This window comes from Candidatus Binataceae bacterium, assembly GCA_035508495.1.
Taxonomy (GTDB): domain Bacteria; phylum Desulfobacterota; class Binatia; order Binatales; family Binataceae; genus JASHPB01.
In genome coordinates this window covers 1-53,046 of record DATJMX010000078.1, presented here as the reverse complement: position 1 = coordinate 53,046, position 53,046 = coordinate 1, and the positions used below count along the sequence as shown (strand labels likewise).

The following is a 53,046-nucleotide window of genomic DNA, read 5'->3' as shown; positions in this document are numbered from 1 at the left end:
TCGGCCAAATCTCGACGAAAAACCCGCCGCGACTCAGCAGTCAGAGCGAACTGGTCATAAAAGTGCAAACACGATCGGGAAATTTCTGGTGCCGAGGGCGGGACTTGAACCCGCATGTCCGTAAGGACGGAGGATTTTGAGTCCTCTGCGTCTGCCGTTTCGCCACCTCGGCATCGTTGGCGGCGGGCTCGGGCGACGCTTCGCGTCGTGAGCCGGAAGCGAAATTCTAGAAGATGGCGCGCTGCGCTGCAATCACGCATCCGGGGCGGGCTGTGCGCGGCAAGGATGCGCCATGCGAAGGTCGGATGATACTTGAATATTGTCGATCGAAGTCGACGGTTTGAGCCCACGATAGCCGACTCAATCGTAATCTAAACCATACTGGCTAATGCCCTACGCACTTAATTACTCACTTCATTTGTCTCACTCAACCCAGCTTGCCATTCTTATTATTGATGGAAGCTGTCGGATCTCTGAGTACTGAAGTAAAACCGCCGCCTCATTCTCTGGTCACGCGCGACGGTCTCAAGCATGCGGCCGCGAATCTTGTTCTGGCGGCTTCGTTTTTCGTTGCCGCACTGCCGGCCGCCGCCTCGTATCAGAGCAGCCTCGCCAACGGCATCTGGATCGCGGGCGCGATCGTGATGGGAGTGTTCTCGTTGATTCGGCTTCCGCCACGGACCGTGATGATCAACGCGCGCTCAATCGCAGCGACGGGCGGGATGCTCGTATTGCCGTGCCTGATGCGCCCAGGAGTGGCATCGGCGGGATTTATCGCTGCGATCGGCCTCGCGCTCGAAGGGATGGGAGTCTTCGGCACGCAGATCGCCCGGATATACATGGGGCGCAGCTTCGGTCTTCTGCCGGCGAACCGTGGAATAGTCACTCACGGTCCCTTCGCATTTGTGCGTCATCCGATTTACATGGGATGGCTCACGATGTCCGCAGGCTATGCGCTGTCTTTCCCAAGCTGGCGCAACGCGCTCCTGGTTGCGATCGCGCTGCCGTTCATGATGTGGCGAATCGACCAGGAGGAAGCGTTACTCAAAACCGATCGCGAGTTTGTGGCGTACTGCGATCGCGTGCCGTGCCGACTGGTTCCGGGACTGCTTTGAATTCTACTGGATAAACTCAGTCGGATCCCTGCGCCGCGGTCCTCCGGTCGTCAACAAATAGATACCACCGGCGATCGGGATCGTCATGAACATCGCGAACGCGAGTCCGCCGGTCACCGCGATCGCGAGTGGTTGCTGGACCTTGGCTCCCGCGCCGTATCCGAGCGCCAGCGGGAAAAGGCCTGCGGCTGTCGCCAGCGTCGTCATGATAATCGGCCGCAATCGTACCGCCGCAGCCGCGAGTAGCGCCTGCTGCGGCACATCACCTTCGGCCATCGCATGCTCTGCGTGATCGAGTAGCAAGATGCCGTTCTTCGCGGTGATCCCGACCACCATGATAATTCCCATGAATGACGAAATGTTGAGCGTCGTGCCAGTCAGGTAAAGCGCGAGCAAGCTGCCGAAGAGGCAAGAGAGGGCGCCTGCCATGCACGCGATCGCGGGACCCAGCCGCGCAAACTCCCAGACGAGTATCAGGAACATCGCAAGGATCGCGCTAACCAGCACGATCGTCAGCTCGCGAAACGCCTCGCGCTGTTGCGCATAGAGGCCGCCGAACTCGAGCGTCACGTCCGCGGGCAGCTTCAGCGTCGCCAGGCGCTGGCGCGCCTCGTTCACGCCTTTGCCAAGGTCAACGCCCTCGAGCCGCGCGGTCACATGGAGAACCGGGCGCTCGCGCTCGCGATCGATCTCGGCGCGATCGCCGCCAAACGTCGATGACGTCACAGCGGAGAGCGGAACTCGCGCTCCGGTCGGAGTTTTGAGCAGCACTTCGGAAAGCGTGCCGAGGTCCTGATGATAGTCCTCGGGATATCGCACGCGCACGTCGAGCAGCCGATCGCCGCTGAGGACGCTGGTCGCGACCGTGCCCTGGATCACCGTATCGAGCGTGCGATGGATATCTTTGGCCGTGAGGCCATAGCGCGCGGCCGCGGTTTGGTCGATTTGAAATTCCTGCAGCGGAAGGCTGATGACGATTCCGTTGAACACATCGACGACGCCGTGAATCCGCCGCAACGCTGCGGCGACCTGCTGCGCCGTCGATTGAATCACGTCGGAATTCGGTCCGAAGACTTTGACTTCAATCGGCTCGGGAACTCCCGACAGGTCGCCGATTAGGTCCTGCAACATCTGCGAAAACTCGACCTGGACGCCAGGGAGCGATTGTTGGATTCGCGCGCGGACTTCGGCGATGACCTGGTCGATGCTGCGCGCGCGGTTGGCGGCCGGCTTGAGCCGCACCGAGATATCGCCACGATTTGACTCGGTGAGGAAAAATCCGAGCTGGGTGCCTGTGCGCCGCGAATAACTCTGCACCTCCGGCGTCGAGCGCAGAATTCCTTCTATGGTTTCGAGCAGCGCGGTCGTGTCCTTGAGCGTGCTCTGCGGCGGCGTTACGTAATCGAGCACGAACGCGCCCTCATCCAGCGGCGGCAGGTAGTCGCTGCCTAGCTGATGATAGATAGCCCATCCTCCGGCTACCGAAAGAAGCGCCACCATCACCGCGAGCGAGGGGATACTCGCAAACGGCAGCATCGCCACCGAGTAAAGATGCTGGAGGACCCGGAATACGGAACCGGGGCCCCGCGGCGCGCCGCGCAAGCGTTCGAGGCTGATCTCGAGGGCGGGCGTGAAATAGAGCGCGAGCAACAGCGAGATCGCCAGGCCGCTGCCGAGCGTGGCGGCAAGCGCGCGGAAGAACGTCCCGGTAACGCCGGAGATAAAGACCAGTGGCGCGAAGACGATGATCACCGTCATCGTCGAGGCAAACAGCGGCCGGCCGAGATGATTGAGCGACGACCCGATCGCCGCGTCGGTCGGCTCGCCGTTGGCACGCGCGCGATGAATCGCTTCGATCATCACGATCGCATCGTCGATGAAAAGCCCGATCCCCGCGGCCATACCGCCCAGCGTCATCATATTGAACGTGAGCTTGGCCGCGGCCAACACGACGAACGTGATCGCGACCGTGCACGGCACGACGATCGCGGCGATCACTGCGTTGAGCGGGCTCATGGTGAAGAGCAATACGACCGCCACTGCCAGCACGAGGCCGAGTGCGATCGCGTCGCGAACGCTTTCGAACGATTCGGTGACGAGCGCCGATTGGTCGTAAGAGATCGAGAAGTTGACATCCGGATAGCGATGACTGAACTCGTCGATGATCGCGTGGGCCTGCTTTGCGATCTGTACGGTTCCGCCCTCGGGCCGCCGCGAAATCCCGACCAGCACCGCGGCGCCATGCTCGCTCGATGTGCGGATGAAATCCTCTTCGATTCCCATCTCGACGCTGCCGATATCCCGCACTCGTATCGGCTGGCCGCCGACGGCAGCGATCGGCACCGATGCGATCTGATCGGCGCGATGAAGATCGGTCGATAGCACCGTCAGCAGCATCCGGTGGGAGTCGTAAATTCGGCCGGGCGAAGCCAGCACATTCGCGTTGGCGAGGCCGTCAACGATGTCGTTGGGCGCCAGCGAATGCTGAAGCATCCGCGCCGGATCGATGCGCACGACAAACTCGCGGTTCTTGCCGCCCACCACCTCGACCCGGTAGGTGCCGTCGATCCGGTGGATGGCGGGAACCAGGTCGAAGCTGGCGATATCGGTGAGCTCGGCGAGGTTGCGGGTGTGCGAGCTCAGGCTCACGTCGAGAATCGGAAACGTCCCCGTGGTCAGCAGCAGAGTATCCGCAGTCGTTCCGTCGGGCAGGCGTGCGCGGGCTTCGTCTACCGCGGAATTCAGCAGCTGCGAGGTCAGGCTGGCGTTGGCGTTGTCGGAAAAGGTCACATCGATCTCGGCGCTGCCGCGAGTCGTCGTCGAGCGCACGAGGGATACGCCGACCACAGAATAGGCCGCCTCCTCGATCGGGCGCGTCACCGTCGCGAGCATCTGCTCGGCGGGCAGATTGCCGCTGTCCGCGAGAATTATCGCGCGATGAAAAGTGAACTCCGGAAAGACCGCACTGGGGATCTTCCGCGCCAGGATCACGCCCAGGCCCGAAAGCGCCAGGACGAGAAGGATGACGAGCGACGAGGTCTGGCGCTTCATCGCGTCCCTTGTGCGACTTCGACTCGCAGGCCGTCTGACAACGCGTAGCCCCCGGAGGTAATCACGAGCTCTCCGGCTTTGATCCCGTTCGTGATTTGCACGCGGTCACCCTCGCGGACGCCCACGGACACGTCGGTGCGTCGAGCGCGCTTGTCCGCCCCAATCGTGAACACGTGAAAATTATCTGGTCCGGGATCCTGAAACACCGCGGCCTCTGGAATCACGATCGCGTCGGGAGCACTGCGCGTCACGACATGCACCAGGACGGGAGAACCCGCTTCCAGGATGCGCTCGGAGCCGGTGAAATCGAGCCGCACCGTCGAAGTTGCGGTCGCGGTATCGAAGGTCGGAAGCCTCGCCACGATCCGTGCTGGAACCGGGCTGCCGGGCCGAAGCGGCGACAGAACCTCTGCCTGCATCCCGGCGGTCAAGGCGTGAAGCTGGCTAAGCGGCACGTTTGCCTCGACATACAGGCTGCGCGGGTCGATCAAATCGACGAGTGTGTCTAAATCGCCGACTACCTGGCCGGTCGTTACCGGGGGCTGCGAAACAATTCCCGCGTCCGGCGCGCGCACCGCAATTCCGGGGCTGTGCGTATAGCGGTGGACCGACTGCGCCAGGCGCTCGGCGTTCTCGGGCTCGATCTTCTGCGCGACGGCGAGGCCGTCTTCCGCCGCTTCGATCTCGCGATTGAGGACATAGGCAACCACCTGTCCTTTCGCGACCCAATCTCCCGTGACGAGTTTCATTCCGATCACGCGCCCGGCGGTCGGCGCGCGGATGATGACATGATGTGTAGCGACGGTCTTGCCCAGAAGCTGAAGGCGCTGCTCCATCGGTGCGACCTCAGCGCGCGCGGCACTGACCACCATGGTGGTGTTCGGTACTTCCGGGTTTTCGTTCTCGTCGCTTGAATCGGATGCCGGATGACAGGCGGCGAGCGCGACCGCCAGCGCGATCGGCAACAACCATCGCAAAGCGCGTCGTTGTCCGCCGCGGCGTCTCATCTGATACGTCCGGCCAGCAGATTGATTTCGGCGGCGGACTCGCGCGCCGCGAACTCCTGCTCGAAGCGTTGCATCCGCAGGTCTTCTGACCGCTGATAAGCGTCCAGGACTTCGAGCAGGGTGACGTCACCGCCGCCCAGAAATCGCGTCCAGGTGAGCGCAAACGAATCGTCGGCGTTCGGTTGCGCCCGCGACAGCAGCTCGAGCATGCGCGTTGATTGATCGTAGCGTAGCGAGGCGTCCGTGATACGCCGGTTCAGCGCGTACTCAGTATCGCGCGCCTGCGCGAGGGCAGAATTCTGCCTGGCCTTGGCCTGATCGATATGAGACGTGATCAGGCCGCCGTCGAAAATCGGCATCGAGACCACGGTATCGTACGAGCCGCCGTAATTTTTCGACCACGTGGCCGGCGGATCGATGCCGACGAAACCGGTTGTGAAGGCGAGTTGCATCGTGGGCAGACGTTCAGCCTTGGCCGCCTTAACCTGCAACCCGGCCGACGAGATCGCGCGCCGCGTCGCCTGCATCACCGGACTGGATGAAAAATCGATCGCGGGCTTCGGCGGCAGGTCGGCCAACTCCACGATCTGAATATCAGGTTGATTGAACTCGCCGATAAGCGATCCGAGGTTTACCGAGGCGCGTTGCGCGGCAACCTGTTGCTGCAAGAGTGCGATCTCAACCGCGTCGCGGGCGGTGCGCACCTTGAGCGTGTCGGCGGAGTTGGAGCGGCCGGAATTCCTGAGCGCCTCGATCGTGGCGACGTAGCGCGTCAGACGATCGAGGCTGCGCGCCAGCTCCGAAGTCGCCGCGCGCGCGCGCAGCAGATCGTAATACGCGACCGAGGTATCGTATGCGATCTGCGCCTGTGCGGCGGCGACCCCGAGCTGTGCCGCTTCGGCCACGTAGCGCGCGGCGCGCATGCGAGCCTGGCGCCGGCCCCAGTCCCACGCCGTGTAGTTCAGCATCAGCATCGCGGCGCTCAGTCCGCGATTGGTGATGACGTCGTCATAACCGGGAGCTTGGTAGTATTCACCGCCAGTTGAGAGGTTGGGGAAGAGCGCCGAGCGCTGCTCGCGCACCTGCGCGCGGCTCATGTCGCTTTGCGCCGCCGCGGCCTGCATCGTGGGGGCAAACTTTATCGCGCGGTCGATCGCATCTGGCAAAGTCAGCGGCGCCGCCCACGCGCAGTGCGCGATGAGCACAATCGCCGCCAGGGAAAAAAGGGTCGTAAGACGACGGCAATATTTCATCCGCCAAACATTAACAACGCGATTTCGTTCTGCCTAATGAATAAATGTTCAGAAAGAAAAGCGGCGCACTAGGCGCAAATACCTACCCACTGGCGGCAGGTAACGATACGATCGCTTCGCATCCGCCGCTCGGGCGATTTGCAATCGCGATCTCGCCGCCATGCATTCGCACCACTTCCTTGCACAGGCTGAGCCCGAGACCGCTGCCCTCGGCCCGCGCCGCCTTGCTGCGATAAAAGCGCTCGAACACCAGCGGCAGATCGGCAGGCGGGATACCCGGGCCGTTGTCGGTGACGCGCATCGTCACTTTGCCGTCGACACGTTCGAGATCGAGCTCGACGGCGCCGCCTTGGGGGGCGAACTTGAGCGCATTGTCGAGCAAGTTAATCAGGACACGGCGCAGATGAAGCGGATTGCCGCTGACTACCGCTCCGCTGCCGAGCCGAGTGGTAAATGCGATGCCGCGTTCCTGCGCGAGCGGCTCGACGTTCGAGGCGATCTCTCCGGCGACGGCGGCGAGATCGACGTCGCTGCGCTCCAGGGTTGATTCGCGATCGAGCCGGGCCAGCATCAGCAGATCGTCGGCCATCTTGCACATTGCGATCACTTCGGCGAGCGCGTTGGTGAGCGCGGCAAGTAGTTCGGTGGCCGAGCGCTCGCGCGCGAGGGCGACTTCGAGCCCGGTGCGCAACACCGTCAATGGCGTGCGCAACTCATGCGCGGCGTCCGAGGCAAAACGGCGCTCGGCGATCGATGCGCGCTCGAGCCGCTCGAGCAAGGCATTGATCGAACGCGTGAGTCGCGCGACCTCGTCGTCGGCCGGAGGAGGCGCCAGCCGCGAGCTCAGCATGTTGGGCTGAATCGCGGTTAGTCCCGCCGACATCGTTGCGATTGGCTCCAGCGCGCGCCCGACGATCCAGTATCCTCCCGTCACGCACAGCACCAGCAGAAGCGGCACGACCAGCATGAGCGTAATGCGGAACTGCTCGAGTGAATCCATGACAGCGCTCACGTCGGCGCCATCTTCGAGCAACCCCTTATGCCCGTTAATCTTCACAGCGCTTACCGCAAAACGGGAAGGATGACCTTCCACCGCATAGATTCCGTCGGAAGCCGTTTCGGGATCGAGCTGCGGCGGTATGATTCTCATATCGCCGAAGTCCGCGACCACTCCGGTCGACATTACCAACCGGGCGCGCCGGCGAACTGCGATATCGCGCTCGAGGCTGAGCGACTTCACGATCTCGATTGCGCCCGGCAGTCCCGCTTTCTGGATCGCGGTCGCGGTGTCGTCAGCCTCTTCAAGCAGCGCCGCATCCAGCGACGCCCAACGCTGACCGGCGAAGAACTGATATGCAGCGAGGGTTGCCAGCGTGAGGATGCCGGCGAGAATCAGCGCCCAATAAATCGTGAGGCGAAGCCGGATGCTCATAGCGGCGCGCCGCTGGCCGCTGAGGTCATTGCGCGTGAATCGAGTAACCGACGCCGCGCACGGTTTGAATCTTCGCGCCCTGACCCAGCTTCTGGCGCAGGCGGTTGATGAAAACTTCGATCAGATTGGTAAACGCGTTGAGGTCGGCCTCCCAAACCGTCTCCGCGATCATCGAGCGCGTCACGGTTTGCCCCGCATGCCGCATCAGCAGCTCCAGCAGCATCGTTTCCTTGGGCGAGAGACTGAGAGGCTGGCCGCCTGACTTCGCGCGGCGGCGCGTCGTGTCGAACTCAATCGCGCCGACCTTAAGAATCGGCGCCGCGGTCGCCGACCTGCCGCGGATTAGCGCGCGCAAGCGCGCGACCAGCTCGGCGAAGGCGAACGGTTTGACGAGGTAATCATCAGCTCCCGCGTCGAGACCCGTCACGCGCTCATCGAGTGTTCCATGCGCGGTGAGGATCAGCACCGGCGTAGTCGCGCCGCTCGCGCGCATCTCGCGCAACAGGTCGAGGCCGCTTTTACCAGGCAATTGGATGTCGAGAACGATCAGATCGAACTGCGTATTCTGGAGCCGCTCGGCCGCCAGCTCCGCCGTGTCCGACCACGAAACCGAGAAACCCTCCTCGCTAAGTCCCGTCACCAGCGAATCGGCAAGCCGAACCTCGTCTTCAACGACGAGCAGGCTGAAGCTCATAAATGAATGCTGGCACGCGCGCCCGGTCAAAAAAAGAGTGACTTGACGCGCTATCGATCAGAGAAAATCGCATTGACGGTTAACACGTTTCACTTGATAAAAAATCAATTGAATCAACGCGCCTGATTGTCAGAGAGGGGAGGCGTGACAAAAAAGTTACAGATTCGATCGGGCTCGCGCCTTAAACCACACTGCGGCTCGCGAGCGAATCCAACGGTTCTGGCTCGACGGGAACTATGTCCCATCGTTACACGCACAAAATCGTATGGAGCAGCGCTGATATGACGATCAGGATTTGGCGCACCTGATTTTCGAAACCGGAAATGTCACCAGCCATCGCCTCGTCGAAGGCTTATGGAGATATAAGCTCTCGGGAAAGTCCGTGGACGGCAGCAAGATGGCCGCGGTATTCGAATTTGAGGGTAGCTTCATGACGTTGGTCACCGTTCACGATCGTTCCAGCCCGCTAGTTCCAAGGCGAAGAAACCACGATGAATTGCGGTTACTGCAAGGCTGAAATGAAGAAGCGGCGCGCGACGCGCGACGATCCATATCGCTACCGACAAAGCGGGCTGCGCGAGTTGTTCCTGCACGGGATCTATGTGTACGTCTGCCCGAACGGACATGAAGAGGCTCCAATTATTCCGCGAGTCACCCAACTGTACACATCGTTGGCCGACGAAATAACGAAGCGACCCGGCTTGCTTCGTGGTGATGAGATCAGATTCTTGCGAAAGCAAGCCGGATTGGCGGCTCAGGATTTTGCGCAGCTTATCGGCGTGACACCGGAACACCTCTCGCGCGTGGAGAATGGGCACAAAGAGTTTCGGCAAAAGCACTGATCGTCTGGTCAGAGCCTGCGCCCTAACTGCCAAAAAAGGTGGCGAAGCGCGAAAACTACTGTTCGGCCTGGCCGCGAGCTTTAACGGCAAAAAGAGCAAGCGCGCGATCGAGATTTTCGATTTATCCTACGCACCTGATAGGCGCAGCGGCTGGAAGCGCACCGCGAGTTAGAGTCCAGCCTCAAATCGCCAGCGAGAGAAGCCCTGCGGCGACGAGGGCGCCGGCCCAGATTGTATCGAGGTTGATCCAGGCGCTGCGCAGGATCGCAAGGCCGACGTATTGATAAATGAGAACCGCGACCGTGCCCATCACGACGAGCATCGCGGCGGTGTGGAGCAGGACCACAGCCGTGGCCTGCGCGATCGGATGCGACGTCGGAAGCATCGGACTGACGCACATGTTTGGCTCGATGCGCAGCAGGATCGGAAAGAGCATCAGGCCCGCGCCGTGCGCCGACGACATCAGGAATGACCACAGCGTAAGCTCGGCGGAGTTCACGCGCATCGCAACCCATCGCGGATGCGCTTGCGGCCTTAGCAGTCGGAAGATGCCGAACAAAATAAGCAGCACCGCACCGGCAGGGCGTACGTAACTGATCGCAACGATCGCGCTGATTCCGACGACGATCGCAACGATTGCCGCAATCGACAGCAGATGACCGAGCGCGATCGGCCCCAGCGCTCGAATCACGCGGGCGCGGCTCCGCTCCTGCAAGCCGAGCGCGACCGCGAACAGCCATCCCATCGACGGATCGAGCCCGTGATACGCGCCGAGGCCCACGACCGCGAGCCACGGCCACGCCGCGCTCACGGATAGCAGAACGAATCCGACGAAGAGTCACCGCCCTCGAGGCGCATCTGATGCGGCCGCTCGCCGTCGAACGTCGTGAAGAAATTAGGATCGGCCGCCATACCACCCGCGGGATTACAATCGAGCTTCGTCGCCCATCCCTTGATACCCTCGGGATAGAACTGTTCGTCCCACGCGCCGTAAAGCGAATTCGTGACGTAGAGGCGGCGGCCGTCGCGGCTCAGCTCGACCATCTGCGAGCCGCCGTTGAGCGGGCCGCTCTTCGGATGCGCCGCGTGCGAGACGATACCGCCCAGGCGCACCGAGCCGGTGAGCTTCGCGTTGAACGGATCACTTACGTCGTATTGCTTCATATCGCCGGTGCCGAAGCATGCGACGTAGAGAAACTTGTCATCGAGACTGAGGTTGATGTCGGTGACTAGAGGTGGCACAGCCTTGAACGGTTTGAGAGCGGGCGGCAGCACGTCGGGATCGGCAGGCTCGGCCGGAATCTCGACGACTTTCTTGATGTCCCATTTCTCGCCTTCCCGATACCAGAGCCATACCGAGGACGAGAGATCTTTCGTCGAGATCACGACGCCGACGAAGCCGTAGGTCTTGGTCGGATCATGCGATGGGCGCAGCTCCAGCGCCATTTGATTTTCAGCGCCGAGATCGAGTGTGCGCAGATGCCGCCGGCGCCGCAGATCCCACAGATGCAGCGCGTGACCGTATTTGCCGCCGAGCAGAAGCTCCGGCACGACGCCATTTTCGACCATCTTCGGCGTGCCCCATTCGCTGGTCACGACCACGTCGTAGCCGAGATGCCACCAGAAATCGTAGGCGAGCTGCTGCGGCCCGCGATCGACTTCCCATCGGCCGAGCACGTCGAAGCTCTCGTGATCGAGCAGGAAGATTCCACCGGGACCGTCGCCGCTGGGAGTGCCGAGGGCGCTCACGTAGATCGCATCGGGACCGCAATGAATGGTGTGCGGGCGACTGTAGCCGGTCGCGTGCGCGATTTCCTCGGCCTCGATCGTCTTGATCAGCTTGGGATTTCGCGGCTCGGGCTTGGTATCGAAAATATAAATTCGCGACGAGCGTAGACCCGGCACCAGCAGGTAACGGCGCTCGATATGCGGATGAGGCGCGTAGGGGCAGAGCGCAGCGCTGCACGCGTTCCAACCGAAATGATGCAGTTCGTCGCCGACGCCGGGAACCTCGGCGCGTCCGACGATTTGCGCATAGGTCTTCGATTCGGGATCGAGATCGAGCACGCACAAGGCATCGTGCCGGCTGCTGTCGTGTTTGGGATTGAACGTCACCATGTACGCGAGCTTCTCGCGCGGCGCGTTCATCGCCATCCGCGGCGAAGGATAGAACGTCTGATCCGGTTTCCACAGCGCCATAAAACTTACCGCCTGAAGGGAATTCGGAATTGAACCTAGCCAAGGCTGCGATAGAGTGGAAGGGGTTTCGGCCGAACTTTACGCGTCGGGGGTAACGATGGAATTCAAGAAGATTCTCTACGACAAGAGTGATCGCGTCGCCAAGGTCACCCTCAACCGCCCGCAATATCGCAACGCGCAATCGCGCGTGCTGCTCGAGGAGATGGATCGCGCGTTTGCCGATGCCGACGCCGACGACGATATCCGCGTGATCATCCTCGCCGGCGCGGGCGATCATTTTTCATCGGGTCACGATCTGGGCACGCCGGAAGAGAAAGCCGACTGGGAGGCGCGCCCGTTCGGCAAAGGCGTGCGCGGCGAGTACAAGCGCTCGCGCTATATGTTCCTCGACAACACGCTGCGGTGGCGCAACCTCAGCAAGCCGACGATCGCCCAGGTCCAGGGCTTCTGTATCTTCGGCGGATGGATGTTCGCGGCCGCGATGGATCTGATCGTCGCTGCCGATGATGCGAAGTTCCTGCCCTCGCTGCTGCAATACTTCTCCGTGCCCTACGACATCCCAGTGCGCAAGGCCAAGGAGATCCTGTTCCAGAGCCGCTTCGTCGACGCCAACGAGGCGTGCGAGCTGGGCTTCGTCAACATCGTCGTGCCGCGCGCACAGCTCGAGGCCGAAACGACGGCGCTGGCGACTCGCATCGCGGAATCCGATCGCATGACGCTCCGCATGCTGAAGTGGGCGATCAACTCGGCGCAGGACGAGATGGGCTACTCCAACTTCGTGCGCAACGCCCATTCGCATCACATGGTGCTGGGTCTCTCCGGCTATATGCAGGCCAAGCTGGAAGGCAAGGGCCTGCCCAAGCGGATGGCCGGCGTCGAGCAGGCGCTCAAGAAAGGCGGCAAGGATGGCTGAGCTGGGAGTCTTCGAGGCGATTCACACGGCCCGCGCGCTACGAAGATTCAAGCCCGACCCTGTCCCCGCAGAGCTCATCGACCACGTCCTGGAGGCCGCGGTCTGCGCGCCATCCGGCGGCAATGCTCAGGATTGGTACTTCGTCGTGATCACCGACCCCGAGCAACGCCGCCGCGTCGGAGCCGCGTACGCTAAGGCCTCGCTCAGCATCCGTCCTTACTATGAGAATCGTCCGCGGCCCGCGCACATGACCGAATCGGAAGAGCGTCATCTGAAGAGCTCCGGCTTCTATCTGCACGAGCATATGCACGAGGCGCCAGTCCTGCTCCTCGTATGCGGCCGCAATCGCGCTCCGCGGCCGGGGTTTGGCAATCTCGGCGAACCCGGGGCCCGGATGGCCGTCTGCACGACGCTCGCGAGCATCTATCCCGCGGTGCAGAACATCATCCTCGCCTGCCGCGCGCTTGGCCTCGGCACGGTGCTGACGACGAATCACCTGCTGTGCGAGGACGAGATTAAGGCAGCGGTTGGTATCCCGGATGACGTGCACACGTACGCGCTGATGCCGATTGGATATCCGATCGGCAATTTCGGTCTGGTGCGCAGAAAGCCCCTGACCGACGTTGCAATTCACGATCGCTGGGGTAATCCCTGGAAAAGCTGATTGCTGCGGCAGAAGCTATCTAACGCCCTCCTACGCCTAACTGACACCTGACCGATAAGTGTTCAGGGATTGATCCTGATCGCGTTTTCGTGGAGAGTCATTACGTCACGGTTTGGGGAGGCCTCGATGAATCACGAGACCGAAGCGGGGAAAGGATCGATCGTAACGCGGCGGAGCTTTCTCAGGATGGGCGCGATTGCGGCCGCCCAGCTTGCGGTGCCTGCCGTGGCGATGGCGGGAATTCGCGTGATGGCGCGGCGCCGCGTGCTCAGCTTCCACAACCTCCACACCGGCGAGAATCTCTCGACGACCTACTGGGCTGACGGCTCCTACTTCCCCGAGGAGCTTTCGCGCATCGACTATATCCTGCGCGATTTCCGCGCCAACGAGATCAAGCCCATCGACCGCAACCTGCTCGACCTGCTGGTGCGGCTCCATCAGAAGCTCGGCACCTCGCAGCCGTTCCAGATCATTTCGGGATACCGCTCGCCCAAGACCAATGCGATGCTTCATGCGAACAGCGAAGGCGTCGCGGTGCACAGCCTGCATATCGAAGGCCGCGCCATCGATATCTGCATCGAAGGCCGCAGCCTCGAGACTCTCCGCGCGGCAGCGCTGTCACTCCACAGTGGAGGCGTCGGCTACTACCCGAAGAGCGACTTCGTCCACGTCGATACCGGGCGTATCCGATGGTGGGGCGGCCCGCCGCCGGCCACGCGGATCATCTAACGATCATTTCGTAGCGACAGCGATCAACCTTTGCGCGCTCTGATCATAGGGTTTCGCGCTTAGTCCGCCGTACAGCTCAACTTTCGTAAACCCGGCGCTGCGCAGCAGCGTTTCCACCTCAGCGCCTGAATAGAGACGCAGGCTCAGCGTCGATTCGTGGCGCTCGTCGCCGCGAATCAAGGTCCATTTGCAATCGAGACGTTTCCATCCATCGAGCAGGCGCCGCTCTTCGAGCATGATCACGTCGCCGCGCCGATTGAAGTCGCGCGGCCGGAAATCACGCGCGATGATCTCCTTGCCGACGAGATCGATGAGTAAACGCCCGCCCGGGTTTAGCGAAGCGCACAGGTTGCGCGCGACTTTCAGTTCGTCATCCGGATCGTCGAAGTAGCCGAACGCGGTGAAAAAGTTGATCGCGCCATCGAAGGTGTCGGGCCGCGCGAACTCGCGCATGTCGGACTCGACGAACTCGATCACCAGCTTTTCCTTTGCAGCCGCAGTGCGCGCCTTCTCGAGATAGGAGCGCGTTCGATCGACTCCCGTGACGAGAAAGCCGCGCCGTGCGAATTCCAGCGAATGCCTGCCGACGCCGCAGCACAAATCGAGCACGCGCGCCCCGCCCGCGATTCCGAGCAGCGCGACCATCCGCTCCACTTCGGCGCGCGCATCAGCAATCCGCTCCGGCGAGAACATCCAGCCCTCGAAGTTCTGCCAGAAGCTGTCGTCATCGAACCACTCGCTCATTTTGCTGCCCGTGAAAAAGCAGAGGGCGGCTTGATGGCCGCCCTCGCGTTTTTCGCTTTGACCTGATGCGGCTGTCAGATCGTTCGTTTCAGGAAATCCACCATCTTGCCGAATGCGTCCCGACACGCTGACAGATTGTCCATCTGCAGGAAGCCGTGCGGGATGTCGTCGTAGATATGTACCTCGTGACGGATATCGGCGCGCTTCAGCGCCTCGGCCATCGTGCGCGAATCGCTGACCAGCGTGTCTGCCGTGCCGCATACGACAAACGATGGCGGCAGCGCGCCCGGCTTGACGGCGAAGATCGGGCTCACGCGCGGATCCTTGAGAATGTCGGGATAGGCGCTGCCCGCGTATGCCTTCGTCATCTCCGTGATCATCGCATTGCCGCCCGAAGCCTTGAGCTGCGCCGGAAAATCGAAAAGTCCATAAATCAAAAGCGCCGCGCGCGGCTTGGGACCGCTGTAATTCTCAGCCGCGAGTGACGTAACCGATGCGGCCGTGAGATTGCCGCCGGCGGAATCGCCGCCGACTGCGATCCGATTTGAATCCCCATGATATTTCGCCGCGTTCTGTCCGGCCCACTTGATCGCGAAAACACAATCGTCGAGGCCGGCGGGAAACGGATGCTCTGGCGCGAGGCGGTAATCGACGTTGATCGTGAGATAGCCGGCGTCTGCGAATTGCATCCCGAGCTTGCGATGCGACTTGGGGCTGCCCGCAACCCATCCGCCGCCGTGCAGATAGACGACCACCGGATGAGGTCCCGCGCCTTTCGGCACGGCGATATCAGCGCGCAGTCCCGGCCGCAGCTCCACGTCCTCATGGAAAGCGCCAACCTCGGGCGGATTCTGATTCATCATCGGCGCGAAGCTTTCCATCATCTTGCGCAGGTCGGCGATACTGCCGGGAACCGGCGCTTTCGCGAGTGCGTCGAGAAAACTCTTTTCCTGTTCGGTTAGCATGACAATTACCTCCGCGCGGGAATATGAGACGACTACTAGGCCGCTGGTCGAGGGTCAATCGAAAACCCGGAAGAAGACTCACCACAAAGGCACCAAGGACACCAAGTTGCGGGCAGGGAAAACGCGGCGGAATTTGAATGCGCTCGACGCGCAGCTTGCGCAGGCACGCTCGCGGGAGGATCGCGCCGAGGCCCATTTCCAGCTTGCGCTATTTCACGACAACAATTCGCGCGAGGCCCAGGCGATCCCGCACTACCGCTCGGCGCTGCGCGCGGGCCTGAAAGGCGAGCGACGCGCGCGGGCGCTCGCATGGCTGGCCAGCAGCCTTTATAAGACCGGCAATCCGCAGGAGGCTGTGAAACGCCTTAAGGAGTCAGCACGACTCACGTCCGATCCCGCCCTGACCAAGTTCATTCAGGGCTTGCTCCGCAGAATCGAACGCTCGAAGTGAAAAGGCGTCGCGACACGCCGACGCGTATCGCCACGCCCTTTGAATACTTGATGACCGCGCGGTTCGGTTACTGCGGCGCGCTGGTGCCGACTGCGGCCTTCACCATCGTCTCCAGCTCGCCGGTCTCGTAGAGCTCGCGGATGATGTCGCAGCCGCCGACGAACTTGCCGTCGATGAAGACCTGCGGAATCGTCGGCCAGTTGCTGTATTGCTTGACGCCCTCGCGCAACTCCTGGTCGGCGAGCACGTCGGCAGTCTCGAACGGCACGCCGAGGTTCTCGAATACCTGGACGGTGGCGGCCGAGAATCCGCACTGCGGAAAGTTCCGCGTGCCCTTCATGAAGATCATGATCTTGTTCTTGCGAACCGCCTGGTCGATCTGTTGGTTGATATCAGCCATCGTGGCCCTACCTCCGGGTTTCGTATTGTGCTGGCGTGAGCGTCTTCAGCGTGAGCGCATGAACCCGCACGCGCATCGCGTCGCCGAGCGCACCATAGATCATCTGATGACGCTCGACGAGGGTCTTGCCCTCGAACGCGGGGCTCACGACCAGCGCCTCGAAATGATCGCCGCCGCCGGTGTAGTCCTTCACCTCGACCTGCGAGCCGGGCAACGCCGTCGCGATCATCTGCTCGATCTCTTTCGGATCCATCGCGGGCTATCTTAACGCCATCGGCCAAGTCGAATCCACTTGTGTTGGCGCGCTCAGAAGGGCCGGTCGCCTTCGATCGTGACTCTTTCGAGATATCGTTCAACCGCCGGATTGTCGGCAACCGCGCGATGCTGCGTGCATCGGTTGTCCCACATCGCGACCGAGTTGGCGCGCCAGCGGAAGCGACAGTTGAAATCCGGCGTCTCTATATGGCGGTAAAGGAAACTCAAGAGCATCGTGCTCTCCGAGGCCTTCATTCCTTTGATCGAAGCCGTGAAGTGCGAGTTGACGAACAGTCCCTTGCGCCCTGTTTCGGGATGAGTGCGGACAACGGGATGCTCCGCGGAGGATCTTCGCAGCGCCGCCGTCTCTTCGGACGTGATCCCTTCGTTTCGATACTCGACCATTGAGAAAACCCGCATCATGTTGTGAATCGCGGTGAGGTCGGACAGGAAGCGCTGCATCTTGTGGGAGAGCGCCTCGTAAGCCGCGTACATGCTCGTCCACATCGTGTCACCCCCGAAGGGGGGCGCGACCACGCAGCGCAGAATCGAGCCCAGCGATGGCTTTTCGAGAAAGGTCACGTCACTGTGCCAGGCCTCGGCAACGTACGGATACTTGGTGCTGCTATGAAAGACCACGAATTCCGGATGGCCTTGCGCTTTGAGCGGCTGCTCGAAGGGATGAATCTGCAGCGCACCGAATCGCCGGCCAAAGGCTTTGTGCTGATCCCGGGTTATCTCCTGGTCACGAAAGAACAGCACCTGGTGTTCGAGAGATGCGGCGTGAATCTCTGCAAATGCCGCATCGGTGAGATTTGCCAGATCGGCTCCCTCAACCTCGGCGCCCAGCGCTCCCGCGATCCGCTTTACAGAAATATGGCGCCAATCAGTCACTGCCGTTGCTCCTCGCGTTAGCGACCGCTGCGTAGTTGCCACTATCAGCTTATCAAGCAATTGGAACGACTCAACGGTACCGACCGCAAGATCGACACCCGCGATGACTGCGTGTGCAGTTCGACGTTGTCTCGTAGCGGCGGCTACAGCACGACCGACCGCAGGATGCGATAGAACGGCTCCAGCTCGCGGTAGGCGTCGAGCAGCTCCGCACGATCGAGACGCAGCGCCTCGCGCAGCGGCCATCCGAAACCGATATCGATGACTCCGGTTTTCTTTTTCAGCTCATCGCCGACGTTTGTGAAAAATTCGGCGGTGGCGGGCAGTTGCTCTGGCAGAGTCTCGAAATCCCACTTGTCGTAGCGGGCGATGTTCGTGCCGCGAAATGATTTTTCGAGCTCTGATGATCTCGCCGCGATGAGGCGCGCCATCTCGGAGCGCAGATCCGCCTCGGTCTTGACGACTGCCCGCGCATGGAGTCCCGAAGCGGAGATCGCGAGCGCGAGATACCCGTAGCGTTTGTAGCCGCGCGGCGAGGGTCCGAACGCGGCCCACGTTTCGTCTGGAGGATTCACGGTGCGCCGCCGATGCGCCGCGACGTGCGGATGGAATTCCATCTTGAGCTTGCGCGCGAGCTCCGGCACGAGTTCGTCGCCGAGCCTAATCAGGCGCGGCCGGATGCGCTCGTATATTTTCGCCATCCGCGGACCGAAGCCTTCGATCTTGAAGACGTCGAAATCGTCGCGGATGAATCCGATCCGCGTCACTGGCGCTCCTGTTCTGGTTTGTCGCCGCGCCGCTCGACGCGATACGTCTCGTAGGACTTCTCCCAGTTCCGCCCGTCGAACTTCTCGACGCGCAGGCTAGCGAGATCGATCCCGTCGATGCATCGCGCGTTCACATCGACCTTGTCGGGATCGGAGCGCGGAATGTAGAACGGCGCGACGCCGCAGGCGCGGCAGAAATGATGCTTCGCGACGCCAGTGTTGAACGAGTAAGTAGCGAGATTTTCCTCGGCGGTCAGCATCTTGAACGCGTCGCGCGGGACCACCCAGTGCAGGTACGCCTTCTTGGTGCAGATCGAACAGTTGCACTCGTCAACGAATTCGAGCGGCGCCGTCGCTTCGAAGCGGACCTTTCCGCAATGGCATCCGCCGCTATAGGTTTTCAGGCCCGAGATTTTACTCATCGTCGATGCTCCCCCATCGCTCGCTGTGCCGGAAAACGCCATGGTGCTGATCTGCGCGATGCGTGTAAACTCTGGCGATGGCGACCTCGCCTACATCCGCGAACTCGCGTGAAAATTTCGACGCGACGCTCGCGCGCCACGGCCTCGGTGCTCTGCGCCGGCGGATTCCGACCACGATGCAGGTGAACGTCGGCAAACTCTGCAACCAGGCCTGCAATCACTGCCACGTCGATGCAGGCCCGAAGCGGGTGGAGCAGATGACGCACGCCACGGCGGAGCGCGTGCTCGAATTGCTCGGCAACAGTGGATCGATCGCGACGGTCGATATCACCGGCGGCGCTCCCGAGCTCAACGAGAATTTCGCGATGATCGTGGGGCGCGCCCGCGCGCGCGGATGCGAGGTCATCGTGCGATGTAATCTGACTGTCACGCTCGAACCCGGCATGGAATGGCTGCCGGAGTTCTACCGCGAGCATCGCGTCGCGCTCGTCTGTTCGCTGCCGTGCTACACCGCGGGCAATGTCGATAAGCAGCGCGGCAACGGCGTTTTTGACCGCAGTATCGCGGCGCTTCAACAGCTCAATGCGCTCGGCTTTGGCACCGGAGAGCTGCGGCTTGATCTGGTTTACAATCCGCTCGGTCCGATGCTGCCGCCGTCGCAGCCTGAGCTCGAGGCGACTTATCGGGAGGAACTCGGACGCAACTTCGGTGTTCGTTTCGACCAACTGCTGACGCTCGCCAACATGCCGATCGAGCGCTTCGCGCGCCAGCTCGATCGCGAGGGGCGCGTCGCGGAGTACATGAGCCTGCTCGTGAATCATTTCAATCCGGCGACGGTCGAGGGATTGATGTGCCGCGATCTCGTGAGCATTGGATGGGACGGGCGGCTCTACGATTGCGACTTCAACCAGATGCTCACGATGCCGCTCGGCGGCCAACACGCGCCGCGCACAATCTGGGACATCGACGATCTCTCCACGCTCGGCGGCATGCCGATCGCGACCGGGTCGCACTGTTTCGGATGCACGGCGGGCGCAGGCTCGAGCTGCGGCGGCGCTCTCGTCTAGATTCCGGCCCGCGATTTTCGTTTTCTTCGCAGCGGGCAATCGTGCTGAAATGTCGCCGTGCCGAATCCTGAAGTACAATCTCCGGCGCCGGTAATGACCCAGGCTGTCGTTACGCCGCTCACGCGCTCGACGATCTTCCTCGTCCTCACGATTAAGCAGGGCGCGGACAACGCGTCGACGGTGCGCTCGCTATGCGCCGATTTGTCGGCCCTGGTCCGCGCAGTCGGCTTCCGCGAACCCGATTGCCATCTGTCATGCGTGATGGGCTTCGGCTCCGCGGCGTGGGACGGGCTTTTCGGAGATCCGCGGCCGGCCGAGCTCCATCCCTTTCGCGAGATTCGAGCGGGCTCGCGAATTGCCGTGGCGACGCCCGGCGACCTCCTGTTTCATATTCGCGCCGAGCGCGACGATCTCTGCTTCGAGCTGGCCACCCAGATAATGATCAAGCTGGGCGGCGCCGTCGCCGTGGCCGACGAGGTCCAGGGATTTCGCTACTTCGACGAGCGCGATCTGCTCGGCTTCGTCGATGGCACCGAGAATCCCGTTGGCCCTGAAGCGATCGACGCGACAATCATTGGCGCCGAAGACCCGGGATTCGCCGGCGGCAGCTACGTCATCGTGCAGAAGTACCTCCACGATCTCGACGGATGGAACAAGCTGCCGACCGAGACCCAGGAGCAATTCATCGGCCGCAAGAAGCTTTCCGACGTCGAGCTCGATGACACCGTGAAGCCGTCATACGCGCACAATGCCTTGACGACGATTGTCGAGGACGGCGTCGAGCGTGCGATCTTTCGCGCCAACATGGCCTTCGGCCGTCCCGGTCACGGCGACTACGGCACCTACTTCATCGGCTATGCGCGCACGCCGCGGATCACCGAGAAGATGCTTGACAACATGTTTATCGGCGACCCGCCCGGCAACTACGATCGGCTGCTTGATTTCAGCAAGGCGGCGACCGGCAATCTGTTTTTCGTGCCGTCGCTCACGTTCCTCGATGCGGTCACGCCCGACGGACCGCCGCAAACTGTCACCACCGAAACTCCATCCGAAGCTGCGCATCCAAAAGACGATTCGCTCGGCATCGGCTCCCTCAAAGGAGAATCACGCGATGAATAACCTGCACCGCGAACTTGCCCCGATTTCCGACTCCGCGTGGGCTCAAATTGAAGAAGAAGCCGCGCGCACGCTCAAGCGCTACCTGGCAGGCCGGCGCGTCGTTGATGTCAAAGGACCGGGCGGCACGATGCTCTCCGCGGTTGGCACGGGCCATCTGCATAATCTCGCGTCGCCCGGTGACGGAGTGATGACGCGCCAGCGCGACGTGAAAGCGCTGGTCGAGGTGCGGGTGCCGTTCGAACTCGAGCGCCAGGCGATCGATGACGTCGAGCGCGGCGCCAATGATTCGGATTGGCAGCCGCTGAAGGATGCAGCGAAGAAAATCGCTTTCACCGAGGATCGCGCGATATTCGACGGCTACGGCGCGGCCGGGATCGAAGGTATCCGGCAGGGAACGAGCAACAAGGTGCTGGCGTTGCCGCCCGACGTTTCCAATTATCCCGACGTAATCGCCGAGTCGCTCAACCAGTTGCGCCTCGCCGGGGTCAACGGTCCATACTCAGTTCTGCTCGGCGCCGACGCCTACACCGCGCTGAGCGAAGCGAGCGATCACGGCTACCCGGTGATTGAGCATATCCAGCGCCTGGTCGGCGAAGACATAATCTATGCGCCCGCGATCGCGGGCGCATTCGTGCTGACCAAGCGCGGCGGCGATTTCGAATTGCATCTCGGGCAGGACGTGTCGATCGGCTATCTCAGTCACAACGATCGAATAGTCACTTTGTATTTGCAGGAAACGATGACATTCCTGCTGCTGACTACAGAAGCTTCAGTAGCAATCAAGCCCGCGGGTAAAAAGTAGAGTCCCAAGTCACCTTCGCGATGGCTTGACCGGCGCGCCTTGTCGCGCGTAGGTATCTGCTGGCTCACCGCAGGAAGTTAATCTTTGCCGAGCCAGGGGGAGGACCTGCCATGTCGAAGATCAAGTGGACGCTACTGATTGCACCGATTGCGGCGCTGATTGTGGTGATGATGTGGCGCGACGAGGCTCCCGCACTGACAGATCCCACCACCGCGATCGAGGAACTCGAGAATCGTTTCGCAGCCGCTGTTCAGGCCAAGGATCTCGACGGGATCATGGCTAACTATACTAATAGCGACAACCTCGTGGTGTTCGATGTAATGCCGCCGCGTCAGTATACGGGTTGGCAAGCATATAAAGACGACTGGAAAAATGCCCTCGCCGGTTGCAAGGACGCGCCGAAAGTAGAGATCAGCGAGCTCGAAATCGTCGGCGATACGCGCTACGCCTACAGCCATTGCATACAGCATTTTACTTGTACCGATCCGCAGGGAAAGAAAAGCGACCTCATTCTGCGCGTTACAGATGGATACGCGAATTTCCGCGGCAAATGGCTAATTGCGCATGAGCATATTTCGGTTCCGGTTGATCTGGCTACTGGCAAGGCGGATCTCCAATCGAAATCGCCATCCGAATAAGCAACCGGCGCGCGCGTAATATAGTTTAGCAGCGTCATGGGACTGCATCGGGTAATCCGCCGCTATCGCAACCAGGGCGGCGCCGCCGCGCTGCGCTACGTGTGGCGGCAACAGAAGAATCGGCTTTATCGGGTGGCGAACCTCGTCGGCCCTGCACGCAAACGATGCCCCTGCTGCGGATGGAGCGGGATGCGCCTGCTCGACGACGCGAGTCATTGGCAGAACGCGATCATCTGTCCCGGCTGCGGCAGCCATTCGCGGCATCGCGCGCTCTGGTTGTTTCTCGAGGCTGAAGTTGCGCGCCTGAAGCCGGGAAGCGCCGTGCTGCATCTCGCCGCCGATCACATGGTGACGCCGCTCTTCACGACGCGCGGCGATCTTCGCTACGTGACGATTGATTTGAAAACCAAGCTCGCGATGGTCTGTGCGGATGCGACGCGACTGCCATTCCGCTCCGAATCGTTTCAGATGATCGTCTCGAGCCACGTCATCGAGCATGTCGGCGACGACCGCGGCGCGCTCGCGGAGTTCGCGCGCGTGCTGAACCCGGGCGGCATCGCAATCACGATGGTGCCGATGCAGCTGAACTGGAAGACGATGCCGACCGAGGAGTATGGCAGGCCCGACCCGCAGCGCGAGTATCATTGGCGGCTTTACGGCTTTGACCTGGAAGCACGGCTGCGCGGCGCGGGCTTCGAATCGCGCGTCGTCACCGCGTTTGATCTGGCTGGCGCCGAGCGCGCAAGCGAGTACGAGTTGATGGACGAACCGATCTTCATCGGCCGCAAGCCGCCATCTCCGTAGTAGACAAGAACCGCAAGTCGCCGTGTTTTCTGAGTGTGGAGATAGGGGAGTCGCGCCGGGCGCGGCTCCCGCGAGTCGACTACTTCTTCTGCGAGGCGCGCTGCATCGATGGGCGGCCGAGGCACTTGCCGAGCCATGCGGCCATGGCGGGAGTGCCTGAGAAATCAAACTGCACGAAATTGCCGAGGCTCAAGATGGACGCGACATTGAGGTCCGCGATCGTGAAATCCTTGCCGAGCAGATACTCGCTGCCCTTCAGATGATCGTTGAGCACGCCGAGCGGCGCCTTGAGCGCTTCGGTCGCGCCTTTCACGGCGGCGTCGCTGCGCTGCTCCGCCGGCAGGAACAGCTTGTTCATCAGCAACACCATCAGCTGCGGCTCGAGCTCAGTCATGCCAAAGAAGCTCCACTGCTGCGCGAGGCCGCGCCCACGCACGTCTGCCGGCCAGAAGGGCGCCTTGCCGTTCTTCTCGGCGAGATAGAGGTTGATCGCCATCGACTCCCACATGACGTGGCCGTCGTCGTCAATCGCAGGGATGTGGCCGTTAGGATTGATCTTCAGATACTCGGGTTTGCGTGTTCCGCCGTCGAAGCCGACGGGGATGTGCTCGTAGGTGAGGCCGAGCTCTTCGGCCGCCCACAGCGAGCGCGCCGCGCGCGACATCGACGTTCCGTAAATCTTCAGCATGACTAACCTCCGTTGTCGGTTCGTGGAGCCGGTCGGTGCGGGCCGGCCCCAGCGTGTCAGCGGTTCTATATTGCGGGCCGCGAGGCGAGGCAATCGACGATCGTTACAACTACCATTATTGATGCGCGCCGGCCGCCGGCTGGTATGCGACCATCTCGGCCAGTATGGTGCCCTCGGTCGTCCCGCGGTAGTAATACTTAACCCAGCGATTCACCGCGGGCACCCACCAGTAGGTAATATCGATCTCCTGGGCGGCGCCCATCCGGCCATACACCCGATTGCTGATATCGACGCGCAGCGCGTGAAACTTCCCCGCCGGCACCTCGATGTCCTCCCAGTTGCCGACCCTGCCCTCGACGACGGTCGTGCCCACGAGCGAAAGATCGGGCGCCTGCCAGCGCGAAGTCATATTCCATTCCTTGCCGGGCTCGAGCGGAAACGAAAACCATTGCATCGCGGGATCGTAGTTGGTCGGCGGCGCGTCGGCGAACGTGAGCGAGCGATAGGTGAGCACATTCCATTCCGCCGTCGTGCGCATCTGGTTGCCCCACTCGTCAACGAAGGCGGCGCCGCTCTTCTCCGTCGCACCGACAACGAAGCGCTTGTCTTTGTCGCCGATGCGGTCGATCCAGACGTCGCCCGAATGGATCGCCGGAGCGGTCGCAGGCGTTTCGACGGCAGCCGGGGCCGACGGAAGCTCGGTGGAAGATTCGCCCCATCTGCTGAGCTCGGGTTGCGATTCCGGCGCCGTGGCGCATCCTGCGAGGATTGCTGGCAACAGCAACAACGCAGCGGCAGCGCAAACTTGCCGACGTATCAGGCCATAGCAGGTAGTCATCGACGTTCCTGCTTATCATCACGAGGCCTCAGACGCTAAGCGACGATCGTGATGAAAGAAACCGCGGCGCGTGGCAGACTTGTATGCGTGGATTCCTGATAACGATGACTCGCGCTGTTGCCGTCGCTCTCGCTTTGGGACTGTTTGCGTTCGCACCGCCGATCGCGCGCGCACAGGACGCGATACCGGCAATGCCCGATGCGGGCAATGGGCCACCCGATCCCAGCGACTACCAGCAGCCTGGTGATCTGACCGTGCCGCAGCCCGACGACGGTCCAGCGCCGCACAGCGTCACGATTCCGGTGCCGGGCGGAGGATCGGTGACAGTCGAAGGCCCCGACGCGCCCGCGGACAATGGCATTCCAACCAATCCCGGCGGGCAGTGGGGCATCCAGCAGCAGACACCGAACTCGCTGAACGTCGGCCCCCTCGGTCCCTGATTGATCGCGCGAGCCGCGCTTCAAAGTTCGCATTCGAGGTGGATATCTTCGGGTTCGCGTGCGAACAGCACCGGATCGGGCGTCTTCGCGATCGAGCATCCGCGGCGCAGATAGAAGTTGACCGTGTTCTCGGATGGCGTCGCGGAAATGTAGAGGCGCCGCGCTCCGCGCTCGCGAGCCGTAGCTTTGGCGAGATCGAACAGACGGCGGCCCAATCCTTGCTGGCGAGACGAACTGCTTATGTGAAGAAACTCGAGTTGCAGCTGATCGTTGTTCGGGCCGATAAACTGGTTGTCAAGCACGACCGCGCCGGCCAGGTTTGTCCGGTCGAACGCACCGAGGAGCCATCCTCCGCGGTCGAAGCATTCGCGGAGAATCGGAGTGTATTTCTCGGGTTCGCCGGGTGGCCATCCGCGGACATCGATCGGTTGCGGCACAAGCGTGAGCAGGCCGTTCTGGAGCTTGTAGATGTTTTCGATGCGCTCGCTGCGATCGATGCTCCAGACCTGCTCGATTTCGTTGCGCTTTAGTTGTCTGACGATCAAGCCTTCTCCGCCGCAACAGCCGGTTAATATGCGGCTTCGAGGATTTCCAACAGGTTCGCGGTCGTTACTTCGCGACCCACCGTGTTTGAACGTTTCACTTCCTCGAGGACGGTTTCGGCGATCGAACCGATTTCTTCGCGCGCCACGCCGACGTCGCGCAGACGATTTGGCACTTCAAATTTGCCGATGAACCTTGCGACGCGATCGGCGCATTCCTGCGCCGCCATTTTTGGATTGGACGCGTCGAAGCGCAGTCCGAGGCCCTGTGCGATTGGCGCGAAACGCTCGGGTGCGACGCCCGCCATGAAGCGCATCACGTGCGGCAGCGTGATGCATGACGTGACGCCATGCGGCACGTTCCAGCGTGGACCGATCTGATGGCCGAGCGCGTGCGAGATTCCCGCGCGCGTGTTGTTCATGCCGAAGATCGAAAACCACGCCGCGAGCTGGCATTGCAGGCGATGCTCGAGTTCATCGCCGCCGCCTTTGAGCGAGGGCATCAGGTGCTCATCGAGCATCGCGATCGCTCGCGCCGCCAGCGTGTCGGTGAACGGCTGATGCCGCGACGAATACGAGCTCTCCACGGCGTGGTCGAGCGAGCGCATCGCGGTCGAAGCCCACAGCCAGGCCGGCGTTTCCGTCGTCATGACCGGGTCGAGAATGACGGCCCGGGCCATCAAGCGCGCGTCGGCGACACCACCCTTGATCATCGTCGCCTCGTCGGTGATGCCGCCCGCGGGAGTAAATTCTCCGGCCGAGAGCGTGGTCGGAATCGCGATCAGGATGATTTCGCGGCCGCCGGACTTGATCACGTTCATGATCGCGGCCTTGGCGCAGTCGTTGGGGCTGCCGCCGCCGAAGCTGACCAGCGCGTCGGCCTCGAGCCGCCGCGCTTCGTCGGCCAGCGCGAGCACGGTTTTCGAGGGCACATGCTGAGCCGTGCCGGTGAACGCTCCTGCGAGTGCATTGCCGCAGGCCTGCTTGACCTGTTCGAGCAGGCGCGAGCGGCCGAGGGTCTTGCCAGTAACGATCAGCGCGCGCCGTGCGCCGCGCCGCTCGAGCTCGCGGCCAAGCGATGCAACCTTGCCTTCGCCGTAGAGAACGGCTTCGAGGCGATTGTTGAAATAGAAGTCGGCGGCGGTGGCGCTCATAAAAACCTCCGGCAAGTCATTTTGATGATTACACCCGGCCAGCGCTCGATGTCATCCGAATCGACCTGACCGAAGAGCTGCACTCAGTAATAACCTCGCCCGCAAAGCGGGAGGGTCGGCTGGCCGGCAGCTTGAGATTTCTGAGTTCAAGCTGCTCTCCAGCCGGGTGAGGGTGTCTGCGGCGGGAGCATGCCGCAAACTTCGTTGCTCACATTCTGCCAAGCTTCGAGCGCTGCTCCCTCACCCGCGGTCCGATTCGCAGGGCGAATCGAACCGCAGCCTCTTCCGGCTTGCAGCTTCCGCCTGCGGCGTCAGCCGCGGGCGAGGCTATTGAGAGAAAGCGCGCGTCGGATTTTTGTGCGCTATCACTAACAGACAGCGCCTATCGCCTTCCGAACACGTCCGCGTCCTGGAGAACGAAATCGCAGACGCTGGTGGCGGGATGGCCCGTGATCGCTTCGACGTCGCGCGTCATTCGATCGTAGCGATTGGCGGCATACAGGCGCGCCGTCGTGAGGATGTGGGGGTCGAAGTGATCGGGCAGGTTGAGGCGGCGGAGCTCGTTGGCGCGCCATTCATCCAGCGGCACATCGACGTATCTCACTGGCGCGGCTGAGTGCGGCGGCATAATCCGCGGCGATCGCATTGAGATCCTGAGAACGTGGACCGGTCAGTTCGTAGAGCTTGCCGATGTGAATTTGATGCGCCTCTCAAGCGCCCAGTTGCAGCGCAGTCGCGCCGGTGCAATAGTTAAGTATATGCTTAACTATCAGCGATCGCTCGATCGTGTTTTCCAGGCACTGGCCGACCCTGCCCGCCGGACCATCGTCGAGCGCTTGAGCCGCGGCGCGGCGCCGGTCAAGGAGCTGGCGCGGCCGCTCGCGATGTCGTTGCCGGCCGTGATGCAGCATCTGCAGGTTCTCGAAGCCAGCGGGCTCGTCCATTCGGAAAAACGCGGGCGCGTCCGCACCTGCACGATCGAACCGGCCGTGCTCGACTCGGCGGGCAACTGGATCGCGTCGCGGCGGGCGACCTGGGAGCGCAATCTCGATCGCCTCGGCGAGTTCCTGGCGGCTGAGGAAGATGAAACGCCAAAAAGGAGAAAATGATGACCCAACGATCTGCTCATCACACGACCTTCGTGATCGAGCGCGACTACGACGCGCCGGTCGAGCGGGTATTCAACGCGTTCGGGGACCCTGCCGCGAAGCAACGATGGTTTGCCGGGCCGCATGAATGGGCCCGCGACGGATACCGCCTGGACTTTCGCGTCGGCGGCCGAGAGCATCTCTCGAGCGTGCCGCCCGAGGGGCCCGCGCATATATATGACGCGATCTACCAGGATATCGTGCCCAACCAACGGATCATCTTTAGCTACGAAATGCATCTCGACGATCGGCGCATTTCGGTTTCGCTGACGACGGTCGAGTTCAAGCACGCCAGCAACGGGACGCATCTGACCTTCACCGAGCAAGGCGCTTTCCTCGACGGCTACGACGATCCTCCGGGCCGCGAGCGCGGCACGCAGGCGCTTCTGGACAAACTCGGGGCAGAACTGCATCGACAAGTTGCATCAGGTTGACGGAAAGTGAGCTTGAGCGGAGGTGCGCTGACTCGGCGTGCCTCCGTATTCATCACTACGTACAATTGCGGAGCAAAGCGAAATTGCGGAGGTTTGACCTAATTTGAAGGCACTTGCTATGTTTACGCAGCCTAAGATTCGCGGATTCGATATTTAGTACGCAGCGTTATCGCCATAGCAGTCTCGAATTGTCATTCGAAATCCTTCGCATTTCGATTCGAAAGACTGCTGACGGTTTCGGAAGAAGACGCGATGGCGCGATTCGGATCGGTTTTGGGCATTAAGGGGAAACCGGGGGCATACCTACGCTCCAACGGGACGGCGGACGCTTATCTAATCATCACGGACCGATAATCTCATTCAATACCCTTATTCCCTGGATTGTCGTTCCTCCCTAACGATCTCAGGCTTTTGAGCTCGCTCATTCTCCCTTGATATCTCAAGTCATATCCTGCCTGCTCCTGGTAATGACGGCGGCAGCCGCCAGCGCGATTCTGTCGCGCTTGATACGGCGCACGACCGCCCGCGGTATCGCGATTTTGCTCGGGCTCGGCATTGCGATCGCGATCTTCAAGGGCGGCGTCGTCCTTTCGCGAGCCGATGTTCGATGGGAGCTCACGCTGGCCATCGCCATGTTCGTGATCGCGCTGGCCAGTGATGCGATCGAGCTCGCGCCGATCACCAAGCTGTCGCTGCAGACAATCGCGGTCGTGGCGTTCGCGATCCTGGGGCCGGCGTTCCGCTTTCTCGACTCTTTCGGCGCCAACGCCTCGGTGATGAGTATCTGGCTGCTGATGATCGCCAATGCGTTCGTTTTAATGGACGGCCTCAATGGGCTCGCCCCCGCAGTCGGTATTCTGGCCGCACTCGGCACCGCCACCGTCGCGGACGTCAACGGGCATCTGATCACTATGGTTGCGGCGCTGGCGATGGCGGGCGCGCTCGCGGGCTTCATGCTCTCCGATCCGGCGCCCGCAACGGCACGTATCGGCAATGGAGGAGCGCTGGCGGTCGGCGTCGTTCTGGGATTGCTCTCCGTTCATGCAAGCCGCGATGCGCATGCGACGTGGGCCCCGCGACTGGCGATTCCGTTGCTCATCATGATGGTCCCGCTGATCGAAACGATGACGGTGACGATGCGCGGCCTTGCCGCCGAGCGCGAGCTTGACAATGCCTATCATCGGCTCGGCCGGCTCGGCCTCACGCGTCTGCAGTCCCTGGTCGCGCTGGTTGTGCTCGAGGCTGGCGCCACCGTCGCCGCGGTCGTGATTGCATTCGTGCCCGAGCACGAAGCGGTGATGATGCTGCCCTATGTGGCGCTGCTTTTCGCGGTGCCGGTCGTGTTTCTGATGAACCAGGCGTTCGACGCGGCCGAGCCGCGCGGCACCGAGCTCTCGTTGATGGGCCGTCTGCTTTTTGCGGCGGGATCGCGCCGCACCGCAGTCACGATCGCGATGGACCTGATGGCGGCGACGGCGGCGTTCTTCGGCGCGCTGCTGCTGAGGTTCGATTTCGATATTCCTGTCACCTCGGTGGTCAAGATGCTGGTGACATTGCCCGGTGTGCTGATCGCGGCGCTGATCGCGTTCACGCTGACCGGAATTTACCGCTCGTCGCAGGCCTCAACCGCGGCCGGAGAAGCGATGCGCTTTGCGATCGCGGCGGTGACCGCGGCGGTGCTGGCCGGACTCTCTTCGCTGCCCGAGGAGTTCATCATCCCGCGGGGCTCGTGCGTGGTGTTCGCCGTGCTGCTTTTCAACCTGCTGCTGGCGACGCGCTGGTCGTCGGAAGTCCTGATGCGGCTCGCGCGCAACTTTGTTGCCGGCGCGCAGCGCGTGGTGATCATCGGTGCTGACGCGCATGGCGAGGCGGCGGTGAATCATCTTTTCACGACGACTGCGGCCGGAATCGAGTTGCTGGGCATCGTGGACGATGACGACTTCAAGCGCGGCAAACTCTTTCACGGCTACCCGGTACTCGGCTCAATTGAGGAGCTTGGCAAAATATTCGATCGCACGCGGTTCAACGAAATTCTGATCGCGCAGGAACCGCTCGCGGCAACGCAACTGAGTGCGCTGCAATCATTCGCCGCGAGTCACCAGGTGAGCCTGCGAAAGTTTTCGTTGTCATTTACCGAAGTCGAGCATTCGATTGGGCCGGGCGCGATGGCGCGCGCGCACTGAATCGCGATGCGGATAATCAGTTCAGCAATGCTGGCGGGCGTGGCCGCGCTCGCGATTGGGCGGGCGGCGTGCGCGTCGGAAATTGTCGGACGCGTCGTGGACTTCGGTGGCCGACCGGTTGCGGGAGAGACGGTCGTGCTGCGAATCATGTCGAGTACCAGGCGCCAGCAGGTTCTGACCGACGCGCAGGGCCGCTACGCGATCGACGATCTCAAGCCAGGAGTTTACGTTCTCTACCTTCGCGGCCAGTCCGCGGTCGCTTACGTCGCTGGCGAAGGGCTGACGGTAGACTGGGGCTTGCCTCTAAGTGCGCCTCCCGTCGCGGTCGCGACCCGAGGGGTCTCCAAGGCCGATGAGCCGCACGCTGCGGCGGCAGCGCCATCGGCGAATTCCGCGCAGAGCGCCGCATCGCGCTGACTGTGGGTAATTACAATTGGCGGTAATCTCGCCGATAATACGTGCACGGAAAGTTGTTCAAACCGTGAAGACCATATTCCAATCACGAGCGCATTCTTCGCATCGGTATCACCGGCGATTGGCGATCTCAGGCCTGGCGATGCTGCTGTCGTTGACAATCGCGGCGTGCAGCAGCTCGCAATCGCAAACAGCGCCAACGGCTACAGTCGCCGGTCCTGACCCGCGGATCCCGAGCGTCGCCAATACCGACCAGAATCAGGAGCGCCTGGCCGCACTCTGGACAAAGCGCACCGCGACCGAGGCCACGGTAGACTATCCCATCGGTCCCGGTGACGTGATCGAAGTCACCGTTCCAGGCGTTGACGATCTGAAGGATCAGATCGTCAGGGTTGGCGGCAATGGCAAGCTCGATCTTCCGCTCGTCGGTACGATTCAGGCCGCGGGCCTTACCGAGCCGCAGCTTCGCGATCAGATCAAGCAGGCGCTGACCAAGTACATGTACGACCCGCAGGTCGACGTATTCGTCAAGGAATACCACAGCCGGCAGGTCGCCGTGGTGGGCGCCGTGCGCGCTCCTGGTCTCGTCACGCTCAACGGTACCGGTGAGACGATTCTCGACCTGATCACGCAGGCCGGCGGTACGACTCCCGACGCTGCCGATGAGCTCGTGATGCTGCCGCAGGTGCAGGGCGGCAGTATCCACATGCAACAGGTCGCCCAGGCAATGACGGCCGACAACGCGCCGCAGGAAAGAGTCGTAAAGCCCGGTGCCGCCGGAACTGCACAGACCGCGGCCAACGCGGTGCAAGCTCCCGCTGCGCTAGGTGTGGTTTCCGTCGCCTCGCTGGAGCGCGAGGCGAGCAACGGTCCGGCCGTGGTGATTCCTTTGCGTGCCAACTCGTTTAATGGCGGCACGCACTATCTGAACATGCCGGTCGAGCCGGGCGACGTGTTGGTCGTGCCGGGCGGCGGCAACGTAATGGTGACCGGATGGGTCTTTCATCCGGGATTCTTCCAGGTCGGTTCGGGGCTCACCGTGCTCGGCGCGGTGGGATCAGCCGGCGGCGCGATGTATGCTGCCAACGCCGCCGACGCGACCCTCATCCGCACCGACGCCAACGGCAACAAGGTTTCGATCCCGGTCGACCTGGATAAAATCGCCAAGGGCGAGGATCCCGATATTCCGGTCCACGCCAACGACGTTATCGATGTTCCATACTCAGTCGCGAAGATCGGCCCCTACGTGGTCTACAACATCCTGAGCAAGATGATGGTGCCGCTGCCAACTTACTAATGACCGCAGCATAACGAGATGAATCAACCGCCATCACCATATTTCATTCGCCGCACCACCTCGCTCGAAGAGGCGCGCGACATCGATCCGCGCCACAGCTTTTTCGAAGAGGAAGACGAAGGCCGCATCGACTTTCATCAGTACTGGCGCATAGTCCACAAACACGTGGGGCTCATCGCCGCGATCGTCGCCGGCGTGACGCTGCTCACGCTGATTCACGAGCTGATGCAGACACCGATGTACACGGCCGAAGCGACGATCCTGATCAAACGGACCGCGCCGCAAATCCTCGGCTCCCAGGTGCAGAACGGCGACAACAGCGCGTCCGAGGGTTACGAATACGACGAGTACTTCAACACTACACAATACGAGATTCTGAAGAGCCGCAGCCTGGCCGAGAGCGCAATCAAGAACAACGGTCTCGAAAAGGTTCTGCTTAACGACGACGCCCAGGGCAAGCCCTCAGGGGCCCAGAGCTCGCGATCGATCGTCCAATGGTTGCGTGATTCGCTCGGCTTGCCGCAAGCGGCGCAGCAGGAGCAGCCGGCGCCGCGCCCGCGGTCCGCGTTGTCGGACGGCTCGGGGGTCAATCCCAAGGCGGTCGGCGCGTATATGGCGGCGCTTGCGATCAAACCGGTGCCCGACACGAACCTTGTTGACATCAAGTTTACGACGCCCACTCCCGAGCTCTCTGCTGAACTCGCAAACGCCCACGCCCACGCCTATATCCGCCAGGGAATCGAGCTGCACAGCCAGGCCAACGAAGAGGCGCAGAAATTCCTCCAGAACAAGCTGGTCGACCTCAAGGAGCAACTCCAGAAATCGGAGTACGCGCTTAACCGCTACCGGCGCGATCAGGGGATCGTGCCGGGCTTGATGTCGCTCGACGGTAAAGAGACCGTCGTCCTCGATCGGCTTTCCGATCTGAGTAAGGACCTGACCAAGGCCCAAGTCGACCGCATCGACCTCGAGTCAAAGGTGCAGATGGCGGAGAACCATCAATTCAATGCCTTGCCTGAGATGCTCGATGACAAATCGCTACAAACTTTGCGTCAGGAATACGACGGACTGGCGACCGAATACGCCGGGATGGCCAAGCAGTTCAAACCCGACTATCCGCCGCTCGCGCGCTTGCAGGCCAAGAAGGACGAGCTCCAGTCAGATATCGACGCCGAAGAGGAGCGCGTCGCCGGCAGTATCGAATCGGAATACAAGGAAGCCCAGGAACGCGAGAACCGCCTGCAGGAAGAGATGGATAAGTCGCGCACCCATGCAATGGGGCTCAACGACGCGGCCGTCGAGTACGCGATCCTGCAGCGCGAAGTCGACACCAATCGTGACCTCTACAACAGTGTGCTCCAGCGCATGAAGGACGTGGGCCTCGCCTCCGAGGCGCGCTCCTCCAACGTCGTGATCGTCGACACTGCCGAGGTGCCGCACCTGCGTTCGAGTCCGCTGATCAAACAGAGCGTGCTGACTGCGGCGGTGCTGTCCCTGGTCGGCGGCATCGGCCTCGCCTTCATGCTCGAGTTCTTCAACAACCGCATCAAGACGCCCGAGGAAATCGAGCAATATCTCAAGATGCCGAGCCTGGCGGTGGTGCCAGAGTTCGGCGCTTTGCCGCCGAACAAGACCGCGGCTTCATCACTGAGTCTCGATCGGGTGCGGCGGCTTGCGATCGGGTCGAGCGCGCTCGCCCGCGAAGGGCATACCAAGGATCTGGTCGGCGCTCTCAATCCCTACTCGATGCATGGCGAGGCATATCGCACGCTGCGCACCGGAATCCTGCTCTCGCGCGCCGGCTCGCCGCCCAAGGTGATCCTGTTGACCAGCACCACCAGCGGCGAAGGCAAGACCGCGACCGCTACCAACTCGGCCGTGCTCTTCGCGCATACCGGCGCCAAGGTCCTGCTCATCGATGCCGACCTGCGCAAGCCGCGATGCCATCGCGTGTTCAACGTCGATAAGGAAGTCGGCCTCACCGAAGCGCTCACCGGCCGCCGCGATATTCACGAGGTTATCCGCACCACCCACGTTGACGGTTTGTCGCTCCTGACCTCCGGCTCGCTGCCGCCGAATCCGACCGAATTGCTCGGCTCCGAAAAGATGCGTCAAATCCTCGCGCAGCTCGCCGAGGAATATGACTTCGTGATTATCGACTCGCCGCCGGTGCTGCCGGTCAGCGATTCGATCATTCTCTCGACGCTGGTCGATGGGGTCGTGGTAGTAGTGAGCAGCGTCGGCACGGCGAAGCAGCAGGTGCGAATCGCTTGTTCGCGGCTTCGCTATGCGCGCGCCAAGATCTTCGGCGCGGTGCTCAACAAGGTCAATTTGCAAAGCCCCGAGTACAAGTACTACTCGAGCTACTACTATCAGTACTCGAACGAGATCCTCGAAGGTTCGCCCGACGTGGAATCGCGCAAGAGCGGCGGGTCAGCAGATTCGCTCTGAGGAATCCGCGCCCTGCGCGGCTCCTTAATCAGACTTGCTCAAACTCGACAGGCTGTTTACCTGGATCGTCTGCGCGTTGGTGATCCTCGCCCCGCTCGCATTCGGTACGGTTTATCCCTGGGCCTATCGCCTCGCGGAGGCGGCGGCATTCGCGGCCGGCGCGCTGTGGATGCTCAAGCTTGCAGTCCTGGCGCAGCGCGGCGATTCGCCGGCGCCGGAAAATCGTGCGCTGATGCTCGCCATCGGTGTGCCGCTGGGCCTGCTGCTCGTGCTGGTCGCAGTACAGCTCGTGCCGATGCCGCCTGGGTTGCTGCGCGTGATCTCGCCCGCGACTTACGATCTGTACAGCAGGGCCTTCCCCGATTGGCCCGCGCGCGCGCCCTACGCCGGGATGACGGTCGAGGCGGGCGCGGCGCCGGCGGTCACCTTGACTTCGAATTCAGTAGTGCTGCCGACCGAACAGGAAATTAGCGCCGGCGCTCCAATTCCATTTGCTCCAGCGACCCTGACGGTTGGTCCACCGTCGGCCAACGTCGTGAGTGCACCGATGCCCCTTCAGCCCACCGGCGTCGCGCGCTTGTTCTCCGACAAATGGCGTCCGCTTGCCGTGGCCTGGCCGCTCACAATTACCGGTCTTGGCGGCGCGTTTGCGATCGCGACGCTGCTGCTCGCGGTTTGCTTCTATCCGTTCGGTTCGAGCGCGGGCCCGAGCGACAGTTCCCGGTTTATCCGCGCGGTTCTGATGTCGATGATCGCGGCGTGTGTGATGGTCGCGCTGGTTGGTTTGATCGAGGTCGCGACCTGGAACGGCCGCGTGCTTTGGATCATGGTCCCCTTCGACTGGGGGAAGCCCCTTTTCGATGAAGCCGCGCGCCGCGCGCGCGGACCGTTCGTCAATCCTGACCACTTCGCCGGTTACCTGGCGATGCTCTTTCCGCTGCTGCTATCGCTCGCCGTGTTCGGCGGGTTCCCGGCGCGCGAGGGCGTTGGTCCGGGCGCGCGCGTAACCGCGGCGATCGCGTTGTTCCTGGCGTTCGCGGCCGTCGCGCTGAGCCAGTCGCGTGCCGGATGGCTCGGCGTCGCCGTCGGCACCATTCTGCTCGTCACTCTCGTCCTGACCGAGTTCAGCCGCCGCGAAGAGGGCAAGAGCGCCAGCGCCGGTGCGCGGGCGTTGCGCCTGTCGCTGTCGATCCTTTCGGTGATGCTCCTGTTGACGCTGTTTTTCGTCGGCACCCAGGGACGGCATCTTACGGCCCAGCGGCTCGGGAGCACGGTGACCGGAGTTGATTTGAGGGAGCGACTCGTAGTTTGGGCGCGTTCACTAGTGGTGTTCCGCGAGTTTCCGCTTTTCGGCGTGGGGCTTGGCGGATGGCCCGCGATTTTCCACCATTTCCAGCCCCCTCCTCACGTCGCGGTTTATTTCAATCGCGCGCACAACGACTACCTGCAGATGCTGGTCGAGATTGGCGCGATCGGCATGCTGCTCCTGGGCTGGCTCCTGGTGCGCGCGGCGCTCAGGCTGCGCGCCGGCCTCGCCGCGGTGTCCGAGCCGATGCTGCCCGCGTACGCCGCGCTGCTCTCAGCGCTGGTCGTGATAGGAGTGGTCGAGTCCTTCGATTTCGATTTGCAGATTCCGGCCAATTTGATTCTCTTTGTGACGATTCTCGGCCTCGCATTGCGCATGAGCCTCGGCCAGATCGGCGTGGTCAGCACGGCCCAACCCAAGGCGTGGGCGTTCGTGCGATTGGTGCCCGCGGCGTTCGCGACGGTGGCGGGCATCCTCGCGATCGTGCTCCAGGAGGGACCACCGTACCCGTACAACCTCGGTCATCCGATTGCGGCGACGCTGATGATGGATCAGTTGGTTGGCTATCCAACCGAGCCCGCGGTGCATCTGACCTTGCTCGATCGCTACGGCGCGTCGCTGCCACCCGGTGTCGTATCGCACGAGCTGGCCGCGGCAGCATGGCTCGATTCAACCGATCCGCGCGCGCACGACCTTTATGCGCGGGATCTTATCGATCACGGCGATCGGGATGGCGCGGCGCGTGAGATCGCTGTTTCCGTCTACGCCTCGCCCGAAACAAACGCCCATGAATATCTCGAGCCGCGTATCGTTCCGTGGCTGCCCGACGATCAAAAGCGCGCGATCGAGGAGTCGCTAAGGCGCGCCGTTGCCGCCGGTTTCCCTCATGCGGGATCGACGCTGGGCGCATACTACGACGCGCTCGATCGTTCGCCTGACAGTGCCGCGGTAAGTCTCGCCGCCGCAACTCACGAACCCGATCCCGCGCGGCGCGCCGAGTTGTTTTGCGTCGCCGGAGACTCGTACCTGAAATCGGGCATGCTGCAGAAGGCTGGCGAAGTATTCCGCCGTGCGATTGAGAGCGATCCCGAAAGCTCCGAGGCCTACATTGCTCTGATTTCGCGCGTGCTTGTTCCTTACGGCGAATACGACGACGCACATCAATTGGTCGCGCAGGCGACGCAGAGCGGCGCCGATGCCTGCCGAATCGCGATCGCATTTTCTGACGGCGCGCAGAATCGTGGACGCTCGGACGTCGCCGAACAAGCGCTCGGCGAGGCGCTTTCCAATGACGCGAGCTCGTTCGAATGCACCTTGGAGTTGGGCAAACTCTATGCGCGCGAAGGACGTGATGCGCGTGCGGTGCTGGTGCTGAAACAGGCGGCCACGCTCAATCCCGATTCTGTCGATGCGTGGATGACGCTCGGTTCGGTCGCCGAACGCAGCTACGACTACTTCACCGCCGAGAAGGCCTACGATGAGGCCGAGCGTCTGGCGCCGCACGATCGCGAAGTGACGGTGCAGGTGAGCGACTTCAAACGCAAAATGACCGAGCCGGCGGCGACCGCCGCGAGCGTTACCCAGTAGCCGCGGCTGATTCAGAATGTGTGGAATAGGCGGATTGCTCGGGATTCGTGACGAGGATGGCGCGGTCGCGCAGCGCATACTTGCAGCGCTCCGACATCGCGGACCCGACGATGAAGGGTTCGTGCAGCTTCTTCCTGCTGCCTCGCTCGTGCACACGCGGCTTTCGATCTTCGACCTGACTTCCGCGGGCCATCAGCCGATGTCCGATCGATCGGCTCGCGACAATGATGCGCTGTGGGTCGTCTTCAACGGAGAGATCTATAACTTTCGCGAACTTCAGACCGAACTCGTCGGCGCCGGATACTCCTTCAATACGCGCTGCGACACCGAGGTTATCTTAAAGAGCTACCGGCATTGGGGTGCCGACGCGGTCAAGCATTGGCGCGGCATGTTCGCGATCTGCCTCGTCGACTTGGCACGGCGCACGGCGTGGCTATATCGCGATCGCCTCGGGATAAAGCCCCTCTACACGTACCGCCCTGCGGGAGGTGGCCTGATATTCGCGAGCGAGGCGCGGGCCTTGCTGGCTGCCGGTCCGGAACTCGTGGAGCGTCGCGTCGATCCTGCGGCGATGGAAACGTTCCTCGCCCAGGGCGCTGTGCAAGGCTATGCCGGCTTCATTAAAGGTATTTCGCTGCTGCGCCCGGGCGAGATGGTCGGTGTCGACCTTGATACCGGCAATGAAATTGGACGATCAACTTACTGGAGCTTTCCGCAGCAGACTCCGGCTATCCGCTCGCGCGATCGAACGATTTCAGAATTGCGCGAAGTCGCCGCCGACGCCCTGCGGCTGCATCTGGCGAGCGACGCGCCGCTCGGTCTGTTTTTGAGCGGAGGAATCGATTCGGCGGCCCTGCTGGCGATGGCCTCGCATTCGTTCACGGGCCAGCTTCGGACTCTGACGGTCGGTTTCGATGCAGCGCGGTTCGATGAAAGCGCCGCGGCCGCGCTCACCGCCGCGCGCTTTCCCGTGGAGCATCAGACGATTCACCTTGGGGGCGAAGACGTGCTGGCTCATCTCGATGACGCGCTGGCAGCCGTCGATCAACCGACAGTGGATGGATTCAACACGTACTTCGTGAGCCGCGCGGCGCGCGACGCGGGGCTGACCGTGGCGCTCTCCGGGCTCGGCGGCGACGAGTTGTTCGGTGGCTATGCGACTTTTCGCGATGTGCCGCGTGCGCAGGCGCTGCGCAATAACCCCGTCGCGCGCACCGCGGCGCTGATCGCCGGGCATTTCGCCGGCGGCCGTGCGGGCCCCAAGCTGCTCGAAGCCTGCCAGCGGCCGAGCGACACTCTCTCGATGTATCTGTTGCGGCGCGAGGTCTTTTTGCCCATCGACCGGCGCGCGCTGATGCCTTTGCCGCGTGAATGCGATGCGCAGAGCGGATTGAATTCCGACTTGATGCACGAGGTGCGCGAGCAATCGCGCTCCACCGACGCCGCGACGCAAATCAGTTTTTTGGAAATGAATCTGTACATGCGCCACATGCTGCTCCGCGACGCCGACGCTTTCAGCATGGCAACGCCGATCGAGTATCGTGTGCCCTTTCTCGATCATCGCCTCGTCGAAGCCGTTTTTCCGCTGAGCGGAGCGTTGAAGCTGCCTGACCCGCGGCCCAAGCCGCTGCTGCTCGACATCGCCGAGGGCGCGGTGCCGCGCTCGGTTTGGCAGCGCGCCAAGCAGGGTTTCGCGTTTCCATGGGCCAACTGGTTCGCCGCCGGAAATCCGCTTCACGAAAGAGCGCGCGACGCCGTCAATGACCTGCACACGTGGCGTGACCTGGGCCTCGAGGCGCGCGCAATCGAGACGATCTGGCGCCGCTTCCAGACCAACGATCGCCGCACGAGCCCCTTGCAGATTCTGTCGTTCGTGGTCCTGCGCGACTTTTGCGCACGTCATCAACTGAGCGCCGCTTGAAGATCCTGTTTCTCAACCCCGGTGCCGAACTCGGCGGCGCGGAACGCAGCCTGCTCTTTCTTATCGAGAGCCTGCGAAGCGCGCGCCCGCATTGGCCGGTCGAGCTGATCGCCGGCGCGCACGGTCCATTGCTCGAGCGCGCGCGGTGTCTCGGTGCGACGGCCTCGGTGTGTGAGTTTCCGCCTTCGCTTGCGCGGCTTGGCGATTCGGGATCGAGGGCGCAGGCATCGCCGATGCTCGCGATGGCGGGCGGAATTGGCCGGGCTGCGCTGCCGAGCCTCGCTTATCTTTACGGCTTGCGAAGGGCAATTGAGCGCGCAGCGCCGGATGTGATCCACAGCAACGGCTTCAAGATGCATATCATGGCGGCGTACGCGCGAATGCCCGGGTGTCGTCTGGTCTGGCACGTTCGCGATTTCGTTAGCGCGCGGCCAGCGATGTCGCGGCTCATGCGCGCGCATTCAAATCGTGCTGCGCTGGCGATCGCGAACTCCGCCAGCATCGCAGACGATCTCCGCAGCGTCTGCGGGGATGGTCTGCGGATCGCGACGGTGCATAACGCAGTCGATCTCGAACGATACCGCCCCGATGGGATCGCGGCGGATCTCGACGCATTGGCCGCGATGCCTGCGGCCGCTCCCAAGGTCGTCAAAATCGGGATGGTTGCGACGATGGCGCGTTGGAAAGGGCAGCCAGTTTTCCTTCGCGCCATAAAAGAGGTCGCGAAGTTTGTACCGCTGCGCGCTTACGTCGTCGGCGGACCGATCTATCAGCGCGACGCGAGCCAATTTTCGCTGAGCGAGCTGAAACGATTAGCGGCGGACCTCGGAATTTCCGAAATCGTCGGATTCACCGGGCAAGTCGTCGATACGGCCCAGGTGATGCGCGCGCTGGATATCGTTGTTCACGCCAGTGTCGAGCCGGAGCCTTTCGGTCTGGTCGTCGCCGAAGCGATGGCATGCGGCCGCGCGACGGTCGTCGCGGGCGCGGGCGGTGTGATGGAAATCGTCACGCCGGGAGCCGACGCGCTGGTGCATCGCCCGGGCGACGCGGCGGACCTGGCCAACACGATCGTGCGCCTTGCACTCGATTCCGATCTCGCTCGTCGACTCGGCGCGGCGGCGCGCCTTGCAGCCGAACGGCGCTTCAGCCGCGATCGGATGACGGCGCAGATTCTTCCTCTCTATGAGAGACTCGCAGTCGGCCAGGCGGTGGAAAGTGGCGACACCGCAGCCGGAAGCGCGCGCGCCTGATGCTGGGGATAGCGCTATGCGCACTCGCTCTGATTGTGACCTTGCTCACCGCGCGCCGCTCGCTCCCGGCCGGGATCGGTGTGACGCTTTTCTTTGGCTACATGTACGGGATCACCCGCGCGAATATCGCCGAAACTGCGGGGCACTTCATCTTCGACGCGGCCGTGATCGGACTCTATGCCGGGCTGTTAATTCGCCGCCGCAACCCGATAGCGCGTCGAAAGATCCGCCGGATCATGCCGTGGTTTCTGATCCTTGTCGGCTGGCCGTTCGTGATGCTGCTGATGCCGCTTCAGGATCCGATGATCCAGCTGGTAGGGTTTCGCGCTCAGGTGTTTTTCCTGCCGTTCCTTTTGATCGGCGCGATGCTTGATGACGAGGACTTGTATTCGATCGTTTACTGGATAGGGGCGCTCAACCTGCTGGCGTTCGGGTTCGCAATCGCCGAGTACTTCATCGGAGTGCAGAAATTCTTCCCCCTGTCGGAAATGACCAGGTCGCTCGTCTATGGCTCCAACGACGTGCTGGGTAACCAGATGCGAATTCCCTCGACCTTTGTCGCGTCGGCGAGTTACGGCGGCGTGATGGTCCTCAGTTTGCCCTGGCTCGTCGGCGCGTGGGTACAGAAGGAGATTCGGGGCTGGAACCGCGGGTTCATCGCGGTCGCGTTCTTCGCCGCGGCGATCGGCGTCTTCCTGTCAGCGTCGCGCACTCAGGCATTGATCCTGATAGCGCTGGTGATCGTGATCGCGTTCACGATGCGCGCACGGGCAGGCACCTACGTTGGATGGGCCGTGCTGGTCGGAGCTGCCGCGTGGCTGGTTGTCAGCGCGCCGCGGCTGCAACGTGTCACCACGATCCGCGACGCGAGCTATGTCGAGACGCGGCTCCACAACAGCGCAAACGCAAGCTTCTTCGCCGCCGCCGAGCAGCATCCCCTGGGCATCGGTCTCGGCGCAGGGGGTACCAGCATTCCCTACTTTCTGCGCGAACGTCTGAACGCCGAAGATTCGATCGTGATCGAAAACGAATACGCGCGGATCATGCTCGAGCAGGGACTGCCAGGCCTCTTCATCTGGTTAGCTTTTATTGGCTGGGTGTTGACCCGGGCGGCGCCGCGCCGATCTGACAAGTGGTTTCTTTCGCGGCGGCTGGCTTACGTTGTGGTCGCGCTCGTCCTCGCCACCGGTGCGATTGGCATCGGCATGTTGAGTTGGGCCCCTGGAACCGCCGAGCTGCTGATCCTCGTCGGATGGATATCGGCGCCACGCATAGTTCGCGTGCCGGCCGCGGCGCGCAATCGAGTCATGGAGCAGGAGCATCTTCAGCCGCTCCTTTTCGGACGGTGAACGTGCAGCGATCGGAAATCTCGCCCGGGCCTCCCTGGGTCATCGTTGCCGGTGGATTTCATCGCCACGGCGGTATGGACGCCGCTAACGCGGCGCTTGCCTCGTATCTGGCGGAGCGCGGCACCCCTGTGCATCTGGTCGGCCACCTGTTCGATGAGCAGCTGTTGAAAAACCCCGCGCTCACGGCGTATCGCGTCGCTCGTCCGTTGGGCTCTGACTTGCTCGGGCACAGAAGCTTGGAGCGCAGGGGTTGGGCGGTCGCCAACCGAATCCTGCGCTCAAACTCCGAGACCCGAGTCGTGGTCAATGGCGGCAACTGCAACTTCTCGGACATCAACTGGGCGCATGCGGTGCATCGCGCTTGGGCCGTGAGCGATGAAGGCGCTCCGGTTTCATTTCGAATCAAGCATCGGCTTGAAAAGTACTTGAACCGCCAACGAGAACGCAGGGCGTTTACTTCAGCCCGGGTGATACTTGCCAATTCCAATCGCACCCGCGACGAGATCATACGCCTCGGCGTCCCGCCCAATCGTGTCCACACTGTTTATCTCGGTGCGGAACCGCGTTGGAGGGCGATAGACGATCGCGTGCGGGCGGCGGCGCGCGACTCATTCCGGATTGCCCTGGATCGACCGGCCATCGCGTTCATTGGCGCATTGGGACACGATCGCAACAAAGGCTTCGACACGCTCTGGCAGGCGTGGCAGAAACTCAGCGCAATCGTTAACTGGGATGTCGATCTGCTGGTCGCCGGAGGCGGTCGCGCGCTCGATTCATGGCGCCAGCGCGTCAGCGACGCAGGCCTCGGGCAGCGCGTCCATCTGCTTGGTCACATTGCGACGGTCTCTCAAGTTCTGGCCGCCGCCGATCTGCTTGTCAGCCCGGTCCGTTACGAAGCTTACGGACTGAACGTTCACGAGGCGTTGTGCTGTGGCGTACCTGCAATAGTTACCGCCACCGCAGGGATCGCAGAGCGGTTTCCCGCTACTCTGCAAGACTGGTTGATTCCCAATCCCAACGATGTCGAAGACCTGGTTCGCCGCCTGCTTTTGTGGCGTACCTCGCGCGCCAGTTGGAAGGAACACGTCCGTCCTTTGATGCATGAACTGCGCGCGCGTAGCTGGGAGCAGATGGCGGCGGAGATCGTCGCGATCGTATCGGACGCTCCCTCGTCAAAGGTCGCTTGCGCCTGATGTCGTCAGCTCTTGCGCGTGTATTGCATGTCGTCCCCGCGCTTTTTTCCGCCAATGACGGCGTGGTGGGTGGCGCCGAGCGCTACGCCTTCGAGCTCGCGCGGCACATGGCCGACGAAGTTCCGACCCGGCTCGTGACATTCGGTGATGAAGCGCGCGAAGATCGTGTCGGTAATCTTCACTATCGCGTGATTGGCAATTCCTGGTACGTGCGGGGCGAGCGGCAGAATCCATTTTCGACGGCTCTGATCGGCGAGCTGCGCGCGGCCGATGTCGTGCACTGCCATCAGCAGCACATCGTCGCAAGCAGCGTCGCGGCGCTCTTCTGCCGAATGAGCGGGCGGCGCGCATTCGTGACCGACGAAGGCGGCGGCGGCTTCGACGTGTCGGCATTCATCTCGACTGACCGCTGGTTCACCGCGCATTTGCATCTGAGCAATTTTGCGCGCGCGCGATTCGGCCACGCGGACAAGCCCTGGGCGCAGGTGATACTGGGCGGTGTCGATACCGTGAAGTTTGCTCCCGACGACTCGATCAGGCGCGATGTGCGCGCCCTCTTCGTCGGACGAATCCTGCCGCACAAGGGCGTCGCCGATCTGATCGAAGCCGTCGAGCCGCCGCTCGGCCTCGAAATAATCGGCAGGGCATACGATCGATCTTTTGTCGCGGCGCTGCGGACTCGCGCCGAGGGCAAAGAAGTAACTTTCCGTCATGACGTCAGTGACTCCGAGTTGGTCGAAGCGTATCGGCGCGCGCTCTGTGTCGTGCTGCCGAGCGTATATCGCGCGGCCGATGGCGGTGAGACTCCGGTGCCGGAGCTGCTCGGCCAGACGCTCCTCGAGGGAATGGCTTGTGGCGCGCCGGCGATTTGTACCGCCGTCGCGAGCATGACCGAGATCGTCGAGGACGGTGTCAACGGATTCGTTGTGCCACCGAACAATCCACAGGCATTGCGTGAGCGGATCATTTTTCTGCGCGAGCACCCGGAGACCGCGCGCGCGATGGGTCTCGCGGCGCGTCAGCGGGTGCTCGAGAAGTTCACCTGGCCGCGAGTCGTAAAGCGCTGCCTCGAGATTTATGCGGCCTGACGGACCGTCGTGACGCGCTGGGAAATCATCACCGGCGAGTATCCGCCCCAACCTGGCGGGGTCGCCGACTACTCGCAGTTTGTCGCGCGCGCCCTGGTCAGCGCCGGGGACGAGGTCGCGATCCACGCGCCAGGATCGGCTGACTCTGAGACAGACGACGCGGGCGTGCGCGTTTGCCGTTTGCCCGACAGATTTGGACGCGCTGCCCGGCGCGAACTAAGTCACACTATCGATGGTCGCGCGCGAATCCTGGTGCAATACGTCCCGCACGCGTTCGGCCTCAAGGCGATGAACTTGCCGTTCTGCATTTGGCTCTACCAGCAACGGCATCGCGACGTTACGGTGATGTTCCACGAAGTCGCGTACCCGATTCGGCGCCAGCAGCCGATGAGGCGCAACCTGCTCGGCACGACGCATCGTTTGATGGCAGCTCTCGTCGCGCGAAGCGCGAAGCGCATTCTCGTCGCGGCCGAAGCATGGCGCAGCACAGTACGAGCTTACGCACCGGCCGACTGCCCAATCCTGTGGGCTCCCGTACCTGGCAATATCCCGGTGGTCGATGACACCGACGCGATGAAGGTGCAGCGGATGCGCTACGCGCCGCGCGGCGAAGCGCTCATCGGACACTTCGGCACCTATGGCACGGAGCGATCGCAACTGTTGAGACAAGCGCTACAGCCGATTCTCGACTCGAGCGGTGCCAACCTGCTCCTGATCGGCCGCGGCAGCGAAGAATTCCGCACTACGCTGGTCGTGCGGTACCCGTCGGCGGCCAATCGTGTGCATGCGACGGGAAGTCTCGATCGCGGCGACGCTTCGCTCTCCATTTCGGCGTGCGATGCGATGCTGCAGCCGTACGAGGACGGAATCACCTCGCGCAATGCGAGCGCGATCGCGGCGCTCGCCCATTCAAGGCCGCTTGTCGCGAACGCCGGTTCTCACAGCGAAAACATGTGGAACCGCTCGGCCGGTGTACTTGCGATTCGGTCCGCCAGCCCGCGCGAGCTCGGGATCGCCGCGCTCGATCTCGTACGCGATCGCGAGCGCGCTCGGGCGATGGGGTGTGCGGGTGCGGCGCTTTATCAAGAGGTGTTCGACCTCCGACACACAGTGAACTTGCTGCGGGAAGTTCGATGCGAGTTCTGATCGCGACGCGCGATCGTGCGCTCCTCGGCGGACTCGAGGTTTACCTGCGAGCCGTCCTGGGCGCGCTTGCCGCCGCGCACATCGAGGTTGCCATTCTCGCCGAACATGACGCGCCACGCGGAACAGAGCCGCTGGACGCGTCCGTGCAAGTTCCGGTCTGGTGCGTGGATCGAAGCAGCGCGGAAAGCGCGGTTAAGGCCGCTCGCCAATGGTATCCCGACCTCGTTTTCTCCCACGGGCTCGAGGATGCAAGCTTGTCGGATCGGGTGGTCGCGATGGCGCCCTCGATTTACTTCGCGCACGGCTATCACGGCCTCTGTATCAGCGGTGAAAGGATGCACAAGAATCCCGCCGCACAGACTTGTCATCGGCGGTTTGGTTGGCAATGTCTCGGGCACTACTACCCGCGCCGATGCGGCGGGCTCAGTCCGATCACGATGTGGCGCGACTACTCACGCGAGATGCGCGAGCGCGAACGCCTGACACGATTCTCCGCGATCCTTACAACTTCCGACTATGTGCGTCGCGAATTCGAGCACCTGGTTCCGGCACAACGCCTGCGTAAGGTGCCGATGCTGGTGCGTAAGCCGGCCAGTGTGCGGGCGATTGGCCTTGACGATTCGCGCCGCCAGCGCCGGCTGCTCTTCGCCGGCCGCATGACGCCGCTCAAAGGCGGCGATTTTCTGCTCGACGCGTTGCCCGAGGTCGCGCGCGCTTTGGGTGCTGAGCTCGAGCTGACGATGGCAGGCGACGGACCATCGCGAGAGACGTGGCAGCTCAAGGCCCGTCGTCTGGAGACCGATCCCGGGATCGCGGTTCGTTTTCCGGGATGGCTTTCCGAGGCGCAACTAGGACAGGAACTTGCGCGTACCGATCTGCTGGTGATGCCGAGCGTGTGGCCCGAGCCCTTTGGGCTGATTGGCGCCGAGGCGGCACGGCTCGGAATTCCCAGTGCGGCTTTTGACGTTGGCGGAATCTCCGAGTGGCTGCTCGATGGCATCAGCGGCGCGCTCGCTCCCTCGAATCCGCCGACGGCCAAACAACTTGCCACGGCGATTCTGCGATGCCTGGGTGATGGTGAGACGTATCTTCAACTTGCACGCGGTGCGCTCGAAAGTTCGTCGCGCTTCGATCCGGAACTTCATCTTGCGGCGCTCCTCGAAATCTTCGGGCAGGTAGCACCCAATTCCGAGTTGGAGCGCGCCAGGACCGCATGACCGCGCCGTCGCCAATAGGTGGCGCGAATACCTTGCAGCCTAAGCCGCTGCGGGTCGCAATTATTGCCGACTTTGTTGAAGAGCGATGGCCGAGCATGGACCTCGTCGCGACGATGCTGGCGCGCGAGCTTCGCAGTGTGCGCGGCGCCGTGCCGATCGAAGCGGAGGTTCTGCGGCCTGTGTTTCTGCGGCCGCTCACGCGGTACGCGCGACTTGCGCGTTCGCGCGATGCCTGCAACGTCGAGCGCGCGCTCAATCGCTATGTTCGCTATCCACTCTGGCTCCGGCGCCAGCGCGCCAGGTTCGACGTTTTCCACGTCGTCGATCACAGCTACGCACATCTGGTGAATTATCTTCCAGTGGAGCGAACAATCGTTACCTGTCATGACCTCGACGCGTTTCGACCGCTGCTGGAGCAAACGAGCGGAGCGCGGAACACGATCTTCCGTGCGATTGCCGGCCGTCTCGCAAAAGGACTGCGGCGCGCGGCGATCGTTAGCTGCGTCAGCACGGCGACATGCGATGCGCTTTTGAAGTCGGGAATTCGCACCGGCGACAACACGATCGTCGTTAACAACGGCGTCGATGCCGAAACGCTCGCCGCGGGCGACGCCGAGGCGGAAAAAACGGCAGCCCAGATGCTGGGTGCGCCACGTGCGGATCGAATCGAGATTCTGCACGTTGGACATGGGGAGGCTCGCAAACGAATCGACGTAGCACTGAAGGTCTTCGCGCAAATCTGCCGCGAATTCCCAGCCGCTCGCTTGATTCGCGCCGGTGGCCCGCTAAACGATCAGCTAACGGAGTTGGCGGGTTCGCTTGGGATATTCGACCGTATCGTTACGTTGCCGTTCGTCGAGCGAAGAGTGCTGGCGGCGATCTACCGCCGCGCGGCGCTGCTCCTGATGCCGTCGGAGGCCGAAGGGTTCGGGCTGCCGGTGGTCGAAGCGCTTGCGTGCGGAACTCCGGTGGTCGCAAGCGATATTCCTGTGCTGCGCGAAGTAGGTGGTGCGACGGCGGAGTATTGCCCGGTCGGCGATATCGCGCGGTGGTGTGAAAGCGCGACGGCGATTCTGCATGAGCGAGCGAATGATACCGCCGCATTCGACCGGCGCAGTGCGGCAGGAATAGCGTGGAGCGCCCGATTCTCGTGGGCCGGCCATGCAACGCGTATGGTGAATCTCTACCACGCAGTCGCGAGCGCCGCCGCGCATGAACAGTTCGAACAATCCGATTCGTTGTCAGCCATGAAACAGGCGCGGACAGGTCACCGGCGCGGGATTCATAGGCAGCCGACGCGGTGACAAATTGCCGACGGGAAAGTCCGTTCGATTTCAGTCTGAAACCTGCTGAGCGCGACCCGGAGCGGCGAGCCCTGCGTCTTGGCAGTGCGACTAAGGACTAGTTCAACGAAGACCTCCGATAAATTACGCGTCGTTCATGTAGGTAAGTTCTATCCGCCGCATGTCGGCGGAATGGAAACTCACCTCGAGGCGTTATGCGGCGAACTGCGCAAGTCGGTCGACGTGCGGGTGCTCGTCGCCAACGACCATCGCGGTGACGATGAAGCGATCGTAAATGGCGTAGCCGTGTCGCGGCTGGCGATCCAGATGACGATCGCGGGCGCGCCGATCTGCCCGGCGATGGCATGGAAAATCCGACGCGCATCGTCGGATATCGTCCACGTCCATCTGCCGAATCCCGCCGGCGTGATCGCCGCGCTGGCCAGTGGCAGCGGGAGTCATTTGATAGCTACGTGGCATAGCGACGTTGTCAGACAGCGCCGGCTCGCGCGCGTGTTCGAGCCTATCCAGCGCCGGTTCTTGCGCCGGTGTGCCGCCGTTATTGCGACTTCGCCGGACTACGTAGAGAGTTCTGAACCGCTGAATCGTATGCGTGATCGATGTCATGTAGTTCCGTATGGCATCGATCCTTCCCGCTATCGCAAGGCGGACGAGGCGGAAGTTCGAGAGATTCGCGAGCGCTTCGGCGAGCGGATCGTCTTGGCCGTGGGACGACTGGTCTACTACAAAGGCTTCGAGAACCTGGTTCGTGCCGCCGCGAAAATCGACGCGAAGATACTCATGGTCGGCGAGGGACCGCTGCGACCTGCCCTCCTGAAAGAGGCGCACGAGCTGGGTGTCGATGACCGCGTTGTGTTTCTGGGCGAGATGCAACCATCAGTGATCCCTTACTACCATGCCGCCGACGTGTTCGTGCTGCCCTCGATCGCGCGCAGCGAGGCTTTCGGTATCGTTCAGCTCGAAGCGATGGCAACCGGACTGCCGGTGGTAAACACCAGGATTGCGTCGGGGGTGCCGTTCGTCTCGCGCGACGGCGAAACCGGATTCACCGTGCCGCCGGGAGACAGCGCGGCCCTGGCCCATGCGATCAATCGCCTGCTCGACGATCGCGAGCTGCGCGCCAGGTTCGGCCACGCGGCGCGCCGGCGCGTCGAGTCAGAGTTCAGTCTCGATGCGATGGTGCGGCGTACGCGCGAAATCTACGAACGCGTCGCGTACGGCAACGAGCATCCCCAGTATCGCGCGCATCTCGTAGCCGATTAGTGCCCCGCCCATCTTTCGGTCACCAATATGTTGACTCGGTGACTCCCGCCTCGATCGTCATCAATCCTCGAAATCGAGTATCGCCGGCGCCCGGGTTTACTTCATTTCTGGCGCGGGTTCGACGCCCATGGGCGGCATCGACTCGGGCTCGTAGGGCATCGCCTCGATTCCCTTGGCGCTCGGGGTTGCCATAGATGCGGGTGTGCCAACCGGTGCGCCGAACTGCTCGGCCGCTTGGTGGCCGAATTGCATCGCTTGCAGCGGCCGTCCGCTGAGGTTGGCGGTCGAGGGCGCGGGGCTTTTCACGACTGCCTCGGCGATGCTCTCGCGCTGGAACACGCGATGCACGTCGAGCGGCACCGGTTCGACTACCCGCCCGATGTTGATGGGCTCCTGATCGACGTGGATTCGATATTTCAGAATCACGCCGCGCTCGGCGCGGAGATCATAGAGTCCCGGCGGAACGTCAGTCGAGAAGCTGCCGTCGCCATTGCACGCGGCGACGTACATGTCGCCGGTGGCGCGGTTCTCGAGATGGAGCTGGCGATCCTTGCCGGGCGAGCCGTTGCGGTAAGCGAAACTGCCGCTTACCAGCGCCGCCCCGGCGCGCGGGGTTGAAATCGAAACAACCGAGCATCCGATCGCAATCGCGAGTGCAAGCGAGAGGCTTCGGACGGGCTTCATGAACTGCGAGCAGTGCTTCACGATATCTCCCTGGTCAGCGCAAACGCCCGTCATTTTACCCGCGTCGTTACGTCGCTTGGAAGGGACAGGGCCCTGATTGAAGGGTGAGAGTGACGCTGACTATGCTATCAGCAATCGAGGAAAAAGATGGAACGCGTCGTTCTGTATCACAATCCTGCCTGCAGTAATTCGCGCGGTGCGCTCGATCTCCTGAAGGAGCGCGGCGTGCCGTTCGACATAATCGAGTATCTGAAGGTGCCACCGACTGGCGCCGATCTCGAGCGGATTCTAAGGCTTATCGATTCGCCACCCGCCGATCTGGTGCGCAAGGACAAGCGCTTCAAGGAGCTCGGTCTCGATGCGGGTAGTTACACCGATGAAAAGTCGGTCGTCGCGCTGCTGCTCAAGCATCCGGAGCTGATGCAGCGGCCGATCGTGATTCGCGGCGGCCGGGCCAAAATCGCGCGGCCATCCGCACTGCTCAACGAATTGTTCTGAGCCGGCGGCGCAAGGATGCCGCTAGGCGCTCTTTTTGACCTTGCCGCTGCGGATGCATCGGGTGCAGACGCGGATCCGCCGCACGCTGCCGCCGACTACGGCGCGGACTTCCTGCAGGTTCGGCTCCCAGCGCCGCTTGGTCTTGTTGTTAGCGTGGCTGACGTTATTGCCAACCGACGGCTGCTTTCCGCAAAACGCGCAATGTCTCATCGTATTCTTCCGTGCAACGAAGATTAGCCCTCGACAATAGCCTGACGCGGATGCCCGCGAAAGGGGCGGTCGCGCGGTTCCAAACTGCTCTTGAGTCGTGGGTCGTCGGTCGAGACGCACTGGGCCATTTCGAAACCAAAATCACTGCCGGGCGGGTCACCCTCCCGCCTATCCGTTTCTTTGTAATTGTTGACCACCGCCTCGCATGCTTCATTGCTTGGGTAAGGACCTAACGGGAATGTGCGCCAGGTGGAGAGCGGAGCATTAGGGTTGAGGTTCGTGTGTGCCGAATCTCCACGCATGGGAGGGAGCATCATCTGCCACTCCGCCGCCTTTGGGGCATTGGGTTCCGCGCACGCCGCCACGCAACAGGCAATTGCCAGCCCAGCAGCAATCGAGGCAGTCCTAACAACGATTCGCATCGATTCGCTTTAACATGCGCCTTCCGCTTAACCAAGAGCAGACAGTTAACTACTAGTGACACGCCATCACTGGTACTAACAACTGTTATTTGAGTCGAACTTGTCACCACAATCTGCAAAGTCTGTAGCGCGTTCGCCGGAACGTCTCGATCCTGTTTCCATGACGCGATCCGCACCGGATGGCGACGGGCTTTTCTTCGGGATGGTCGCCGCGTATTGCGTGATCTACATCGCGTTTTATCCGGCCTCGTATTCGATTTCAGACGAGAGCTGTATCATCGCGCTCGCACGCGCGATCTCGCATGGCACGGTCTTTCTCGACTCGCCGCTCTGGGGCCTCACGATCGGCGATCGGATCATCTCGAAATATTCCGCGTTTCACGCGGCGATGCTGACGCCATTGATGCTCGTTTCCTGGCGCGCGATGTTCTTGCTCGGTGCGGCCGCGTTCCTGGCCGGCGCGTTCATTATCCGCGCGATGCTGCGTCGCGTCGGGATCGCGAGCGGATGGTGTTTTCTATACTTCATGCTGGCCGGCGCGCTCTTCTATTCACAGACCGTGCTGGCTGCTGTGCCGGCCGCGGTGGCCGGGCTATTTGGTGCGTCACTGTGTCTTCGCGACGAGCCGCGTCCATTCGCCGCCGGGCTCGCACTCGGCGCAGCAACGCTGATCCATCCCTGGACGGGACCGTTCGCCGTCGTATTCACGTTTGTTTGGAGCGCTGAGCAGGGCGCGCGACGAGTCTCATCTTTTCTTTCGATGCTTTCAGGCGCGCTCCCCGCCCTGATCGCGCTGATGGCCTACAATCATGCGACGACTGGAAGCGCTTTCCGCGACGCGTACACGATCCTCGGACATCAATACAGTTTCGGCGGCGACCATCTTGCGGGGTTCCTGCCGTTCTATTTCTTTTCGTTGGCCATTTTTCCGATCGCGGGATGGGCGGCGTTTTCGCGGCGATGGTCAGGCACCTGGGCTATCCCTGCGGTATGCGCAGTGACGATCGCGATGGCGTCGCTCTACTACTATCGCGACGGGCTCAACGTCGGCTCGGCGCGCAACACGTTCGCGGCGCTGCTCGCGGGGTTTATCCCGGGGCAACGCTTTTTGCTTCCGGCCTCGATGCTCGCGTGCTTGCCCGCGGCGCGACTACTCAACTCGCGCACCGACTTGCTCTCACGCGGCGCCGGTAAAATCGCAGCGTTCGCGGTTTTTGTCGTGTCGTTCCTGCTCCTGACGATCGCCCATCAATCGTACCTGGATGCGCACGCGAAAGTTCAGCGCACGCTCGCTGACAAATTGCCTGCCGATGCGAAAGTCGCGAGCTCCGGCGACGCTACCAAGGAGTTCGCGCCGACCCGCAGCGTTTTCACGGGCGCGTACGAACTCGAGACTTCTGACGCCTTGCCAGGCGACCAATACTTCGCGCTACTCGAGACGCCGGGCGGCGATCCACCGCCTGACTGGGCCGCGAATCACACAGTGAGCAGGATCCCGATTCGCTCCTGGGCATGGAACCGCGATCTGCTGATCGGGGCGCCCACGAGCGGCGGAAAACAGCAGCAGAGATCAGATAACCACCAAGGACACTAAGGGCACCAAGCGAAGCGGCAGCGCCGCTTCGATAGAAATGTTTTCTTGCTTTGTGTCTTCGTGTCCTTCGTGGTTTGCCCGGATCTCTTCTCTTCCTCCGAAAACAGACCGCACCGCGCTACGGCAATCCCACCTGCGGCCGCGTCGAGTTGGGTGAAAAACGCGCGCGCAAAAGCGCCTCGCCGACCGACGAGC

At 62.2% G+C, this 53,046-nt stretch carries 51 protein-coding genes and 1 tRNA gene; 30 read left to right on the top strand and 22 right to left on the bottom strand.

The genetic code is table 11. The features are described 5' to 3' along the window. Positions 1-86 precede the first annotated feature (86 nt). Positions 87-172, bottom strand: a tRNA-Leu gene (locus VMA09_23040). A gap of 283 nt (positions 173-455) precedes the next feature. Here VMA09_23040 and VMA09_23035 point away from each other — a divergent pair. Next, positions 456-1,115 carry an isoprenylcysteine carboxylmethyltransferase family protein gene (locus VMA09_23035; protein HUA36500.1) on the top strand — a complete coding sequence of 220 codons (660 nt, stop codon included), beginning with the start codon at positions 456-458 and terminating at the stop codon, positions 1,113-1,115. A 3-nt stretch (positions 1,116-1,118) separates the two neighbouring features. Here the strand turns inward: VMA09_23035 and VMA09_23030 are convergent, their stop codons facing one another. The 5 genes from VMA09_23030 to VMA09_23010 all read right to left on the bottom strand — a co-directional run bounded on the left by VMA09_23030 (position 1,119) and on the right by VMA09_23010 (position 8,552). After that, positions 1,119-4,166 carry an efflux RND transporter permease subunit gene (locus VMA09_23030; GenBank protein HUA36499.1) on the bottom strand — a complete coding sequence of 1,016 codons (3,048 nt, stop codon included), beginning with the start codon at positions 4,164-4,166 and terminating at the stop codon, positions 1,119-1,121. Then, positions 4,163-5,173: an efflux RND transporter periplasmic adaptor subunit gene (locus tag VMA09_23025; GenBank protein HUA36498.1), complete on the bottom strand. Its 1,011-nt coding sequence runs from the start codon at positions 5,171-5,173 to the stop codon at positions 4,163-4,165. The genes VMA09_23030 and VMA09_23025 overlap by 4 nt, the downstream gene beginning before the upstream one ends. Continuing rightward, positions 5,170-6,426 (bottom strand): TolC family protein, encoded by a 1,257-nt coding sequence (locus VMA09_23020; GenBank protein ID HUA36497.1) that lies wholly within the window; start codon positions 6,424-6,426, stop codon positions 5,170-5,172. The genes VMA09_23025 and VMA09_23020 overlap by 4 nt, the downstream gene beginning before the upstream one ends. An 82-nt stretch (positions 6,427-6,508) precedes the next feature. Continuing rightward, positions 6,509-7,858, bottom strand: a complete 1,350-nt coding sequence (locus VMA09_23015) for an ATP-binding protein (GenBank protein ID HUA36496.1) — start codon at positions 7,856-7,858, stop codon at positions 6,509-6,511. 25 nt (positions 7,859-7,883) lie between these two features. Then, complete coding sequence (locus VMA09_23010) at positions 7,884-8,552, bottom strand: response regulator transcription factor (protein HUA36495.1); 669 nt, start codon at positions 8,550-8,552, stop codon at positions 7,884-7,886. A 491-nt stretch (positions 8,553-9,043) separates the two neighbouring features. Here VMA09_23010 and VMA09_23005 point away from each other — a divergent pair, with 491 nt between their 5' ends. Further along, positions 9,044-9,394 (top strand): helix-turn-helix domain-containing protein, encoded by a 351-nt coding sequence (locus VMA09_23005; protein HUA36494.1) that lies wholly within the window; start codon positions 9,044-9,046, stop codon positions 9,392-9,394. 181 nt (positions 9,395-9,575) lie between these two features. Here the strand turns inward: VMA09_23005 and VMA09_23000 are convergent, their stop codons facing one another. Continuing rightward, on the bottom strand, positions 9,576-10,205 hold the full coding sequence (locus VMA09_23000) for a hypothetical protein (protein ID HUA36493.1): 630 nt from the start codon (positions 10,203-10,205) through the stop codon (positions 9,576-9,578). After that, complete coding sequence (locus VMA09_22995) at positions 10,202-11,593, bottom strand: selenium-binding protein SBP56-related protein (protein HUA36492.1); 1,392 nt, start codon at positions 11,591-11,593, stop codon at positions 10,202-10,204. The genes VMA09_23000 and VMA09_22995 overlap by 4 nt, the downstream gene beginning before the upstream one ends. Before the next feature lie 97 nt (positions 11,594-11,690). On the opposite strand from VMA09_22995, the gene VMA09_22990 reads away from it, so the two are divergent. From VMA09_22990 to VMA09_22980, 3 genes are all read left to right on the top strand, one after another. After that, positions 11,691-12,506, top strand: a complete 816-nt coding sequence (locus VMA09_22990) for an enoyl-CoA hydratase-related protein (GenBank protein ID HUA36491.1) — start codon at positions 11,691-11,693, stop codon at positions 12,504-12,506. After that, complete coding sequence (locus VMA09_22985) at positions 12,499-13,170, top strand: nitroreductase family protein (GenBank protein HUA36490.1); 672 nt, start codon at positions 12,499-12,501, stop codon at positions 13,168-13,170. The genes VMA09_22990 and VMA09_22985 overlap by 8 nt, the downstream gene beginning before the upstream one ends. Before the next feature lie 126 nt (positions 13,171-13,296). After that, positions 13,297-13,899: a DUF882 domain-containing protein gene (locus tag VMA09_22980; GenBank protein ID HUA36489.1), complete on the top strand. Its 603-nt coding sequence runs from the start codon at positions 13,297-13,299 to the stop codon at positions 13,897-13,899. Positions 13,900-13,902: 3 nt separating this feature from the next. Here the strand turns inward: VMA09_22980 and VMA09_22975 are convergent, their stop codons facing one another. After that, a complete protein-coding gene (locus tag VMA09_22975) occupies positions 13,903-14,643 on the bottom strand; it encodes a class I SAM-dependent methyltransferase (protein ID HUA36488.1) in 741 nt (246 codons plus the stop codon). Between the two features lie 74 nt (positions 14,644-14,717). Beyond that, positions 14,718-15,608 carry an alpha/beta hydrolase gene (locus VMA09_22970; GenBank protein HUA36487.1) on the bottom strand — a complete coding sequence of 297 codons (891 nt, stop codon included), beginning with the start codon at positions 15,606-15,608 and terminating at the stop codon, positions 14,718-14,720. A gap of 133 nt (positions 15,609-15,741) precedes the next feature. On the opposite strand from VMA09_22970, the gene VMA09_22965 reads away from it, so the two are divergent. Further along, the gene (locus tag VMA09_22965; GenBank protein ID HUA36486.1) at positions 15,742-16,059 is read left to right on the top strand and encodes a tetratricopeptide repeat protein; all 318 of its coding nucleotides are present in this window, start codon (positions 15,742-15,744) and stop codon (positions 16,057-16,059) included. Positions 16,060-16,126: 67 nt separating this feature from the next. On the opposite strand, the gene grxD is transcribed toward VMA09_22965, so the two are convergent. From grxD to VMA09_22940, 5 genes are all read right to left on the bottom strand, one after another. Then, positions 16,127-16,459, bottom strand: coding sequence for a Grx4 family monothiol glutaredoxin (gene grxD, locus VMA09_22960; GenBank protein ID HUA36485.1), 333 nt, complete (start codon positions 16,457-16,459; stop codon positions 16,127-16,129). A gap of 7 nt (positions 16,460-16,466) precedes the next feature. After that, complete coding sequence (locus VMA09_22955) at positions 16,467-16,712, bottom strand: BolA/IbaG family iron-sulfur metabolism protein (GenBank protein ID HUA36484.1); 246 nt, start codon at positions 16,710-16,712, stop codon at positions 16,467-16,469. 53 nt (positions 16,713-16,765) lie between these two features. Next, the gene (locus VMA09_22950) at positions 16,766-17,608 is read right to left on the bottom strand and encodes a TauD/TfdA family dioxygenase (GenBank protein HUA36483.1); all 843 of its coding nucleotides are present in this window, start codon (positions 17,606-17,608) and stop codon (positions 16,766-16,768) included. A gap of 143 nt (positions 17,609-17,751) precedes the next feature. After that, complete coding sequence (locus VMA09_22945; GenBank protein ID HUA36482.1) at positions 17,752-18,375, bottom strand: DUF1054 family protein; 624 nt, start codon at positions 18,373-18,375, stop codon at positions 17,752-17,754. Beyond that, positions 18,372-18,797 (bottom strand): GFA family protein, encoded by a 426-nt coding sequence (locus tag VMA09_22940; protein ID HUA36481.1) that lies wholly within the window; start codon positions 18,795-18,797, stop codon positions 18,372-18,374. Before VMA09_22940 ends, VMA09_22945 begins: the two co-directional genes overlap by 4 nt. Before the next feature lie 77 nt (positions 18,798-18,874). On the opposite strand from VMA09_22940, the gene arsS reads away from it, so the two are divergent. The 5 genes from arsS to VMA09_22915 all read left to right on the top strand — a co-directional run bounded on the left by arsS (position 18,875) and on the right by VMA09_22915 (position 23,227). Continuing rightward, entirely contained in the window at positions 18,875-19,864 is a 990-nt protein-coding gene (gene arsS, locus VMA09_22935) for an arsenosugar biosynthesis radical SAM (seleno)protein ArsS (GenBank protein ID HUA36480.1), read from the top strand. A gap of 93 nt (positions 19,865-19,957) precedes the next feature. Beyond that, a complete protein-coding gene (locus VMA09_22930; protein ID HUA36479.1) occupies positions 19,958-20,983 on the top strand; it encodes a Dyp-type peroxidase in 1,026 nt (341 codons plus the stop codon). Next, the gene (locus VMA09_22925) at positions 20,976-21,785 is read left to right on the top strand and encodes a family 1 encapsulin nanocompartment shell protein (protein ID HUA36478.1); all 810 of its coding nucleotides are present in this window, start codon (positions 20,976-20,978) and stop codon (positions 21,783-21,785) included. The genes VMA09_22930 and VMA09_22925 overlap by 8 nt, the downstream gene beginning before the upstream one ends. 110 nt (positions 21,786-21,895) lie before the next feature. Further along, entirely contained in the window at positions 21,896-22,423 is a 528-nt protein-coding gene (locus tag VMA09_22920; GenBank protein HUA36477.1) for a nuclear transport factor 2 family protein, read from the top strand. Positions 22,424-22,459: 36 nt separating this feature from the next. Further along, on the top strand, positions 22,460-23,227 hold the full coding sequence (locus tag VMA09_22915; GenBank protein HUA36476.1) for a methyltransferase domain-containing protein: 768 nt from the start codon (positions 22,460-22,462) through the stop codon (positions 23,225-23,227). A 79-nt stretch (positions 23,228-23,306) separates the two neighbouring features. On the opposite strand, the gene VMA09_22910 is transcribed toward VMA09_22915, so the two are convergent. Then, positions 23,307-23,915 (bottom strand): glutathione S-transferase family protein, encoded by a 609-nt coding sequence (locus VMA09_22910; protein HUA36475.1) that lies wholly within the window; start codon positions 23,913-23,915, stop codon positions 23,307-23,309. A 115-nt stretch (positions 23,916-24,030) separates the two neighbouring features. Continuing rightward, the gene (locus VMA09_22905) at positions 24,031-24,753 is read right to left on the bottom strand and encodes a hypothetical protein (protein ID HUA36474.1); all 723 of its coding nucleotides are present in this window, start codon (positions 24,751-24,753) and stop codon (positions 24,031-24,033) included. A gap of 104 nt (positions 24,754-24,857) precedes the next feature. Between VMA09_22905 and VMA09_22900 the strand changes: the two genes are divergently transcribed. Beyond that, entirely contained in the window at positions 24,858-25,193 is a 336-nt protein-coding gene (locus VMA09_22900; protein ID HUA36473.1) for a hypothetical protein, read from the top strand. A 20-nt stretch (positions 25,194-25,213) separates the two neighbouring features. Here the strand turns inward: VMA09_22900 and VMA09_22895 are convergent, their stop codons facing one another. The 3 genes from VMA09_22895 to VMA09_22885 form a co-directional block, all read right to left on the bottom strand. Next, on the bottom strand, positions 25,214-25,738 hold the full coding sequence (locus VMA09_22895) for a GNAT family N-acetyltransferase (GenBank protein HUA36472.1): 525 nt from the start codon (positions 25,736-25,738) through the stop codon (positions 25,214-25,216). Between the two features lie 23 nt (positions 25,739-25,761). Next, complete coding sequence (locus tag VMA09_22890) at positions 25,762-26,889, bottom strand: iron-containing alcohol dehydrogenase (GenBank protein HUA36471.1); 1,128 nt, start codon at positions 26,887-26,889, stop codon at positions 25,762-25,764. 382 nt (positions 26,890-27,271) lie between these two features. Next, positions 27,272-27,493: a hypothetical protein gene (locus VMA09_22885; protein HUA36470.1), complete on the bottom strand. Its 222-nt coding sequence runs from the start codon at positions 27,491-27,493 to the stop codon at positions 27,272-27,274. A gap of 97 nt (positions 27,494-27,590) precedes the next feature. Here VMA09_22885 and VMA09_22880 point away from each other — a divergent pair, with 97 nt between their 5' ends. From VMA09_22880 to VMA09_22805, 16 genes are all read left to right on the top strand, one after another. Continuing rightward, on the top strand, positions 27,591-27,998 hold the full coding sequence (locus VMA09_22880) for a metalloregulator ArsR/SmtB family transcription factor (GenBank protein HUA36469.1): 408 nt from the start codon (positions 27,591-27,593) through the stop codon (positions 27,996-27,998). Further along, positions 27,998-28,471, top strand: a complete 474-nt coding sequence (locus VMA09_22875) for an SRPBCC family protein (protein HUA36468.1) — start codon at positions 27,998-28,000, stop codon at positions 28,469-28,471. Before VMA09_22880 ends, VMA09_22875 begins: the two co-directional genes overlap by 1 nt. 467 nt (positions 28,472-28,938) lie before the next feature. Further along, complete coding sequence (locus tag VMA09_22870; protein HUA36467.1) at positions 28,939-30,654, top strand: hypothetical protein; 1,716 nt, start codon at positions 28,939-28,941, stop codon at positions 30,652-30,654. 6 nt (positions 30,655-30,660) lie between these two features. Continuing rightward, positions 30,661-31,071 carry a carboxypeptidase-like regulatory domain-containing protein gene (locus VMA09_22865; GenBank protein ID HUA36466.1) on the top strand — a complete coding sequence of 137 codons (411 nt, stop codon included), beginning with the start codon at positions 30,661-30,663 and terminating at the stop codon, positions 31,069-31,071. 118 nt (positions 31,072-31,189) lie between these two features. Further along, positions 31,190-32,365: a polysaccharide biosynthesis/export family protein gene (locus VMA09_22860; GenBank protein HUA36465.1), complete on the top strand. Its 1,176-nt coding sequence runs from the start codon at positions 31,190-31,192 to the stop codon at positions 32,363-32,365. 18 nt (positions 32,366-32,383) lie between these two features. Next, complete coding sequence (locus VMA09_22855) at positions 32,384-34,816, top strand: polysaccharide biosynthesis tyrosine autokinase (protein ID HUA36464.1); 2,433 nt, start codon at positions 32,384-32,386, stop codon at positions 34,814-34,816. Between the two features lie 34 nt (positions 34,817-34,850). Beyond that, complete coding sequence (locus VMA09_22850) at positions 34,851-37,709, top strand: O-antigen ligase family protein (protein HUA36463.1); 2,859 nt, start codon at positions 34,851-34,853, stop codon at positions 37,707-37,709. Positions 37,710-37,725: 16 nt separating this feature from the next. Beyond that, positions 37,726-39,630: an asparagine synthase (glutamine-hydrolyzing) gene (gene asnB, locus VMA09_22845; protein HUA36462.1), complete on the top strand. Its 1,905-nt coding sequence runs from the start codon at positions 37,726-37,728 to the stop codon at positions 39,628-39,630. Beyond that, a complete protein-coding gene (locus VMA09_22840) occupies positions 39,627-40,883 on the top strand; it encodes a glycosyltransferase (GenBank protein HUA36461.1) in 1,257 nt (418 codons plus the stop codon). Before asnB ends, VMA09_22840 begins: the two co-directional genes overlap by 4 nt. After that, positions 40,883-42,232 carry an O-antigen ligase family protein gene (locus VMA09_22835; protein HUA36460.1) on the top strand — a complete coding sequence of 450 codons (1,350 nt, stop codon included), beginning with the start codon at positions 40,883-40,885 and terminating at the stop codon, positions 42,230-42,232. The genes VMA09_22840 and VMA09_22835 overlap by 1 nt, the downstream gene beginning before the upstream one ends. After that, complete coding sequence (locus tag VMA09_22830) at positions 42,229-43,425, top strand: glycosyltransferase family 4 protein (GenBank protein ID HUA36459.1); 1,197 nt, start codon at positions 42,229-42,231, stop codon at positions 43,423-43,425. Before VMA09_22835 ends, VMA09_22830 begins: the two co-directional genes overlap by 4 nt. Then, entirely contained in the window at positions 43,425-44,513 is a 1,089-nt protein-coding gene (locus VMA09_22825) for a glycosyltransferase family 4 protein (GenBank protein HUA36458.1), read from the top strand. Before VMA09_22830 ends, VMA09_22825 begins: the two co-directional genes overlap by 1 nt. A 9-nt stretch (positions 44,514-44,522) precedes the next feature. Beyond that, positions 44,523-45,659: a glycosyltransferase gene (locus tag VMA09_22820; protein ID HUA36457.1), complete on the top strand. Its 1,137-nt coding sequence runs from the start codon at positions 44,523-44,525 to the stop codon at positions 45,657-45,659. After that, positions 45,647-46,876 carry a glycosyltransferase family 4 protein gene (locus VMA09_22815; GenBank protein ID HUA36456.1) on the top strand — a complete coding sequence of 410 codons (1,230 nt, stop codon included), beginning with the start codon at positions 45,647-45,649 and terminating at the stop codon, positions 46,874-46,876. The genes VMA09_22820 and VMA09_22815 overlap by 13 nt, the downstream gene beginning before the upstream one ends. After that, a complete protein-coding gene (locus tag VMA09_22810) occupies positions 46,873-48,180 on the top strand; it encodes a glycosyltransferase family 1 protein (GenBank protein ID HUA36455.1) in 1,308 nt (435 codons plus the stop codon). Before VMA09_22815 ends, VMA09_22810 begins: the two co-directional genes overlap by 4 nt. A gap of 171 nt (positions 48,181-48,351) precedes the next feature. After that, positions 48,352-49,443, top strand: a complete 1,092-nt coding sequence (locus tag VMA09_22805) for a glycosyltransferase (protein HUA36454.1) — start codon at positions 48,352-48,354, stop codon at positions 49,441-49,443. 96 nt (positions 49,444-49,539) lie between these two features. On the opposite strand, the gene VMA09_22800 is transcribed toward VMA09_22805, so the two are convergent. Beyond that, positions 49,540-50,181, bottom strand: coding sequence for a hypothetical protein (locus tag VMA09_22800; GenBank protein HUA36453.1), 642 nt, complete (start codon positions 50,179-50,181; stop codon positions 49,540-49,542). 93 nt (positions 50,182-50,274) lie between these two features. Between VMA09_22800 and VMA09_22795 the strand changes: the two genes are divergently transcribed. Beyond that, a complete protein-coding gene (locus VMA09_22795) occupies positions 50,275-50,625 on the top strand; it encodes an ArsC/Spx/MgsR family protein (protein HUA36452.1) in 351 nt (116 codons plus the stop codon). 21 nt (positions 50,626-50,646) lie between these two features. Here the strand turns inward: VMA09_22795 and rpmB are convergent, their stop codons facing one another. Beyond that, positions 50,647-50,835, bottom strand: a complete 189-nt coding sequence (gene rpmB / locus VMA09_22790; protein HUA36451.1) for a 50S ribosomal protein L28 — start codon at positions 50,833-50,835, stop codon at positions 50,647-50,649. A 582-nt stretch (positions 50,836-51,417) separates the two neighbouring features. Here rpmB and VMA09_22785 point away from each other — a divergent pair. Then, on the top strand, positions 51,418-52,851 hold the full coding sequence (locus VMA09_22785) for a hypothetical protein (protein HUA36450.1): 1,434 nt from the start codon (positions 51,418-51,420) through the stop codon (positions 52,849-52,851). The last annotated feature ends 195 nt before the right edge of the window (positions 52,852-53,046 follow it).

Coding starts and splice junctions, on each gene's coding strand:
- VMA09_23035 (HUA36500.1), top strand. CDS start 456: ATGGAAGCTGTCGGATCTCTGAGTACTGAAGTAAAACCGCCGCCTCAT.
- VMA09_23030 (HUA36499.1), bottom strand. CDS start 4,166: ATGAAGCGCCAGACCTCGTCGCTCGTCATCCTTCTCGTCCTGGCGCTT.
- VMA09_23025 (HUA36498.1), bottom strand. CDS start 5,173: ATGAGACGCCGCGGCGGACAACGACGCGCTTTGCGATGGTTGTTGCCG.
- VMA09_23020 (HUA36497.1), bottom strand. CDS start 6,426: ATGAAATATTGCCGTCGTCTTACGACCCTTTTTTCCCTGGCGGCGATT.
- VMA09_23015 (HUA36496.1), bottom strand. CDS start 7,858: ATGAGCATCCGGCTTCGCCTCACGATTTATTGGGCGCTGATTCTCGCC.
- VMA09_23010 (HUA36495.1), bottom strand. CDS start 8,552: ATGAGCTTCAGCCTGCTCGTCGTTGAAGACGAGGTTCGGCTTGCCGAT.
- VMA09_23005 (HUA36494.1), top strand. CDS start 9,044: ATGAATTGCGGTTACTGCAAGGCTGAAATGAAGAAGCGGCGCGCGACG.
- VMA09_22995 (HUA36492.1), bottom strand. CDS start 11,593: ATGGCGCTGTGGAAACCGGATCAGACGTTCTATCCTTCGCCGCGGATG.
- VMA09_22990 (HUA36491.1), top strand. CDS start 11,691: ATGGAATTCAAGAAGATTCTCTACGACAAGAGTGATCGCGTCGCCAAG.
- VMA09_22985 (HUA36490.1), top strand. CDS start 12,499: ATGGCTGAGCTGGGAGTCTTCGAGGCGATTCACACGGCCCGCGCGCTA.
- VMA09_22980 (HUA36489.1), top strand. CDS start 13,297: ATGAATCACGAGACCGAAGCGGGGAAAGGATCGATCGTAACGCGGCGG.
- VMA09_22975 (HUA36488.1), bottom strand. CDS start 14,643: ATGAGCGAGTGGTTCGATGACGACAGCTTCTGGCAGAACTTCGAGGGC.
- VMA09_22970 (HUA36487.1), bottom strand. CDS start 15,608: ATGCTAACCGAACAGGAAAAGAGTTTTCTCGACGCACTCGCGAAAGCG.
- grxD (HUA36485.1), bottom strand. CDS start 16,459: ATGGCTGATATCAACCAACAGATCGACCAGGCGGTTCGCAAGAACAAG.
- VMA09_22955 (HUA36484.1), bottom strand. CDS start 16,712: ATGGATCCGAAAGAGATCGAGCAGATGATCGCGACGGCGTTGCCCGGC.
- VMA09_22940 (HUA36481.1), bottom strand. CDS start 18,797: ATGAGTAAAATCTCGGGCCTGAAAACCTATAGCGGCGGATGCCATTGC.
- arsS (HUA36480.1), top strand. CDS start 18,875: ATGGCGACCTCGCCTACATCCGCGAACTCGCGTGAAAATTTCGACGCG.
- VMA09_22930 (HUA36479.1), top strand. CDS start 19,958: ATGACCCAGGCTGTCGTTACGCCGCTCACGCGCTCGACGATCTTCCTC.
- VMA09_22925 (HUA36478.1), top strand. CDS start 20,976: ATGAATAACCTGCACCGCGAACTTGCCCCGATTTCCGACTCCGCGTGG.
- VMA09_22920 (HUA36477.1), top strand. CDS start 21,896: ATGTCGAAGATCAAGTGGACGCTACTGATTGCACCGATTGCGGCGCTG.
- VMA09_22915 (HUA36476.1), top strand. CDS start 22,460: ATGGGACTGCATCGGGTAATCCGCCGCTATCGCAACCAGGGCGGCGCC.
- VMA09_22910 (HUA36475.1), bottom strand. CDS start 23,915: ATGCTGAAGATTTACGGAACGTCGATGTCGCGCGCGGCGCGCTCGCTG.
- VMA09_22905 (HUA36474.1), bottom strand. CDS start 24,753: ATGACTACCTGCTATGGCCTGATACGTCGGCAAGTTTGCGCTGCCGCT.
- VMA09_22900 (HUA36473.1), top strand. CDS start 24,858: ATGACTCGCGCTGTTGCCGTCGCTCTCGCTTTGGGACTGTTTGCGTTC.
- VMA09_22890 (HUA36471.1), bottom strand. CDS start 26,889: ATGAGCGCCACCGCCGCCGACTTCTATTTCAACAATCGCCTCGAAGCC.
- VMA09_22880 (HUA36469.1), top strand. CDS start 27,591: ATGCGCCTCTCAAGCGCCCAGTTGCAGCGCAGTCGCGCCGGTGCAATA.
- VMA09_22875 (HUA36468.1), top strand. CDS start 27,998: ATGACCCAACGATCTGCTCATCACACGACCTTCGTGATCGAGCGCGAC.
- VMA09_22870 (HUA36467.1), top strand. CDS start 28,939: ATGACGGCGGCAGCCGCCAGCGCGATTCTGTCGCGCTTGATACGGCGC.
- VMA09_22865 (HUA36466.1), top strand. CDS start 30,661: ATGCGGATAATCAGTTCAGCAATGCTGGCGGGCGTGGCCGCGCTCGCG.
- VMA09_22855 (HUA36464.1), top strand. CDS start 32,384: ATGAATCAACCGCCATCACCATATTTCATTCGCCGCACCACCTCGCTC.
- asnB (HUA36462.1), top strand. CDS start 37,726: ATGTGTGGAATAGGCGGATTGCTCGGGATTCGTGACGAGGATGGCGCG.
- VMA09_22835 (HUA36460.1), top strand. CDS start 40,883: ATGCTGGGGATAGCGCTATGCGCACTCGCTCTGATTGTGACCTTGCTC.
- VMA09_22825 (HUA36458.1), top strand. CDS start 43,425: ATGTCGTCAGCTCTTGCGCGTGTATTGCATGTCGTCCCCGCGCTTTTT.
- VMA09_22815 (HUA36456.1), top strand. CDS start 45,647: ATGCGAGTTCTGATCGCGACGCGCGATCGTGCGCTCCTCGGCGGACTC.
- VMA09_22810 (HUA36455.1), top strand. CDS start 46,873: ATGACCGCGCCGTCGCCAATAGGTGGCGCGAATACCTTGCAGCCTAAG.
- VMA09_22805 (HUA36454.1), top strand. CDS start 48,352: ATGGAAACTCACCTCGAGGCGTTATGCGGCGAACTGCGCAAGTCGGTC.
- VMA09_22800 (HUA36453.1), bottom strand. CDS start 50,181: ATGACGGGCGTTTGCGCTGACCAGGGAGATATCGTGAAGCACTGCTCG.
- VMA09_22795 (HUA36452.1), top strand. CDS start 50,275: ATGGAACGCGTCGTTCTGTATCACAATCCTGCCTGCAGTAATTCGCGC.
- rpmB (HUA36451.1), bottom strand. CDS start 50,835: ATGAGACATTGCGCGTTTTGCGGAAAGCAGCCGTCGGTTGGCAATAAC.
- VMA09_22785 (HUA36450.1), top strand. CDS start 51,418: ATGACGCGATCCGCACCGGATGGCGACGGGCTTTTCTTCGGGATGGTC.